Genomic DNA, 56,093 nt, shown 5'->3' on the forward strand with positions numbered 1-56,093 from the left:
CTGACCCGGTTGCCCTCGGTCAGGGTGGCGGCGAGGCGCTCGGCGACGGCCGCGTCCAGTGGGCCGTGGCCGAGCAGGAAGCGGTACCAGAACACCCCGTAGACCTGGTCCACGATCAGGTCCAGGTCGGCGTCGCCGGCCAGTTCGCCGCGCTCCCGGCCCCGGGCGAGGAGCTCGTGCAGGGCGGTGCGCCGGGTGGCGGTGAAGGTGCGCATCAGTTCGGCCAGGTGCGGGTCGCGGGCGGCCTCGCGGGCGACGGTGCGCAGCGCGGAGGCGGTGGTGCCGCGCTGGGCGGCGTCGAAGGTGGTCTCGATGAAGGCGCGCAGGTCGGTGCGCAGGGCGCCGGTGTCGGGCTGGTCGGAGACGTCCTGGTCGGCGCGGTCGGTGAGGGCGTCCAGCAGGACGGCGCCCTTGGAGGGCCACCAGCGGTAGACGGTCTGCTTGCCGACGCCGGCCGTGCGGGCGATGGCGTCGATGGTGACGGGCGTGCCGTCGGAGTCGGCGAGCAGCCGCAGGGCCGCGTCCAGGATCGCCCGGTGGGCCGCCTCGTTGCGGCGGCGGCCGGTGTGCGGCCGGGTGGAGGGGCCCTGTTCGGCGTGGGTGTCGGTCTCGCTCATCGTGGTGTCCCTTTCTTTCGGCCGCCCTTGACAAGACTAACAGTCTCGGCAACCATCATTACCGGAACCAGCGGTCTCGACAAGCACTCGAAAAGCCGGAAGGGCCAGAACCATGAGCACTGCATCGAACCTCTTCGCCGGTCAGCGCGTCGTCGTGATGGGCGGCAGCTCCGGCATCGGCGAGGCGGCCGCCACCGCATTCGCGGCGGACGGCGCCGAGGTCGTGATCACCGGCCGCGACCGCGAGAAGCTGGACGCCGCCGTCGCCCGGATCGGCGGCAAGGCCAGCGGCGCACAGCTGGACGCGACCGACCCGGCCGCCCTGGCCCGCTTCTTCACCGGGACCGGCACCGTCGACCACCTGGTCGTCGCGGTCAGCGGCGCGGCCGGCAGCGGCCCGTTCGCCCAGCTCGACCTCGCCGACCTCGCGCACGGCTTCGACGCCAAGTTCTGGCCGCAGGTCCGTGTCCTCCAGGCGGCCCTGCCGCACCTGCGCAAGGACGGCTCGGTCACCCTGATCACCGCCGCCTCCGCCCGCTCCGCCTTCCCCGGCACCGCCGGACTGGCCGCCATCAACGGCGCGCTGGAGGCGATGGTCCCGCCGCTGGCCGTCGAGCTCGCCCCGCTGCGGGTCAACGCCGTGTCGCCCGGCGTCATCGACACCCCGTGGTGGGACCGGGTTCCGGCCGAGCGGCGCACCGCCCTCTTCGACGGCCTCGCCGCCACCACCCCGGTCGGCCGGGTCGGCCGCCCCGAGGAGGTCGCCCGGGCGATCCACATGTTCGCGGCCAACACCTTCGTCACCGGCGTGGTGCTGGACTGCACCGGCGGAGCCAACCTGCCCACCGGCCGCTGAGCACCGCATGACGTACGGCCCGGCCCGGGGACTGCTCCCGGGCCGGGCGTTGTGGTGAATCCGTCACCCTCCGTCCGTCACCACTCCGCCACCCGGTAGTCCTTGAGGAACACCCCCGACAGCGGGTGGCCGGCCTCGCCGCGCACGATCGGGTCGTAGACCCGGGCCGCGCCGTCCACGATGTCCAGGGGGGTGCGGAAGCCGCGGGCGGCGATCCGGGTCTTCTTGGGCGCCGGGTTCTCGTCGGTGATCCAGCCGGTGTCGACGGCGCACATGTGCACGCCCTGCGGGGCGAGTTCGGCCGCGCTGGTGCGGGTGAGCATGTTGAGCGCGGCCTTGGCCATGTTGGTGTGGGGGTGGCGCGCGGTCTTGTTGCGGACGGCGAACCGGCCCTCCACCGCCGTGACGTTGACGATGTAGCGGGCTGGGTGCGGGGAGGCGAGCAGCAGCGGCAGCAGCCGGTCGCAGAGCAGCGCCGGGGCGAGGGCGTTGACCAGCTGGGTCTCCAGCACCTCGGCCGGGTCGAGCGAACCCAGCGTGGCGGACCAGGAGTTGGCGGGCGCGAGGTCGGGCAGCAGTCCTGCCTCGTCGGTGAAGTCCAGCAGGGCGCCCGCGCCCGAGGGGAGTTGGGCCGCACCGGTGAGCGGCTGGAAGCCGGGCGCCCGGGTGATGGCCCGGAGGTCGGCGGCCGGCAGGGCGGTGGACTCGCCCGCCGCCAGCCGGGCGTAGGACTCCGGCGGGCGGCGCAGCGTCTGGGCGGCGTTGTTGACCAGGATGTCCAGCGGTCGGCCGTCGGCGCGCAACTGATCGGTCAGACCGAGGACTTGGCGCGGGTCGCGGAGGTCGATGCCGACCACGGTCAGCCGCTCCCACCACCGCCCGCTGCCCTCGGCGGCGCGGAAGCGGCGCACCGTGTCCTGCGGGAAGCGGCTGGTGACGATCAGCTCGGCGCCGTCCCGCAGCAGCATCAGCGCGAGCTGGAAGCCGATCTTCACCCGCCCGCCGGTGAGCAGCGCGCGACGCCCGCGCAGGTCGGTGCTGAGGCCGCGACGGGCGGTGTTGTCGGCCGCGCAGTCCGGGCAGAGCGAGTGGTAGAAGCCGTCGACCTGGCGGTACGGCTGCTTGCAGACGTAGCACTTGCGCGGTGTCCGCAGCTCGCCGACCGGCCCGCCGGCCGGGGCCAGTGGTGCGTCCTCGCGGCGGTGGCGGGCGCCGGTCGCGGTGGCGGCGATCAGCTCGGCGTCGGCCTGCCGGAGCGCCTCCTTGGCCTCCTGGCGGCGGCGCTTGCGGCTCTCCATGACGAAGGAGCTGAGCTGTCGCTCGGCGTGCAGCCGGGTGCGGTCGTGGGAGGGGAGTGCGCGCAGTCGGCCGAGGGTGCGGCTGAACGCGGCGAGTTCCTCGGGGCCGAGGTCGGCTGCGCGTGCGTCGTCGCCGATCGGAAGGATCGTGCTGAGCTGGTTGTGGTCGTCCCGGACCGTCATGTCCGCCCCCTCGTGCCGTACAGGTGGGAGGGAGCGTAGTTGACGGTCCGGGACGATGGGATGCCAATTTCTCCCCGGGCACTCAGCCGCAGTCGGAGGTCAGCGAACCGGTGCCGGTGGCCCCCGGACCACCGGCACCTCGGGACGCGCCGTCGGTTCAGCCTCGTCGACTCAGCCCGCGTAGCGGCTGAAGATCTTGGCGAACTCGTACGGCTGCTGCGGGATGTTGGTGCACTTGGCCAGCGAGCCGCCGGTGCAGGCGTTGGCGTCCCGGGTGGCGTCCCAGAAGGCGAGCAGCCCGAGGTGGTTCTGCTGGGCGAAGGTAACCAACCGCTGGGCGGCGGCCTGGTCGTAGATCTGATGGTCGTCGTTCTCGCCGATCATCGGGGTGACCCCGACCATGGCCCACAGCTGGGCGTCGGTCTTGGCCGGGTAGAGCGCCTTGAGCTGGCCGAAGGTCGACTGCGCGGCCTGGACGGCGGCGTTGCCGTAGTCGGTGCCGGAGCGGTAGTAGTCCATCGCCATGATGTTGACCAGGTCGAGGTTGACCCCGGCGTCCCGGGCGGACTTGACGACGGCGACGCCGTCGCTGGTCAGGCCCTCGGGCAGGACCGGCAGGGTGAGCGAGACCTTGAGGCCGGGGTGGGCCTGCTGGAGCTTGGCGAGCGCGGCCGAGCGGCGGTCGTCGGAAGCGGTGTCGGCGATCGCCGCGCCCTCGATGTCGTAGTCGACGTAGCGCAGGTCGTAGGCGTTGACCACGGCGTCGTACTCGTTGAACAGCGAGTCCACCGAGGTGCAGGCGGCGGCGAGTTCGGTGCCGGCGGCGCCGCCGAAGGAGAGCTTGACGTCACCGCCGGCCGCGCGCAGCGCGTCGATCTGGTCCTTGGCCCAACCGGTGCGCGGGTCATAGGCGTTGAACCAGCTGGCCTTGCAGCCGACGCCGGTGACGAAGCCCATGCTGTAGCCCCTGACGCCGCCCGCCTTGGCCATGTCGGGCATGGACGGGGTGGGCCAGGCGCCCATGTCGATGTACGGGGCGACCGGGAGCGCGACGTTCGGCGGCGGGGTGCTCGGACCACCGGTCGGGGTGCCGGTGGGAGTGCCGCTCGGGGTGCCGGTCGGCGGGGTCGACGGGCTGCCGCCGCCGGGGCCGGTGAGGGTGACGTCGTCGGCGAGGTAGGCGCCCTGCCCGTACCAGCCGTGCAGGTAGACGGTGACGCTGGTGGTGCTCGGTCCGGTGGTGAAACTGGCCGACAGCTGCTGCCAGTTGGTGCCGCCGGGGGTCCACGCGGCGGGGTCGGTCACACCGCTGCCGGTGGCGCCGAGGTAGACGTACTGGCCCTGCACCCAGGCGCTGAGGCTGTACGTGGTGTTGGGCTGGACGCTCACGGTCTGGCCGCACTGCGCGGTGTCGCTCGCGCTCGCCGCCCCCTTGAGCGCGTAGGTCCCGCTGTGGGCACCGGAGTTGACGATACCGCCGGTGCCGGCGGAACAGCTCCACGGGGTGAGGGAGCCGCTCTCGAAGCCTCCGTTGGCGAGCAGGTCGGCGTCGGCCGCGCCGGCGTTCCCGGCGAGGGTGGCGAGGCCGCCGGCGGCGAGCACGGCGGCGGCGGTCAGGCTGAGGACTTTGGTCCGGCCGGCGGGGCGGCGGTGCGTGGGGGCGTGCTGGAGCGCGCTGGGCATGGGGGTGCCTCTCGGGACGTGGGGCCGCCCGCGCCGTGAGGGGGGAGACACGGGCGGGCGGCAGCATGGGGGCTGGTCCGGTGCGGGGAGGAACGCGGTGCTGAGGATCAAACTGGACTAGACCAGCTGGGCACGTCAAGCACTTCCCGGCTTCCGGAAGCCGTCCGAGGGCAGGTTTTAGGGCGGGTTTAAGGACCGCCCTCCCGGGTGAGGCCCTTTCAGCCGCAGCAGGGCTTGCACTCCTTCACCTGGACGTTGTCCAGCACCGGGCCGAACAGGCCGGCCACGGTGCTCTCGAAGGTCAGCGTGGTGCTGGAGTTCTGCGCGACGAAGCTGAACTGCCGTCCGACGTAGCCCATCGCGGTCCTGGTCTTGCCGGTGACGTCGAAGGAGTAGTCCTGGAAGTCCTGCCCGTCGATCAGCGCCCGCCCGGTCCGCACGGCGGGCCCGCCGTCGGGGTTGCCGGCCAGCGCGTACGTCACCGAGTAGGTGGCGCCGGGGACGGTGGTGAAGGTCTGGGCGATGGTGCCGGGCGCGTTGCCGTTGAGGTCGAGCGCCTGGTCGCCCTCGGCGGCCTGCCACATGCCCGCCCCGATCAGGTCGACGCTGCCGCCGGTGACCTGCCACGGGCCGATGGTCTGCCCGGCGGCGAACTCGGTGAAGGCGCCCGTCGGGGCCTTGGGGGACTCGAAGCTGCCGTCGTCGAAGTGGCTGAACGTGCGGTGGCCGGCCGCCTGGGCCGGGGCGGCGAGCGCGGTGGTGGTCAGCGCGGTGGCGGCGACGGCGAGGGCGAGCGCCGCGGTGCGGGTCCGCGAGAGTGCCATGGGTTCCTCCCCGAATCGAGTGACGCTTTCGGTCACTTCCGTGGTGTCGGGCCGAGTCGATCGGCCGCGAACAGAGCGTCGACCGTCCCGATGAGCCGTGCCAAGACCGGACGGGCGGCGCCCGGTGGTGCGGGGCTCCCGCGGGCGGCTCCCGCGCGCCGGTTTGGCGGGGGGAGGACCGCAGGGGCCGGGCGAACGGTGCGGGGACGAACGCCGGGAGCCGACGGCCGGGTGCGGGAGCCCGGTGGTGAAGGCGGAGCCGCGCGCCCCGTTCGTACGCCCACAGTGAGGCGATGACCATATGAACCGTCCGGCGGCCACGAGAGAGGAAAGGCCGGAATCAGCCGAACCACCACCACATCTGATCGAACGTCAGACATGATCGGTCGTGGGAATCGATCCGTCCCCGGGCGACCGACCTCGTGCGCCGGCCAGGGCCCGATCGACCGCAGGAGCAGCCGGAAACCAGACAGGAGCACCGTCATGCGCAACGCCCCGTTCGGCAGCAGCGGCCCGGAGGTCGGCGTCATCGGCCTCGGCTGCATGGGGATGACCTTCGCCTACGACGTGCGGAACCGGGACGACGAGAAGTCCATCGGCGTGATCCGCCAGGCGCTGGACCTCGGCGTCACCCTGATCGACACCGCCGACATCTACGGCCCGTTCACCAACGAGGAGGTGGTCGGCGCCGCCCTGGAGGGCCCGTACCGCGAGCGCGCCTTCCTGGCCACCAAGGTCGGCATGGTCCCGGGCTCGGTGGGCTCGGACGGGGAGCGGGACGGCAGCCCCGAGCACGTGCGCCGCTCGATCGACGACAGCCTGCGCCGCCTGCGCACCGACCACCTCGACCTCTACCAGCTGCACCGGGTCGACCCGGCCGTGCCGATCGAGGAGACCTGGGGCGCGCTCGCCGAGACCGTGCAGGCCGGCAAGGTCCGGCTGATCGGGCTCTCCGAGGTCGGCGTCGAGGAGATCCGGCGGGCACAGGCGGTCCACCCGGTGGCCTCGGTGCAGTCCGAGCTGTCGCTGTGGACCCGGGACGCGCTCGCCGAGGTGCTGCCGTACACCGAGGAGCAGGGCATCGCATTCCTGCCGTACGCGCCGCTCGGCCGCGGCTTCCTGACCGGCGGGATCACCTCCCTCGAGGAACTGCCCGAGGACGACTTCCGCCGCCGGCTGCCGCGCTTCCAGCAGGACGCGCTGCAGGCCAACCTGGAGCTGGTCGGCCGGGTCAGGGCGATCGCCGAGCGGATCGGGGCCACGCCCGCGCAGGTCGCGCTGGCCTGGACGCTGGCGCAGGGCCGGTACGTCTTCCCGATCCCGGGCACCAAGACCCCGCGCTACCTGCTGGACAACGCGGGCGCGGCCGGGATCGAGCTCTCGGCGGCCGACCTGGCCGAGCTGGACGCACTGCCGGCCGCCGAGGGCGGGCGCTACTACTGATCTAGCCGCTCCTTGACCCACACCAGCTGCCGTCCGGTCTCGGCCGGGGCCCGGACGGCGGCCTCGGTGACCCGGTCCAGCCGGTAGCCGAGCTTGCGCGGGACGGCCGCGCTGGCGCCGTTCGCCTGGTCGCAGCGGATCTCCACCCGGGCGATCCCCGGCAGCGCCAGCGCGGCCTCGGTCAGCGCCCCGGCCGCGGCGGTGGCGATGCCGCGGCCCACGTGCCGGGCGGCGACCCAGTAGCCGATCTCCAGCGCGCCCGGACCGATCCGCCCGTGCAGGCCGAAGGCGCCGACCACCCGGCCGGGTGCGGCGTCCAGGTCGGCCAGGTACATGAAGTCCGTGCCGGCCTCCCAGGCGGCGGTGCCGGCCCGGGTCAGCTCGGCGGTCCGGGCCCGGCTGGGGGCCTCGGCCGCCCACTCCATCCAGGGCCGCAGGTGCTCCAGGTTGGCGCGGACGGCCCGGTTCAGCGCCGGCGCGTGGGCGCTGCGGCGGCGGTGCAGGCACAGGCCGCCGGGCAGCCGCAACAGCTCGGGCGGCCGCCCTGCGGTCACCTCCGGCGCCGCCCGGGCGGGCTCGCAGGACCACGGCTGTACTCGGCTCATGGCGGCGATTATGTCCTTGGCCCGGACCTGCCACCTCCGGAAGGGGCGCACCCCCCCGGGCCCCGGCCGGGAGCACGGGCGGCGCGCCCCCGGCGCGTCAGAGCCGGACCAGCACCTCGTCGAGCTCCTTGCGCCGCAGGTCCGGCACGCGCGCTCCCTCGGCGGGGTAGCCGACCGGGATCACGTAGGCCGCGCGCTCCTCCGCCGGGCGGTCGCACACCTCGTTGAGGAACTGCATCGGGCTCGGCGTGTGGGTCAGCGTCGCCAGCCCGGCCTGGTGCAGCGAGGCCAGCAGCAGCCCGACCGCGATCCCCACCGACTCCTTGGTGTAGTACGGGCGCGGCGAGTCGGGCCCCTTGTGCACCTCGAAGACCACGATCACGGCCGGCGCGTCCTCCAGGAACGGCTTGTGCCAGTCGGTGCCGATCGGCGCCAGCGCGGTCAGCCACTCCTCGGAGGCCCGGTGGCCGTAGAACTCGCGCTCCTCGGCCTCGGCCGCCTCGCGCAACAGCCGCTTGCGCTCCGGGTCGGTGATCACCACGAACCGCCAGGGCTGGACGTGCGCGCCGCTGGGCGCGGTGTTCGCGGTGCGGACCGCCCACTCGATCACCCCGTCCGGGATCGGGCGGGTGTCGTAGTCGCGGACGGTCCGGCGCTGCGCCATCACGTCGTGGAAGGCCTTGCTACGGGCCTCGGCCTGGTCGGCCGGCACCGTCATCGGGGTGAGCGGGACGGTCGGGTGGGACGTCCCTGCCACTGTGCTGTCAACCATGGCCGACAGCACAGCACATGACGGCCGCTCCGGGAAGAGGTAGAGACCAATTCCCGGAGCGGCCGACCGTGTTCCCACGCGGGACCGGCTACCGCTCGTGCACCCGGCCGTCCCGGACCTCGATCCGCCGGTTCACCGCCACGGTGTCCAGCATCCGCCGGTCGTGGGTGACCAGCAGCAGGGTGCCGGTGTACGAGCCGAGCGCCGACTCCAGCTGCTCGATCGCGGGCAGGTCCAGGTGGTTGGTGGGCTCGTCCAGCACCAGCAGGTTGACCCCGCGCGCCTGCAGCAGCGCCAGCGCGGCCCGGGTGCGCTCACCGGGGGAGAGGGTGCCGGCCGGGCGCAGCACGTGCGCCGCCTTGAGGCCGAACTTGGCCAGCAGGGTGCGCACCTCCTCCTCGGTGAACTCCGGTACGGCGGCGGCGAAGGCGTCCGCCAGCGGCTCGCCTCCCAGGAACAAGCCACGCGCCTGGTCGACCTCGCCGACCACCACGCCGGAGCCCAGCACGGCACTGCCGGCGTCGAGTTCGAGCCGGCCGAGCAGAGCGGCCAACAGGGTGGACTTGCCCGCGCCGTTGGCACCGGTGATGGCGACCCGGTCGGCCCAGTCGATCTGCAGGTCCACCGGGCCGAAGGCGAAGTCGCCGCGCCGGGCGACGGCCGCGCGCAGGGTGGCGACCACCGAGCCGGAGCGCGGCGCGGTGGCGATCTCCATCCGCAGCTCCCACTCCTTGCGCGGCTCCTCGACGACCTCCAACCGCTCGATCATCCGCTGGGTCTGCCGGGCCTTGGAGGCCTGCTTCTCGGTGGACTCGGCGCGGGTGGCGCGGGCCTTCTTGTCGTTGTCGCCGCCCTTGCGGCGGGCGTTGCGGACGCCGTGCTCCATCCAGTTGCGCTGCATCTGCGCCCGGGCCTCCAGCGAGGCCTTGGTGTCGGCGTACTCCTCGTAATCCTCGCGGGCGTGCCGGCGGGCCACCGCGCGCTCCTCCAGGTACGCCTCGTAGCCGCCGCCGTACAGGTTGACCTGCTGCTGGTGCAGGTCCAGCTCCAGCACCTTGGTGACGGTGCGGGCCAGGAACTCGCGGTCGTGGCTGATCAGCACGGTGCCGGCGCGCAGGCCCTTGACGAAGGCCTCCAGCCGCTCCAGGCCGTCCAGGTCGAGGTCGTTGGTGGGCTCGTCGAGCAGGAACACGTCGTAGCGGGAGAGCAGCAGCGAGGCCAGGCCCGCGCGGGCGGCCTGGCCGCCGGACAGGGCCGTCATCGGCAGGTCGAGGGAGACCTTCAGGCCGAGCGAGTCGGCCACCTCCTCGGCCCGCTCCTCCAGGTCCGCGCCACCGAGGTCCAGCCAGCGGTCCAGGCTCGCCGCGTACGCGTCGTCGGCGCCCGGACGGCCCTCGACCAGGCCCTCGGTGGCCTCGTCCAGCGCGGCCTGGGCGGCCGCGACGCCGGTGCGCCGGGCCAGGAAGTCGCGCACCGACTCGCCCTCCCGCCGCTCCGGCTCCTGCGGCAGGTGGCCGATGTTGGCGCTCGCCGGGCTGAGCCGCAGCGACCCGCCCTCGGGGGTGTCCAGGCCGGCCAGCAGCCGCAGCAGGGTCGACTTGCCGGCGCCGTTCACGCCGACCAGGCCGATCACGTCACCGGGGGCGACGACCAGGTCCAGGCCGGAGAAGAGGGTGCGTTCGCCGTGGCCGGCGCTGAGGTCCTTGACTACGAGTGTGGCGCTCATGATGGGCCGATTGTAGGAGGAGCGGGCCCCGAGCCGGAAAAGTCCGAGGGCCGCGGCTGTAGCAGCCGCGGCCCCCGGACACTCCCTAGCGGGTCACTTGGCCTTCTTGGAGAAGTAGTCGAACATGTGCGCCGCGACGTCCTCCAGGTAGGGGCCTGCCTCGTAGGTGTTGGCGCCGTTGCCGACGGAGGTGTCGCTGACCAGGGCCGGCTTGCCGTCCTTGGTGGCGTACCAGCCGCCGCCGCTGCTGCCGCCGGTCATGTTGCAGCCGATCATCAGCATCGCCGGACGGTCCGGGACGCCCGGCTTCGCGGTCGGCTTGCCGCCGTCGCAGTGCTCCAGCTCGACGCCGTCGAAGGGCTTGCCCTCGGGGAAGCCGTAGTTGGAGACCGAGGCGAGCTGGTCGCGCGGGGCGTTGAACCACAGCGGCACCGAGCCGCCGACGGTCTCCTCCAGCGACTTGCCGTTCGGGTCGGGGTTGGCGACCTTGATGATGCCGAAGTCGTACTGGCTCCAGGGGCCGCCCTTCTCCGGGTCGGCCTCCTGGGTCCACTGCGGGGAGACCATGCCGGCGGTCGCGCCCCACTCGCCGTACGGCTCGGCGTCCTCCAGCTTGGACTTCTGCTTGTTGCCGTTGCTCAGCACGCCGTTGCTGTTGAAGGCCGGGGCGAAGGTGATGTCGGTGTAGTACTTGTTGCCCTTGCCGCCGTGCAGGCAGTGGCTCGCGGTCCACACCAGGTTGCTCTTGCCCGGGTTGGCCGGGTCGGAGACCACGGTGCCGGAGCACACGTAGTCGTCGTTGCCGTCCTTGAAGAAGATCTTGCCGTTGACGTGCATGTTCTTCGGGAACGGGTGCGCCACGGGCTTCGCCGCGACCACCGAGGGCAGCTGGTCCGGCCCGAGCGGCGGCTGCGCGGCGGTGGGCTGGGCCGGGGCCGCGCTGGTCGGCTGCGCGGTCGGCTGGGCCGGGGCCTGCGTCGGGTCCTGGGCCGGCGCCTGCGGCAGCGGCTTCGGCTTGGCGTTCAGCAGCTTCTGCAGCGTCCAGTAGCCCTTGACCGCCGGGGTGATCACGTTGGCCTGGGCCCACTTGTCCCAGTCCTCGAGCTTCCAGGTCTTCAGCTCCTGGACCGTCGGAAGCTTGATCGGAGCCGCGCCCGGCTTCCCGGAGGCGGAGGCGGCGACCGTCGGAGCCGCGCTCTGGGCGCCGGCCGGGTCACTGTTGTCCGGCCCGCAACCGGTGGCGACCACCATGGTCAGTGCGGCGACGGAAGCGCCGAGGACGGCACGGCTCGGCCGGGATATCGGTGACATGAGTTCAAATCCCCCTGTTGACTACCGCCATACGGCCCGTTCCTCGGGTACGGCCCGGGGGCCGCAGGTATGGCAGGTGAGGAGTCTGCCATGCGGATAAGAAACCCCTTACATCCACCCCCGGCTGGGACGAGGCTGTCACCGGATCGGCACGGGATCGGCACCGGGCCTTTGCCATGGGTCAATGAACGGCGCCTGCCGGCCGTGCCGTGCCGTGCCGTGCCGTGTCGGCCGTGCCGGCCGTGGCCGTGCTGGCCGTGGCCGTGCCGAATAAATCGGTTGCACCCGTTCGTCGGCGTGCCTAGCGTGGTCCACGTCATCCGCCAGACAAGGAGAAGGCCGTTGCTCTACTGAGGTCCCGGGACACCGCCCCCGCCACGCAGGCCCTGCTGCCCCGTGGTGTGCGAGTGTGCGACCTCAGTCACGGCCCCGTGGCGCACGCGCATTACCAGCGCCGCCCTGTCCTCCGGCCGTTCCGGTTCCGCACCCGCGGTGTCTCCCCGTGTTGCTCATCACCCCTTCAGCAACCACCCGGGAGGCCTTGCATGGCACAACCCACCACCGCCGTCCTCTGCACCGACCTCGCGTTCGAGTGGCCCGACGGCAAGCCCGTCCTGGACGGATTCCACCTCGCCGTCGGCCCCGGCCGCACCGGACTGATCGGCCTCAACGGCGCCGGGAAGTCCACCCTGCTGCGGCTGATCGCCGGCGAGCTCACCCCCACCGGCGGCACCGTCCGGATCGCGGGCGAACTCGGCTACCTGCCCCAGGGCCTGACGCTCGACACCGGCCTGCGGGTCGACGAGGCGCTCGGCATCCGGGCCGCCCGCGAGGCCCTGCACGCCATCGAGTCCGGCGACACCGACCAACGGCACTTCGACGCCGTCGGCGACGACTGGGACGTCGAGGAGCGCGCCCGCGCCACCCTCGACCGGCTCGGCCTGCACCGCCTCGGCCTCGACCGCACCACCGGCGAACTGTCCGGCGGCGAGGCGGTGTTGCTGCGGCTGGCCGCCCTGCTGCTGCGCCGCCCCGACGTGCTGCTGCTCGACGAGCCCACCAACAACCTCGACCGGGCCGCCCGCGAGCGGCTCTACGAGACGGTGGCCGGCTGGCACGGCGTCATGGTGATCGTCAGCCACGACCGCGAGCTGCTCCGGCACGTCGACCAGATCGCCGACCTCCGGGACGGCGAAGTCACCTGGTACGGCGGCAACTTCGACGAGTACGAGCACACCCTCGCGGCCCAGCAGGAGACGGCCGAGCGCCTGTTGCGCAACGCCGAGGCCGATGTCCAGCGCCAGAAGCGGGACTTGGTCGAGGCCCGCAGCAGGCTGGAGCGCAGCGCCAGCTACGGCAGGAAGCGCTCGATCACCCGCAACGACCCGCACATCGTCGCCGGGATGCTCAAACGCAAGGGCCAGGAGACGGCCGGCCGGCTCACCGGCATGCACACCGAGCGCCTGGAGGAGGCGAAGGCGCGGCTCACCGCCGCCGAGCAGGCGGTGCGCGACGACGCCGAGATCCGGGTCGACCTGCCGCGCACCGCAGTGCCGGCCGGGCGCGGGGTGCTCACCCTGCAGAAGGTCCGGCTGCCCGACGGCGCCACCGTCGACCTCGACCTGCGCGGTCCCGAGCGGATCGCCCTGGTCGGGCGCAACGGCTCCGGCAAGACCACGCTGCTGCGCACCATCGCGGGCGAACTCGCCCCGCTGGAGGGCATGGTCACCATCCAGGTGCCGCTGCGCCACCTGCCCCAGCGGCTCGACCTGCTGGACGACGAGCTGACGGTCGCGGAGAACGTCAAGCTGTTCGCGCCCGGCGCCGGGGACAACGCCGTCCGCGCCCGGTTGGCCCGCTTCCTGTTCCGCGGCGGCCGGGCCGACCAGCCGGCCGGCACCCTGTCCGGCGGCGAGCGGTTCCGGGCGACGCTGGCCGCCCTGCTGCTGGCCGACCCGCCGCCGCAGCTGCTGCTGCTCGACGAGCCGACCAACCACCTGGACCTCGCCAGCGTCCGCCAGCTCACCGAGGCGCTGGCCGCGTACCGGGGCGCGCTGATCGTGGTCAGCCACGACCTGCCGTTCCTGCGCGGCCTGGGGCTGACCAGGTGGCTGGAGCTGGACGGCGAACTGAGGACGGTGGATCCGATGTAGCGACTACTCCCGGTCTCGCTGGTCGCCCCGCGCGTCCTCGGTGAGCAGCCGGCGGGCCGTGCTCAGGGCGGAGTCGCCGGGTCGTTCGGTGCCGGCCGGGTGCGCTGCGCCGGCAGGACGGCAGGATGGCAGGTCGGCAGGGCGGCAGGGCGGCAGGTCGGCGGGTGGGGCGACGGGTGGAAATCCGCCGCCCCGCTGCCAACTGCCGTGTGCTGCAGTACCATCGGCGACATGCCTGCGCTCAACATCGAGTACACGGAGCACGAACTCGCCGCGATCCGCGAGGCCGCCGCCGCGGACGGCAAGAGCGTGAAGGCGTACGTCCACGACCTCAGCGTGCGGGAACAGCAGCGGCGGGTGTTCGTGGAGCACGCGGTCGCGTTCTGGAAGGACCACCGGGCGGAGTTCGACGCGGCGTTCCCGGAGGACGCGCCCGCCGCGTGAGGCACGGGGGAGCGGCCCGGTGAACGGCGAGGACGTGACGCTGCTGCACGTCGACCTGCGCTGGCTGCTCGACGTGCAGGAACGGTCCTCCCCGGAGGACCTCAGCGTGCGGGACTACTCGGCGCTGCAGGCCGCGGTGGCCCGGCACCGGGTGAACACCGCCCAGCTCGGTCACGACGCCGACCCCGCCTGGTGCGCGGCCACCCTGATGCACACCATCGTGCTGCTGCGTCCGCTCCCGGTGCGCAACAACCTGTACGCCTGCATGACGACGGCCGCGTACATGCACGCGGCCGGGGAGGGGATCGACCCGCCGTACGGGGCGCTGGTCGAGCTGGCCCGGGACGTCGTCGAGGGCAGGGCGGACGTGTACGCGGCGGCCGACCGGATCCGCTCCTGGCGGATCTGAGGCCGGCCGCTGCTCCGTTCTACGCCCGGGCGGGCCTCCACCGCCCCGCGACCAGCGTGCCCAGTCGGTCCAGCCCGACCACGAGGGCGGCGAGCACCACGAACTCGACCGTCAGCTGGGCGATCTGGCCCCAGACGTAGCCGTAGCCCCTGGTGGTCGGGTCGAAGAAGAAGTACGGGTAGGGCGTCGGGAAGTCGTCGAACAGCGCGTTGCGGGCGAGTACGACCGCCGCGTAGCCGAGCGGGAAGGCCAGCCACAGCGGGATGTCCTTCCAGGCCGCCGCGTTGCGCGGCTTCAGCACCAGCCAGTCGACCAGCACCATCACCGGCGTGACGTAGTGCAGGAAGAAGGACGACCAGTGCGCCAGCCGGTCCGGCCCGCTGGCCAGCCCTGGCAGCGGGTTGGCGCCGTGCTGGAGCAGGACGTGCGAGACCAGCCCGGTGATCAGGATGTACAGCGTGGCGGCCCCGCGCAGCCGGGGCGCGGGCGCGTCCACGGTGTCGCGCTTGACCATCCAGTACACCGCGCCGATGAAGTAGCCGAGCACGATGACGTTGCTCTGCACGGTGAAGTACACCAGCGAGGAGGCCCCGAGGACCAGGCCGAGGCCCGCGGAGAGCACGATGCCCGAGCGCCACCACAGCGCCGGGCGGGTCCGGACGGTCATGCGGTCACCAGTTCGTTGAGGCGATACGGGAGGTATCGGACGGCCAAGCGGAAGTCCGCACTCTACTTGCCGCCCTCGGGGGCGGGGAACCCGCGTACGAGCGGCTACGGCGACCCACCGGTTCAGCCCGGCAGCACGAACCCCGACTCGTACGCCGCGATCACCGCCTGGGTGCGGTCCCGGGCGCCCAGCTTGGCCAGCACGCTGCCGACATGGGTCTTCACCGTCTCCTGGCTCACCACCAGCTGCCGCGCGATCTCACCGTTGTTCAGCCCGGTGGCCATCAGCCGCAGCACCTGCGCCTCCCGCTCGGTCAGCCGCCCGATCGGCCCCCGGCCCGCGGCCGCCTCCCGCCGGCCCTCCGCGCCGTGCCGCAGCGCGAGTTCGCGCAGGGCCGCCGGGAACAGCAGCGAGTCCCCGCGCGCTACCAGCCGCACCGCCTGGACCATCTCCTCCGCCCGCGCCCGCTTCAGCAGGAACCCGGCCGCGCCCGCGCGCAGCGCGTCGTACACGTGGTCGTCGTGCTCGAAGGTGGTGACCACCAGGATCCTCGGCGGTTCGGCCATCCCGCCGACCAGCTGCTCGGTGGCCCGGATGCCGTCGATGCCGGGCATCCGGACGTCCATCAGCACCACGTGCGGGCGCAGCTCGCGCACCAGCGGGACGACCTCGGCACCGTCGGCGGCCTCGCCGACCACGCGGAGGTCCGGCTCGGCGTCGATCACCACCCGCAGGCCCATCCGGACCAGCCGTTCGTCGTCCGCGATCACCACGCGGATGGTGCCGCCCCCGTCGGTCCCGTGCTCGTCGGTCATCCCGCGCTCCCTCCCACCGGCAGCCACACGGCCAGCCGCCACGTCGTTCCGTCCTCGCTCGGCCCCACGCTGCTGCCGCCGCGCAGGGCCGTCGCGCGTTCCCCGATCCCGCGCAGCCCGCGCCCGCCGCCGGGGCGGCTCGGGCGGGCCGGGCCCAGCGGGTTGGTCAGTTCGATCTCCAGCCGGCCCGCGTCGAGCGCGACCCGCAGCCCGGCCGGGGCGGGCCCGGCATGCCGCAGCACGTTGGTCAGGCCCTCCTGCACGATCCGGTACGCCTCGCGGGAGACCTCGGCCGGCAGCGCGCCGAGGCCCGGTGCCAGCTCGGCGTCCACCGTCACACCGGTCCGGGCGAGTTGGCGCAGCAGGTCGTCCAGCCCGGCCAGGGTGGGCCCGGCCGGTCCGGCGCCGGCGTCCTCCTCCTCGCGCAACAGCCCGAGCACGGTGTCCAGTTCGGCGACGGCCCCGCGGGCGGTCTCCTCGATCGCCCGCAGCGCCTCGGCGGCGAAGTCCGGGTCGGTGCGCAGCACCCTGGCGGCCGCCGAGGCCTGGATGCCGACCGCGCTGAGCGCGTGGCCGACCGAGTCGTGCAGTTCGCGGGCCAGCCGGTTGCGCTGGGCGAGCACGGTGGCCCGCCGCTCGGCGGCGGCCAGCCGTTCCTCCGGGGTCGGGCCGAGCAGGGCGGGTGCCCAGCGGGCCAGCAGCGTGCCGCAGGCGGCGTTGGTCCCGACGATCAGCAGCAGGACGGCCAGGCCCAGCGTCGGGCCGGTGATCATCCAGCCGGGGAAGCGGTCCGTCCAGTACTTGGCGAGTTCCTCGCCCCCGGCGAATCCGAAGATCAGCACCACCGCGAACGGCGCCCCGGCCAGCGTCATCCCGGCGACCACGCCGCCCGAGAACAGGTGCAGCACGAACCAGAGCGCGGTGCGCCACCGGGCCGCCCAGGACCGGGCCGGCCCGGTGGCCAGGTCCTCCGGCCGCGCCACCGCGCACAGCGCCCGCGCGGCCGCGCCCTCCAGGCCCCGGACGGTCGGTACCAGGGCGGTGACCGCGGCCATCGGCAACGAGGTGAACAACGCGAGGAGCTGCAGCAGCAGTTGGCGAACGTGCCCCTGGTCCGGGTTGAGTGCCCCGAGCGCCACCACCGACAACAGGTAGTACGGCATGAGCAGCGCGCCGCCCAGCACCAGGTGCACCCAGCGCAGTCGGGCCCGCCGCCCGAACAACGCCTCTCCCGCCCGCCGAATCAGGCCGCCCCCCGTGTCCACCCGGGTGACTCTACGACAGCGCCGCGCACCGCCGCCGCCCGTTCCACCAGCGCCACCGCGCCGACGGCCAGCATCAGCACCGCGGACACCACCTGGGTGGCCTGCACCAGGGCCATCAGTCCGGTCGTCTCGGCCGCGGTGGCGCCGTAGGCCACCAACTGCCAGCAGCCCCAACCGAACAGCGACCCGGCGGCCGTCCAGACCACCAGCAGCGGCGCGCGCAGCGGCCGCCGGGGGCGGATCCGGAACACCAGCATCAGCAGTCCCGCCGAGGCGGCCACCGCCATCACCGCCGTCACGGCGTCCATCACCGCCACGCCCCTGGACCGGTCCTGTGCCAGCGCGATCGGCAGCCCGGCGGTGCCGCCCGCCGCCCAGTACGCCCGGGCCACCGCGATGCCGAGCCCGAGCAGCGCGGCGACGCAGGCCAGACCGCGCTGCACGGTCAGAGTGGAGGAGTGCGGCAGGTCGCCGATCTTCGCCCGCAGCAGCGCGGCCCAGCGCTGCCGGGCGTACAGGACGAACGCGGTGATCAGCGCCGACCCCTGGACGGCGAAGCCGCCGTACACCACGGGGAAGACCCAACCGCCGAGGCCGTTGCCGTTGTCCTGCTGCGTGCTCCGCTCGGGCCCCAGCAGCAGGACACTGAGCAGGTACAGCGGCAGCGCCAGCAGAATGGTGCCGAGCAGCCCGGTAGCCACCCACATCGGGAAGGCCACCAGCCCGGCCGGCGCCCGCCGTCCCCACGGCCGGACGAAGGCCAGCGCCAGGGCGACGGCGATGGCGTCCATCCCGAAGGTCAGCAGGTTCAGCAGCCACAGCCTGTCCATCTCCCCGGGGTCGCCCGACCCCACGGGATGTCCGGTCAGCCACAGCGTCTTGAGCGTCAGGTACGGTCCCGTCACCGCCACGGCCGTCCACGCGGCCCCGGCCCGTACCCGTCCTTCGTCGATCCTCATGCCCCAACGCTGCCGCCGCGCCCCGGCCCGCGGCCTCCGCCCTGGGCGCGATCCCCCTCCCCCCGGCGGGGGATTCCGGCTGCTACGCCATCCGGTGGATCAACCGGTCCTCGTGGTCCACCCGCCCGTCCGGGTCCGCGACCAGCCCGAGCCGTTCGGCGAGCCGCCGCGAGGGCAGGTTGTCGGCCCGGATCAGCGCCGTCACCGGAATCCCCGGGAACCGCGGCAGCGCCTCCGCCATCGCCGCCCGGCACGCCTCCGCCGCGTACCCCTTGCCCCAGGCGGACGGCCGGAACCGGTAGTACAGGTTGAACACCTGCTCCCCGTCCAGCGTGTGCAGGAACAGCCCGGCGACCCCGATGATCACCTCCGGCTCCTCCCGGGTCGACACCATGCAGTACCCCACCCCGTCCCGCGGCCAGTCCGCCACGAACCCCGCCAACTGCTCCCGCGCCTGCGCGATGTCCCGCTGCGGCCCGTACGGGTTGTACCGGTTGGTCTCCGGATCCCCGTGGATCGCGAACATCGCCTCGGCGTCCCCCTCCTGCGGGCGCGTCAGCACCAGCCGCTCGGAAACGGCGACGATCGTGCGGGCGGTGGTGACGTCCTGGTCGACGGTGGCCATGCTGCTTCCCCCGATGTCGTACGTAATGGATCGCTCGCACGATAGACCATTACGCCACCATTGTGCCCGCCCAATTTCCCACCGGATCGGCTCACGCTCGATCGTCTTGTGCCCGGTGGTGCGGAACCGCCGCACCGGATCCTTCCGGTCGGGGGGCGGGAGGTCTTGTTACCGGCGGGTCGCTTCCCTATCATCGCGAGTGTTACAGCTTTACTGTCAAACCCCGAAGGGTTCTGCGGCCAGTGGGTGACACGAGCAGTCCGGCGGGCGGTGCGGTCGGTCCGGGGCCGTTGGCGGGTGTGCGGGTGGTCGAGCTCGCCGGGATCGGACCGGGGCCGTTCGCGGCGATGTTGTTGGGCGATCTCGGGGCGGACGTGGTGCGGGTGGACCGCCCGGAGCCCTCGCCGCTCGGGACGGATCCGGCGTACGACCTCACCAACCGGAACAAGCGGTCGGTGCTGGTCGACCTCAAGGCACCCGGGGGACCCGGACTGGTGCTGGACCTGGTCGAGCGGGCCGACCTGCTGATCGAGGGCTACCGGCCGGGTGTCGCGGAGCGGCTCGGCGTCGGACCCGAGGCGTGTCTGGCACGCAATCCGGCGCTGGTGTACGGGCGGATGACCGGGTGGGGGCAGCAGGGCCCGCGGGCCGCCACCGCCGGGCACGACCTCGGGTACGCGGCGGTGGCCGGGGTGCTCGGGCTGGTCGCCGCGCCGGGCGGGGCCGACGCGCCGCCCGGGATCCCGGCGAACCTGCTCGGCGACTACGCGGGCGGCTCGCTCTACCTGGTCGTCGGCCTGCTGGCCGGGCTGCACCACGCCCGTGCCACCGGTGCCGGCCAGGTGGTCGACGCCGCGATCGTGGACGGTGCGGCGCACCTCGGCAGCATGCTGTGGGGGCTGCTCGCGGCCGGCCACTGGCAGGACCGCCGGGGCGTCAACCTGCTGGACGGCGGTGCGCCGTTCTACGCGATCTACCCGGCGGCCGACGGCGGGCACCTCGCGGTGGGCGCCCTGGAGCCCCGGTTCTACGCCGAGTTCGCCCGACTGCTGGAGCTGGGCCCGGACGCGCCCGGCCAGTACGACCTCGCCCGCTGGCCCGAACTGCGCGCCCTGATCGCCGCCCGCTTCGCCAGCCGGACCAGGGCCGAGTGGGAGACCGTCTTCGCCGGCTCGGACGCGTGCGTGGAACCGGTGCTGACGATGCGTCAGGCCGCTTGCGAGGAGCACCTGTTGGCGCGCGGGACGTACGTCGAGGCGGACGGTGTGACCCAGCCCGCCCCCGCCCCGCGGTTCTCCGCGACCCCCGGCGCGCTGCGCCGCCCGCCGGCCCGGCCGGGCGCGGACACCGCGGAGGTGGCCCGGGACTGGGCCGTGCCGTCGCTCGGTTCCGGAGCCGTCGACACCGAACCATTCGACTCCGCAGCAGAACAAGGGGAGTAGCGTTGCAGCGCGAGATCTTCACCGAGCAGCACGAGGACTTCCGGGACACCGTGAAGGCCTTCCTCGCCAAGGAGGTGCTGCCGCACTACGACCGCTGGGAGAAGGCCGGCATCGTCGACCGCTCCGTCTGGCTGGCGGCCGGCCGGCAGGGCCTGCTCGGCATCGCCGTGCCCGAGGAGTACGGCGGTGGCGGCGCCCCGGACTTCCGCTACGCCGCCGTGCTGGCCGAGGAGTTCGCCCGGGCCGGCGCCTCCGGGCTGGCGATCGGGCTGCACAACGACATCATCGGCCCGTACCTCACCTCGCTCGCCACCGAGGAGCAGAAGCGCCGCTGGCTGCCCGGCTTCTGCAGCGGCGAGCTGATCACCGCGATCGCGATGACCGAGCCCGGCGCCGGCTCCGACCTGCAGGGCATCCGCACCCAGGCGGTCGACCAGGGTGACCACTTCCTGCTCAACGGCGCCAAGACCTTCATCTCCAACGGCATCCTGGCCGACCTGGTCATCGTGGTCGCCCGCACCACCCCCGAGGGCGGCGCGCACGGGCTGAGCCTGCTGGCCGTCGAGCGCGGCACGCCCGGCTTCGAGCGCGGCCGCAACCTCGACAAGATCGGCCAGAAGGCCCAGGACACCGCCGAGTTGTTCTTCGAGGACGTCCGGGTGCCGAAGGAGAACCTGCTCGGCGAGCTCAACGGCGGCTTCGTCCACCTGATGCAGAACCTCGCCCAGGAACGGCTCACCATCGCCGCCGCGGCGATCGCCGGCGCCGAGTACCTGGTCGAGATCACCACCGACTACGTCAAGCAGCGCGAGGCCTTCGGCCGTCCGCTGGCCAAGCTCCAGCACGTCCGCTTCGAGATCGCCGAACTGGCCACCGAGTGCGCGATCACCCGGACCTTCGTCGACCGCTGCATCACCGAGCACAACCGCTACGCGCTCACCCCGGCGGACGCCTCGATGGCCAAGTGGTGGGCCACCGAACTGCAGAAGCGCACGGCCGACCGCTGTCTCCAACTCCACGGGGGGTACGGGTACATGAGCGAGTTCCCGGTCGCCCGGGCGTTCACCGACGGCCGCATCCAGACGATCTACGGCGGCACCACCGAGATCATGAAGGAGATCGTCGGCCGCTCCATCCTCGACTGAGTCCGCGCCGGCCCTCTCCGGCGCCGCCCAGTACCCCAGGACCCTCAGGAACCCCCCTGCCCCGAAAGGCATTCCCATCGTGACCACCGAAGCGTACGTCTACGACGCGATCCGCACCCCGCGCGGCCGCGGCAAGGCCAACGGCTCGCTGCACGGCACCAAGCCGATCGACCTGGTCGTCGGCCTGATCCACGAAATGCGCCGCCGCTTCCCCGAGTTGGACCCGGCCGCGATCGACGACGTCGTGCTCGGCGTGGTCTCGCCGATCGGCGACCAGGGCTCCGACATCGCCCGGATCGCCGCCATCGCGGCCGGTCTGCCCGACACCGTCGCCGGCGTCCAGGAGAACCGCTTCTGCGCCTCCGGCCTGGAAGCCGTCAACCTGGCCGCCGCCAAGGTCCGTTCGGGCTGGGAGGACCTGGTCCTGGCCGGCGGCGTGGAGTCGATGTCCCGGGTCAAGATGGCCTCCGACGGCGGCGCCTGGTTCGCCGACCCGATGACCGCCTACGAGACCGACTTCGTCCCGCAGGGCATCGGCGCCGACCTGATCGCCACCATCGAGGGCCTTTCCCGCACCGACGTGGACGCCTTCGCCGCCGAGTCCCAGGCCCGCGCCGCCAAGGCCCAGGCGGACGGCCTGTTCGACCGCTCGGTGGTCCCGGTGCGCGACCGCAACGGCCTGGTCGTGCTGGAGCGCGACGAGTTCATCCGCCCCGGCACCACCGTCGAGACCCTGGCCGGCCTCAAGCCCTCCTTCACCCAGATCGGCGAGGCCGGCGGCTTCGACGCCGTCGCCCTGCAGAAGTACCACTGGGTGGAGGCCATCGACCACGTCCACCACGCGGGCAACTCCTCCGGCATCGTGGACGGCGCCGCCCTCGTCGCGATCGGCAACCGCGAGGTCGGCGAGCGGTACGGGCTGCGCCCGCGCGCCCGGATCGTCTCCGCCGCCGTCTCCGGCTCCGAGCCGACCATCATGCTCACCGGCCCCGCCCCGGCCACCCGCAAGGCGCTCGCCAAGGCCGGCCTCACCGCCGCCGACATCGACCTGGTCGAGATCAACGAGGCCTTCGCGGCGGTCGCGCTCCGCTTCATCCGCGAACTCGGCTTCCGGCACGACCAGGTGAACGTCAACGGCGGCGCGATCGCCCTCGGCCACCCCCTCGGCGCCACCGGCGCGATGCTGCTCGGCACCGTCGTCGACGAACTGGAGCGGCGCGACCTGCGCTACGGCCTGATCACCCTGTGCGTGGGCGGCGGCATGGGCGTCGCCACCATCGTCGAGCGCGTCTGAGCCCCTTCCGCCCGCCCCGGTACACCTGGAGACCGTGAACTCATGAGCGACACCACCACCATCCGCTGGGAGCAGGACCAGGACGGCGTGGTCACCCTCGTCCTCGACGACCCCACCCAGTCCGTCAACACCATGAACGAGGCCTTCACGGCCGACTTCGAGGCCGTGGTCGAGCGGCTGGCCGGCCTCGCCTCCTCCGACGCGCTGCGCGGGGTGGTGATCACCTCCGGCAAGAAGACCTTCTTCGCCGGGGGAGACCTGCGGATGCTCTCCGCCGCCCGCCCCGAGGACGCCGAGGCCGTCTTCGAGAAGTCGATGCGGATCAAGCGCTCGCTGCGCAAGCTGGAGACCCTCGGCAAGCCGGTCGTCGCCGCCGTCAACGGCAGCGCGCTCGGCGGCGGCCTGGAGATCGCCCTCGCCTGCCACCACCGGATCGCGCTGAACACCCCCGCCAGCCGGATCGGCCTGCCCGAGGTCACCCTCGGTCTGCTGCCGGGCGGCGGCGGTGTGGTCCGTACGGTCCGGCTGTTCGGCATCACCGACGCCCTGCTGAAGTACCTGCTGCAGGGCCGCCAGTACCGCCCCGCGCAGGCGCTGGAGCACGGGCTGGTGCACGAACTGGTCGACACCCCGGAGGAGTTGACCGCCCGGGCGAAGGCCTGGATCGAGGCCAACCCGACTGCCGTCCAGCCCTGGGACGTCAAGGGGTACAAGATCCCCGGCGGCACCCCCGCCACCCCCGCCTTCGCCGCCAACCTGCCCGCCTTCCCGGCCAACCTGCGCAAGCAGCTGAACGGCGCCCCCTACCCGGCGCCGCGCAACGTGCTCGCCGCCGCGGTGGAGAGTGCCCAGGTCGACGTCGACACCGCGATGGTGATCGAGGCCCGCTACTTCACCGAGCTGGCCTGCGGGCAGACCAGCAAGAACATGATCCAGGCGCTGTTCTTCGACATGCAGGCGGTCAACTCCGGTGCCGGGCGCCCCAAGGACGTCGAGAAGCGGCTGGTCCGCAAGGTGGCGGTGCTCGGCGCCGGGATGATGGGCGCCGGCATCGCCTACGCCTGCGCCAAGGCCGGCATCGACGTCGTGCTCAAGGACGTCAGCCTCGAGGCCGCCGAGCGCGGAAAGGCCCACTCCGAGGGGCTGTTGAACAAGGCGATCGCCCGCGGCCGCTCCACCGAGGCCAAGCGCGACGCCCTGCTCGCCCGGATCACTCCCACCTCCGAGGCCGCCGATCTGGCCGGCTGCGACGCGGTGATCGAGGCCGTCTTCGAGAACACCGAGCTCAAGCACAAGGTGTTCCAGGAGGTCGAGGGCGTGGTCGCCCCCGACGCGCTGCTCTGCTCCAACACCTCCACCCTGCCGATCGGAGTGCTCGCCGAAGGCGTCCGGCGCACCGGCGACTTCATCGGCCTGCACTTCTTCTCGCCGGTCGACAAGATGCGCCTGGTCGAGATCATCCGCGGCCCGCAGACCGGCGACGAGGCGCTCGCCCGGGCCTTCGACCTGGTCCGGCAGATCGACAAGACCCCGATCGTGGTCAACGACTCGCGCGGCTTCTTCACCTCGCGGGTGATCGGCCAGTTCCTCAACGAGGGCGTCGCCATGGTCGGCGAGGGCATCCACCCGTCCTCGATCGAGCAGGCCGCCGCCCAGGCCGGCTACCCCGCCAAGGTGCTCTCCCTGATGGACGAGCTCACCCTCACCCTGCCGCGCAAGATCCGCGACGAGTACCGGCTCGCCGTCGAGGCCGCCGGCGGCACCTGGACGCCGCACCCGGCCGACGCGGTGGTGGACCGGATGGTCGACGAGTTCGGCCGCCCCGGACGCAGCGGCGGCGCGGGCTTCTACGAGTACGGCGAGGACGGCAAGCGCGGCCGGCTCTGGCCGGGGCTGCTGGAGCACTTCTCCCGGGACGGTGCCTCCGATGCCGCTGACGTCCCGTTCGAGGACCTCAAGGAGCGGATGCTGTTCAGCGAGGCGCTCGACTCGGTGCGCTGCCTGGAGGAGGGCGTGCTGACCTCGGTCGCCGACGCCAACGTGGGCTCGATCCTGGGCATCGGCTTCCCGGCCTGGACGGGCGGCGTCTTCCAGTACATCAACGGCTACCAGGGCGGCCCGGCCGGCTTCGCGGCGCGCGCCCGCGAACTCGCCGCGGCGTACGGCGAGCGGTTCGCGCCGCCGGCGCTGCTGGAGCGGATCGCGGCGGAGGGGCGGACCTTCACCGACTGACCTTCACCGACTGACCGGAGGGCGCCCGGGCCCGGGTGGATCAGGGTGAGGCCGTGTGCCCCGCACGGCCTCTCCCGGCCTTCTCGCCCGGTTTCCTCAGCCGGTGTTCTCGGCCGGTTTTCTCGCCCGGTTTTCTCGCCAGGTGTTCTCAGCCGGTGTTCTCAGCTGGTTTCCTCGCCCAACTCCTCGCCCAACTCCTCGCGCAAGGACCGCTGGAACGCGGTGACCAGCACCTGCGCGACCATCGGCTGGATGTGGTCGGTGAGCTCCTTCATCCGGGCCAGCTCCGCCGGGTCCGGCTCGCTCTCCCGGTACGGCTTCCACACCGTCTCCCGGAACAGCCGCTGCAACTCCCGGGCCGTCGCCCGGCTGTGCTCCAGCACCACCGCGCGGGCGGCCAGCAGCGTCTCCAACGGGATCGGCACGTCCAGGATCCGTACGCCCAGCGGCAGGAGGCCCGGGTCCGCCCGGAACACCTCCGGGTCGGCCGTCGGTTCCAGGGCGCCCATCGCGATCAGGCGTTCCACCTGCTCCTCCGACAGCCCTCGACCGGCCCGCCGCTCCAACTGTGCCCGGCCCACCTCCTCGGCCGTCTCCGGCGTCCAGGACGCCACCAGCGCCCGGTGGATCGCCAGGCCCAGCGGTGTGCTGTCCTCCGGCAGCCGGGCCAGGTACCGCTCGATCGCGGCCAGCGTCAGCCCCTGCCGCTGCAGCTCCTCGATCAGCCCCAGCCGGTCCAGGTGCGCGGCCCCGTACAGCCCCACCCGCCGCGGCCCCAGCTCCGGCGGCGGCAGCAACCCCTTCGTCCCGTAGAACCGCACCGTCCGCACCGTCACCCCGGCGCGCGCCGCCAACTCGTCCACCGTCAGCCGCACCTCGCCCACCCCGGCGCCGTGCTCCCCCATCTGCTGCCTCCCGCGCTGGCACACTCCTGCTGTGACAGCAGCAGTGTGACAGTGCACTGCGATCAGGTCCATCGGGCGCATCGGGTCCATCGGGTGGACCGGCCGGGGCGGGATGGGACGGGGCGGGATGGGACGGAGTGGGGCGGCCTGAACGAGCGGACCGGCACGCTTCCGGGGTACGGGGGCGTGCCGGTCCGGTGGCCGGATACCGGTGCTCAGCGGGAGGTGGGTCAGGCGAGGGCTGCGTGGTGGCGGCGGGTGACCTCGGGATGGGCTCGGGTGTAGCCCTTCCACTCGTTGAAGCCGAAGTCGGCGAAGAGCGGGTTGGCCGGGTCCTCGGTGGCGCCGGGGGCGTGGTGGGCGAGGGGGAAGTCGAGCGGTTCGATGTGGGCGTCGAGCCGGGGATTGTAGAAGAACGGGACGGAGTAGCGCTCGCGGGCTCCGGGCGGGCTGACCACGCGGTGGCTGGTGGCCTTGAGGTAGCCGTCGGTGGCCACTTCCAGCAACTCGCCGAGGTTGACCACGAAGGCGCCGTCGAGCGGCGGGACGTCCAGGAAGGTGCCGTCCGGGCGCTCGACCTGGAGGCCGCCGACGGAGTCCTGGAGGAGCAGGGTGATGAAGCCGTAGTCCTTGTGGGCGCCGACGCCCTGACCGGCGCCGTCCGGGGCGGTGCCGGGGTAGCGGACCAGCTTGAGGCGCAGGTGGGGGTGGCCGGCGAAGGCGTCGTCGTAGAAGCCGGGGCGGGCGCCGATCGCGGCGAGGAGTTCGTGCAGCAGGCGCCGGGCGACCGTGCCGAGGTGGTCGATCCAGCCGAGCGCGGCGGTGCGCAGCTCGGGGAGTGCGGTCGGCCACTGGTTGGGACCCTCCAGCCACCAGTACGGGGGCTCGCCGGTGCCGGGGGCGTGCGGGGGCAGCTCGGCGCCGATGTCCAGCTGGTCGCGCCAGTCCTGGCTGCCGCCGGTGCGCTCGTCGCCGGTACGGGTGTAGCCGCGGTAGTGCGGGGAGTTGAGGTTGCTCACGGCGAGCCGGTCGGCCTCGGGGAGGGCGAAGAAGGCGCGCATGGCTCCGGTGAGCGCGGCCGTCTCCTCCGGGGTGACGCCGTGACCGACGAGTTGGAAGAAGCCGACGCCGGTGGCCGCGGCGCGGAGCTCGTCGTGCAGTCGGCGGCGTTCCTCCCGGGTGCCGTCGGCGAGCGAGAGGTCGATCACCGGGAGGGCCTCGGGGTGCGCCTCCGCGGTGGAGCCGGTTCCGGATATGGGCGTGTGCTGCTGCGTCATGTGTGACATCCGCTGGTCTCGTCCCGGCTGGTCCCGGTGGTCGACCAGGGAAGGCCGGAGCCTCGCCTGGTGCGGCGGGTGCTCCGGAAGCCGGGAGGTGGTGGGCGGCCGCTCGGGGCCGCCATGAGGGTGGGTGGCGCGAGGTTCAGCCGGAGCGTCGACAGGACATGCTCGTCACGCGGAGCAGGTCCACGTGGCGGCGGCGAACAAGGATGAGCACCTCACCAGCGTAGATGACCCGCTCGGTGGTGGGCGAGCCCCCTACCGCGGAGGGCCGCCACTCACTTGTCGGTGGTCTATCAAGAAGCTTCGGATTGCGGTGATCGGCGGCTCCCTTCCGGAGCTGTCGAGGCTGTCAGGCGTTGCTGAGGACATCAGGCCTTGCTGACGCTTCAAGCGTTGCTGGGGCCGTCAGGCGTTGTTGAGGTACGCCAGGACGGCCAGGACGCGGCGGTTGTCGTCATCGGAGGGCTGGAGGTCGAGCCGGACGAAGATCGACGCGGTGTGCTTGGCTACCGCCCGCTCGGTGATCACCAGTTGCTGGGCGATCGCCGCGTTCGACCGGCCCTCGGCCATCAACCCCAGCACCTGCCGCTCGCGCGGGGAGAGGGTGGAGACCGGGCCGGCCGAGGAGTTGTGGGTGAGCAGCCGGGTGATCACCTCCGGATCCATGGCCGTACCGCCCTGGGCGACCCGCCGGACGGCGTCGAGGAACTGTGCGCCGTCCAGCACGCGGTCCTTGAGGAGGTAGCCGATTCCGCCGGAGCTGCCGGCCAGCAACTCGCGGGCGTACAGCTGCTCCACGAACTGCGACAGCACCAGCACTGGCAGGCCCGGGTGGGCCTGCCGGGCGGCCAGCGCCGCGCGCAGCCCCTCGTCCGTGAAGCTCGGCGGCAGCCGCACGTCGACCACGGCGATGTCGGGCCGGTCGGCGGCCACCGCGGCGAGTAGCTGCTCGCCGTTCTCGACCGCCGCGGTGACCTTCATGCCGTTGGCCTCCAGCAGCCGGGTCAGCCCGTCCCGGAGGAGGAAGAGGTCTTCGGCGATGACAACGCGCACGGGATCTCCAGGTTCACGATGGTCGGACCACCGGACGGGCTGCTGATCGCGAGCACCCCGTCGAAGGCGGCCAGTCGGCGTTCGGTTCCGCTGAGGCCGGTTCCCCGGGACGGTTCGGCGCCTCCGCGCCCGTCGTCGGTGACCGATATCCGCAGCAGCCCGTCACTGTGCCCTATCTCGATCCACACGTGCGAGGCTTCGGCGTGTTTCACCACGTTGGCCAGCAGTTCGCTCACCGCGAAGTAGGCGGCCGACTCCACCGGAGCCGGGGCCCGGCCGGGCAGGCCGCCGGTGAAGGTGACCGGCAGCGGCAGGTCCAGCGCGGTCGCCTCGACCGCGTCGGCCAGGCCGCGGTCGGCCAGCACCGGGGGGTGGATGCCCCGGACCAGGTCCCGCAGCTCGCCCAGCGCCTTCACCGAGGACGTCCGGGCCTCGGCCAGCAGCGGCCCGAGGGCGTCCGGGTCGTGCTTCACCTGCTCGGCGACGGTCAGCAGCATGCCGAGCGCCACCAGCCGGGCCTGCGCCCCGTCGTGGAGGTCCCGTTCGATCCGGCGCAGCTCGGCCGCCCCGGCATCGATGGTGTCCGCCCTGGTGCGCGCCAGGTGGCTGATCTGGCGGGCGAGTTCGACCCGCCGGGAGGGGCCGAGCAGGGACCGGGCGGCCTTCTCGTGCATCCGCAGGACGGGCGGGGCGGCCCACAGGATCGCGAACGGGGCCACCCAGACGCCCATGCCGTAGACGATCACCAGCGGGAAGAGCAGTCCGTTCCGGCCGAAGATCTCCATGGCGATCGGGGTCAGTACCACGACTGCGGCCGTGAACAGTACGGCGAGGCCGGTCAGGAGCGCCCAGGCGAGGTCCCGCCAGGTCGCCGGGTCGGTCAGCCAGCCGCCGGCGCGCAGCCGCTGCCAGGAGCCGGCCGTGCCGTCCGGGTGGCGGTACGGCACCGGGATCGGCTGCCCGCTCCACCGGTGGACCACCCGTCGGCTCTCGGTGGCGATCCAGCGGGCGCCGAACAGCCCGAGCACCAGCAGCGAGGGGGCCAGCCAGAGCGAGACGGACCGGTCGCCAGGCGCGGCGCCGCCGTACAGGTGGGTCGCCGTCACCGCGATCGCGCCCGGGGCGAACAGCACGGCCCCGACCGCCCGGCCGCCGCCGCCGGTGGCCCAGCACAGTGCCCAGAGGGCGACCGGACCCAACGGCACGAGCAGGATCAGCGGCCCGCCGAGCCCGAACGGCCGGGACTCGTCGGGCCCGAACAGCACGGCGCCCAGCAGGACCGGCCCGGCCAGCAGCGAGATCAGCCCCGTCACGGCCAAGGTCACCAGGTACCAGGCGCGTACGCCGTCCACACAGGCCCGGCCCACCCGCCGGGCCGCCCTGTCGATCGCTCCCGCCCTCATGTCGCGCCCCCTCTGTCCTGAGCCCCCACCGGGGCGCTCGAAGCCTGACGTCCGGAGCCCCGCAGGCTCCGGTTCCGATCTTTCGCTGGTCAGTCTGCCCCGCGCGAAAGCCCGATGCTCTAGGCCTGAACACCCAGTTCGGGGTGTATCTGGATACACCCTCAGGACGCCGCTTAGACGGCTGTCTGCACCCGGTCGCGGATTCGTAGCGTGATGTTCCGTCAGCCGGTCCGGGCTTCCCGGTGCCGGCCCCCGAACCGTGGAGGGCCCCGTGAACGCGCCGATCATCAGGATCCGCGGCGTCAGCAAGACGTACGACCGATCCGACACCGCCCGTCCTGCCCTGGCCGGGCTCGACCTGGAGGTGCGGGCCGGCGAGGCGCTGGCCGTGCTCGGCCGCTCGGGCAGCGGCAAGTCCACGCTGCTGAACCTGATCGCCGGCCTCGACCGCCCGAGCGAGGGCGGCGTCGAGGTGGACGGCGTGGCCGTCCACGAGCTCGGCGAGGCCGCGCTGGCCGAGTACCGGCGGACCCGGATCGGCATGGTGTTCCAGTTCTTCAACCTGCTGGACGACCTGAACGTGGCGGACAACGTGCTGCTCCCGGCCCAACTGGCCGGGATGCGGCGGGAGCAGGCCCAGGCCCGGGCCGCGGAGCTGCTGGAGCGGCTCGGGGTGGCCCGGCACGCCAAGGCCTTCCCCGGCCGGCTCTCCGGCGGCGAGCGCCAGCGCGTCGCAGTGGCCAGGGCGCTGATGAACCGTCCGCCGCTGCTGCTGGCCGACGAGCCGACCGGAGCACTGGACACGGCCTCCGCGGCCGACGTCCGCGACCTGCTCCGCCAGCTCAACGAGGAGGGCCAGACGATCCTGCTGGTCACCCATGACACCGCGCTCGCCGAGGCCTGCGCCGACCGGACGATCGAGCTGCTCGACGGCCGGCTGGTGCGGGACACGGCGGCGGTGCCGGTGACCGGTGGCCGGAGAGGGGTGGGCGCATGACCGCGATGGGCAAGGTGGTCCGGGCCGGGGTCGGCCGCAAGCGGGTACAGACCCTGGTCATGGTGCTCACCACGATGATGTCGGTGACGGCGTGCATCCTCGCCCTCGGGCTGGTGGTCGCCGCCCAGGCCCCGTACGAACGCTCGTTCAGCGACCAGCACGGCGCGCACCTCAACGTGCTGTACGACCAGACCAGGGCCAGCCCCGCCCAGCTCGCCGCGGCCGCGCACGCGCCCGGGGTGACGGCCTCGGCCGGCCCCTACCCGGCGCTCACCCTCCAGCCGCGTTCCGGCCCGGACACCGAGATCCCGCCGGCCGGCAGCCTGCTGCCGCCGATGACACTGGTCGGCCGCGCCCAGAACGGCCCGATGGACGACCTGCGGATCACCAGGGGCCGCTGGATCTCCGGCCCCGGCGAGGTGGTGTTCCTGGACGGGCACTCCCCGCTGGCCGTCGGCGACAGCGTGCAGTTCCCGGACCTGCCCGGCCATCCGACGCTCAAGGTCGTCGGCCTGGCCGCCTCGGTCTCCTGGAGCGCGGACGGCTGGGTCGCCCCCGAGCAGGTGGCCGGCCTGACCGCACCGGGTACGACGCCCGCCGCCCAGTACCTCTACCGCTTCGCCCGCGCCGGCAGCGACGCCGAGGTGGCGGCCGACCACGCGGCGATCGCCGCCGCGGTGCCGAGCGGTGCGATCACCGAGGCGACCACCAACCGACCGGCCCGGGAGGAGGCCAACCGGACGGCCTCGACCTTCGTCCCGTTCGTCACGGCCTTCGGGGTGCTCGGTCTGGCCATGTCGGTGCTGATCATCGGAGTCGTGGTCAGCGGCGCGGTGAGCGCCGCCACCCGGCGGATCGGCATCCTCAAGTCCCTGGGCTTCACCCCGGCCCAGGTGGCACGCGCCTACGTCGGCCAGGCACTGATCCCCGCCGGGGTCGGCACCGTACTCGGCGTGTTCGGGGGCAACCTGCTGTCCGTCCCCGTGCTCGGCATGGCCCACAAGGCACTGCGCGGAGGGCTGCTCGGCATCCCGCCGTGGGTGGACGCGGTGGTCGCGGTGGCGGCCCTGGGCGCGGTGGCCGGCACCGCGCTGGTGCCCGCGCTGCGGGCGGGACGGCTGCGTACGGTGGAGGCGCTCGCGGTCGGCCGGACGGCGCCGGGGGCCAAGCGGGCGGCCGCCGGGGGAGCGGCGGGCCGGGCCGGAGCGATGGGCCTGCCGGCCCGGGTGCAGAACCTGATCAGCCGGTTGCCGGTGCCGCGCGCCCTCAGCCTCGGGCTGGCGTCCCCACTGAACCGACCGGGCCGCTCGGCGACCACCGCCGCCGCGGTGGTGCTCGGCACGGTCGGGGTCACCCTGTGCGTCGGTCTGACGCTCTCACTGGGTTCCCTCCAGGACGGGCTGACGGCCGACCGCGCGGGCAAGGTCCTGGTCCAGGCCCCGATGGACGGCTCCAAGCCCGTCGATCACGTGGACGAGGCGGCCGTGGTGAAGGCGATCGAGTCCCGGCCCGGCACCCGGGCCTGGTACAGCAGCGTGCCGGTCCGGGCCACCGTCGCGGGGAACACCGGGCGCTCCCAGCTGGTCGCCTTCACCGGCGACCCCACTTGGAGCGGTTTCCAACTGGTCGAGGGCCGCTGGTTCCACGGCCCCGGCGAGGTGGCGGTCAGCGCGGCCTTCCTACGGGCCAACCAGGCGAAGGTGGGTGACACCGTCACCCTCACCGACCACGGGCGCAGCACCCCGGCGAAGATCAGCGGTGAGGTCCTGACCACCGAGGACGTGGTGTTCCTGGACCGGTCCTCGCTGGAGCCGCTCGGCGGCGCGATCCACGCCGAGGCGATCTCCTTCCACATCGACCTCACCCCGGGAACCGACGCGAAGACCTACGCCGACGGGCTGGACTCCGCCGTCTCGCCGATGGGGCTGAGCGCCGACCCCGGCCAGGATCACATCAACATCGTGGTGCTGGCGATGAACACCCTGGCGGGCACGCTCACCCTGCTGCTCTCCGTGGTGGCCGGACTCGGGGTGCTCAACACGGTGCTGCTGGACACCCGGGAACGGGTGCACGACCTCGGGGTGCTCAAGGCGCTCGGGATGTCGCCCCGGCAGACCGTGGGCATGGTGCTCACCTCGGTTTGCGGCAGCGGACTGGTGGCCGGGCTGATCGGGGTGCCGATCGGGATCGCGGTGCACCACCTGGTCATGCCCGCGATGGCCCACGCCGCCGGGATCGGGGTGCCGGACGTGGACCTCACGGTGTTCACCCCGTCGGTGGTGGGGCCGCTGATACTCGGCGGCCTGGTGCTGGCCCTGCTCGGGGCCCTGCTGCCCGCCACCTGGGCCGCCCGCACCCGGACGGTCACGGCGCTACGGACGGAGTGACGGCGGCCAGCGGTCGGCGGCGGAGGCCGCGGGCGGCAGGGGAGGAGGAGCAGCGGTGCGGGGCCCGGCCACCCGGTCGGAGGACCACCGGGAGCACGGGCCCCGCCCGGCTCAGGAGAGCCGTGCCTCCGCGTACGCCTCCATGGCGGCGCGCTGGTAGGCGGCCAGCCCCGGGGCGATGGCCTCGTACGCGGCGCTCCACTGCTCGTTCTCCGTGCACGAGCGCGCGATGGCGAGGTAGTCCTCCACCGGGACCGTCCGGAGCCCGCTGAGCAGCTGGTACTCCTCGTCGATCAGGTGTTGCGCGGGCTCGGAGCCGGCCGGGTGGCCAGCCACCATCAGCTCCGCCAGGCGGACCATCCGCGCGGTCCGCTCGCGCTGGCCGGCCTCCATCTCGGCCGGGGTCATCGCGGCGGTCGCGCGTCGGGCGGCCTCGGCGTGCTCGGGGAAGTCGCGCAGGCTGGCGTCGACGTCGGCGGGCTGGATCCCCTCGAACAGGTTCTCGGGCCGGTTGATGCTGGTCATGGGTGTGCCGTCCTTCCGGGAGCGTTCCAGATCGGCGATCGTGCGCGAGACGGTGGTGGCCAGGGCATCGAGCCGGTCGCGCTCGGCGACCAGCCGACGGTGGTGGCCCCGCAGGGACTCCAGTTCGTCCACCTGGTCGCCGATGATCCGGGCGATCTCGGCCAGCCCCACGCCCAGCGCCCGCAGGACGAGGATCTGCTGCAGCTGCAGCAACTGCCCTTCCTCGTAGTAGCGGTGGCCGTTGGAGCCGATCCAGGCCGGGGACAGCAGCCCGATCTCGTCGTAGTGCCGCAGGGTCCGGGCGGTCACGCCCGACATCCGGGCGACCTCCGCGATCGGCCAGGCCATCTGCCGTCTCCTCTCCCAGGTTCTGCGCTTCCAAGTGCTGGGTTCCGCGCCAGCGCGCACGTTCGCTCGACCAGGGCCGGTTCCTCCGGCCCTGGTCACGACGGTAGAAGCTGCCGCTGCGGCAGCTTCAAGCCCACCGCACCACCGCACTCACCGCGCCACCGCCCCCACCGCACCCCCGCGCCGGTTACGGCACCGACCCCGCTGCTTCCGCCGCCGACCGCAGCGCCTCCACCATGGCCCCGAGCACCGGTTGCCCCCAGGCGCCCTCCCGCACGGCGGCGTGCAGCGTACGGACCGGCTCCGGGCCGCGCACCCGGCACACCGTGACACCGGGGTGTCGCTGCGTCAGGCCGAGCTCCGGAAGCAGCGCGACCCCCAGCCCCGCCGCGACGAAGCCCTGCGCGGTGAGGTAGTCCGCGCCGTCCACCGCGACCGCCGGACGGAACCCGGCCGCATCGCAGGCGTCGTGCACCAGGCTCCGGCAGGGCCCGGGCAGTTCGGCGCCCACCCAGGGCTCGTCCGCCAGCTCGGCCAGGTCCAGCACGCGCCGCGCGGCCAGCCGGTGCCCCCGGGGCAGTACGGCGCGGTACGGATCGTCGTGCAGGTGCACCAACCGCAGGCCGGCCGGGGCCTCCTCGGACCAGAACGCCACGGCCAGGTCGGCCCGGCCGGCCCGTACCTCGGCGAGCTGGTCCGTCGATTCGGTCAGGCCCAGGTCGAGCCGCACGCCCGGATACTCCCGGCGGAAGGCGGCAATGGCCGGGGCCACCAGGGTGGCCCCGGCGGTGGCGAAGTAGCGGACGGCCAGGCTGCCGCTGCGCCCGGCTCGCAGGTCGGCCAGTGCCGCACCCGCCTCCGCGACCTGCCGGTCGATGGCCGCCGCGTGACCGGCGAGCAGCAGCCCGGCGGCCGTCGGCCGCACGCCCCGCCCGATCCGCTCCAGCAGGGCCGTCCCCGTCTCCCGCTCCAGCGTCGCCACTTGCTGGCTGACGGCGGACGGGGTGTAGCCGAGCGCGGCGGCGGCCGCGCTCACCGAGCCGTGGTCGACGACGGCTCGCAGCACCTGCATCCGGCGGACGTCGAGCGAGGCATTCATGCAGTCCAGCTTAAACATCATGAAGAACTTTTCGCTTGTGCTACTTGATCCCTCCGCGCGATCGTCATCCGACACCCCGTCCACCACCGACCGGAAAGGCACCCCGTGCTGCGGATGGCCGTCCTTGCCCTGTTCTGGGGCTCGGGCTTCCTCTGGATCAGGATCGCGCTGCAACACGGGCTCACCCCGGTGCAGATCACCGTGCTGCGCGCCACCCTCGGCGCCGCCGTCCTACTGCTGCTCGCCCGCTCCGCCCGCCAACGCCTCCCGCGCGGCGGCGCGCTCTGGTGGCGGCTCGCCGTGGCCGCCTTCTTCTGCAACGCCCTGCCGTTCCTGCTCACCGCGTACGGCGAACGCAGCGTCGGCTCCGGCACGGCCGGGGTGCTGCACGCGACGACCCCGCTCTGGTCCTTGCTGATCGGCCTCGCCCTCGGCACCGAACGAGTCCTCGGCACCGGTCGGGCCGTTCGCACCGACCGAACCGCCGACGCTGACCGAACCGCTCGCACCGACCGAACCGCCGACACCGACACCGACCGAGCCACCGACACCGAAACCCGTGGCCCGTCGTCGTACCACCCGCTGCGCCTCACCGGCCTCCTGGTCGGCTTCGCCGGAGTGCTGGTGATCCTCGCCCCGTGGCGCGAGAGCGGCGGCCTCAGCGTCCCCGGGGCGCTCGCGCTGCTCGGCGCGGCCGCGAGCTACGCGGTCGCCTTCGCCTACATGGCCAGGGCACTCACCGGGACGGGCCCGGCCCCGTTCGCACTGTCCGCCGCCCAGCTCACCGCCGCCGCCGGACTGAGCGCGGTCGCCCTGCCCACGGTCGGCCCGCTGAACCCGTTCGCGGGCGCCGACCCGCTCGGCCTGGCTGCCGTCACCGTCCTCGGCGTCGCCTGCACCGGGCTCACCTTCCACCTCAACTACCGTCTGATCGCCACCGAGGGCCCCACCAGCGCGGCCACCGTCGGCTACCTGCTCCCCGTCGTCTCCACCGCGCTCGGCGCCCTGGTCCTCGGCGAGCAGTTGACCGTACGGGCGGTCGCCGGGACGGTCGTCGTCCTCGTCGGAGTGTTCCTGGTGAAGCACCGGCCGAAGCCCCGCGCCGTCGTTCCCCTGCTCACCGAGTTACTGAGCCGCCGCGCCACCGACCAACCCGCGCCACCGACCAACCCGTGATCACCGACCGAAAACGAACCATGCGCTCCGACTCCCTCTGGCGGCTCCCCGACTTCCGCGTCCTCTTCGCCGCTACCGCCCTCACCCAACTCGGCACCAACGTCGGCTACGTCGCCGTCCCCCTGGTGGCCGTCGTCGCACTCGACGCGGGCCCCGGACAGTCCGGCCTGCTCGGCACCCTGAGCACCCTCGCCTTCCTGCTCATCGGCCTGCCCGCCGGCGCCTGGGTCGACCGGATGCGCCACCGCCGCGTCCTGATCGTCGCCGACCTGGTGAAGGCCGTGCTCTACGCCTCCGTGCCGCTCGCCTGGTGGTTCGGCGGGCTCACCCTCTGGCAGCTGTACGCGGTCGCACTGCTCACCGGCGGGGCCACGGTCTTCTTCGACGTCGGCGCACAGAGCGTGCTGCCCGGACTGGTCGGCCGCGAACACCTGGTGGACGCGAACACCGCCGTGGTCGGCCTGATGGCGGTCGGCAACGTCGCCGGACGCGGCGCGGGCGGGATCCTGGTCCAACTGCTCACCGCGCCGTTCGCGATCGTCGTGACCGCGCTCAGCCACCTCGGCTCGGCACTACGACTGACCGCGCTGCGCCGCACTCCGAATCCCACCCCCGCCCCGGGCCCCAACCCGGGCTCCACCCCCGCCCCCGGCCTCGGCGCACAGATCACCGAGGGCCTGCGGCACGTCCTCGGCGCCCCGGAGCTGCGCGCACTGGCCGTCACCGCCGCCCTCAACAACCTCGGATCGCAGCTGGTCAACACCCTGCTCCCGGTGCTGTTCGTGCGGGAACTGCACCTTCCCGCCGGGGCGTTGGGCCTGTTCTGGGCGGTCGGCGGGGTCGGCATCCTGCTCGGTTCGCGCTGCGCCCGCCCGGTCTCCGCCCGGCTGGGTGACGGCCGCACCCTCGCGCTGGCGGGCCTGTGCCTGGCGCCCGCCGGACTGCTGGTGCCCCTGATCGGCGGCGGGCCTTGGCTGTTCCTGGCCGGGGCGGGGTGGCTGCTGGCCTCGCTGAAGACCGGCATGGACAACGTGCTCGGGGTGAGCCTGCGCCAGCGGATGACTCCGGACCCGCTGCTCGGTCGGATGAACGCCACCTTCCGCTTCCTGCTCTTCGGCGCGCTCGCGGTCGGCTCCGCGATCTCCGGGCTGCTCGGCGAACTCCTCGGCCTGCACACCACGCTCTGGCTCGGTGGGGCGCTGCTCGCGACCGCCTTCCTGCCGGTCTACCTGTCCCCGCTGCGCACCCGCCGCCGACCGCCCGAGGCGCCGCTCGGCGCGCCTACCAGCCCGGACCGACGCCGTGCCCCGGTTGCCAGTCCAGTCCCGGGTCCGGGCCCGGACGAAGGGTGCGCACCAGCGCGGTGACCGACCAGACCACCACGGTCAGCAGCGTGTAGAACAGCAGCAGCGCCCAGAACGGGGTGGTGGACAGACTCCGGTCCTCGAACCGGCACCAGGCGTCCGGCGGCAGCCAGGACGCGCCCGTCTCCAGCAGCCGTCCACCGCCCGAGACCAGGCCGCGCTCGCAGCGCTCCCCGTAGTCCAGCGACCGTACGTACAGCAGGGCGTACAGCGTGCCCGCCGAGGCGAGGGAGAGCGCGGCGCCGATGCCGAGGAGCATCGTCCGTCTTCGCCCGACCGCCGTACGGATGTTCGTCACCGGGGCAGCGTACCGGCGCGGCGGCCCCGACCGGGCGCGGCTCGTCGGCTCGTCGGCTCACCGGCTCGTCGGCTCACCGGCTCGTCGGCTCACCCGCGCACCCGCTCAGCCCAGCAACCCGCCCAGGTGCCCGTCCTCGGCGAGCAGCCGCCAGGAGCGGCCGGGCGAGGCGAAGGCCTCCGGGTCGACGCCCTCGACCAGTCGGTCCACCACGGTGCTCAGCAGCGACTGAGGGTCGAACACCGCCCAGGTCTCCCAGCCCCGGCCGTAGTCCCAGCGGTCCCACTCGGCGCGCAGCCGCTCGTACGTCCACAGCGCGTAGAGCAGGGCGGACAGGTCGCGGTTGAGGTAGGCCTCGGGCTGGCCGTCGTCGTACCAGTCCGGCAGTTCGAGCCGGCCGGTGGTGCCGTCGAGGGCGATCGGGAGGTCGGTCGGCCAGTCCCCGAGCGCGAGGAAGTCCCGCTGGTACGGGCGTTCCTCCTCGCCGTCGAAGTACTCCGGGTACGCCTCCGCCATGGTGACCAGCGGCTCCTCGCACACCCCGAACATCGCCCCGCCGAGCGGCAGCCCGACCTCGGTGAGCAGCCGCCGGGTCGGCTCGTGCACCAGTGCGGCGGGCAGCTCCTCCGGCCGGAACCGGTGCACCCGGCCCGCTCCGCCGTCCTCGTCGGTGAGCGCCGCGAGCTCGGCCACCAGCTCCGCGCCGACCTGGTACGCGGGCCCGTCCGGCCCGCCGGGCAGCGCACCCCAGCCCAGTGCCCGCACCAGCAGCGCCGTCCCCCAGTGCGCGGGCGGGGCGTCGCCCTCGAACAGCCGGGGATCGATCTCCCGCATCCGTCGTTCGGCCCCCGCCATCACCTCGGCCACCACCGTGGGCCCGCGCCGCCCGTCCAGCGCCTCCGGCCGCCGGGCCGCCTCGCCCACCGCGTCGACCTCCCGGACCAGCGCGGCCAGCGCGGCGAGGCCGGAGGCCAGTGGATCCCGCCGGGGGCCGCCGTTGCCCAGGAACACCTCGCCGGTGGTCCCGTCCAGCAGCACCAGGTTGCCGACGGCGGCGAAGGGCGTGCAGTAGTCCGTCTCCCCGAGGACGAACAGCCGTTCCGCCCCGGCGGTCGGGAAGGCGCTCAGCGACCCGCCGTCGAGCGCCCCGAAGTCCAGGAACGCCCCGGCGGCGGGCAGCCCCTCCCGCACCAGGAACTCCCGGCTCCCCTCGTGCACCACCCCGCCCGGAACCCCGGCCACCCGCACCCACCCCACGTGCCCCGCCCTTCACCGTTCCGCCCCCTTGACCCACCAGACCCTAGCGGGCCGACCCGACAGCGCCACGGCGGGCCGACGTCCGGCCCTTACGGCAGCACCCGATCGTCCACGTTCCACCGCTCCGGCAGGTCCGCGTCGCAGAACACGCAGACGTAGTGCCCCTCCCGGACGATGCCGCACTGCCCGCAGTCCGGGCAGCGGCGGAACACCACCGCCTGCGTGAAGCCGCCCGGGTGCGGCAGCCCGAGCCGGTCGAGGGCGGCGGCAACGGCGGGCCAGGAGACGACGTCCGGGCAGTAGCCGGTGGAGAGGTTGCTGACCGTCCGGACTTCCCAACCCGCGCCGCCCGAGCGCCGGAACCCGATCTCCCCGGCGCTCAGCACCAACTCCCCTCCTGCGCAGGCGACATGCTCACTGCGGCGCGGCGCGAGCCGCAGCGCCCCACCCAGGTCGACCACGAAGGTGAACGGCTCCGCGAGCTCCGCCGCCGTCCGCTCGTCCACCCAGGCGGCGAACTCGCCCTCCGTACGGGCCGGTTGGCCGATCCGGTCGCCACCCGTCGCCAACTCCTGCAGCTCCGGTGGACCCACGTACCGGTAGGCCCGCCCGAAGCCGTCCTCGACCTCCGCCGCGACACCCCGCTCACCCAGCCGCATCCGCCACCACGCCATCTCGACGGCCGTCCCGCTCAACCCGAACTCCAATAGCTCGTCCAGAAGTTCACGAGCCGATTGAATCGGCACCCCGGCCCCCTCCCGCAGCACCCGCAGCGCCGCCACCGGATCGTCGAGCGGCCCGGAGAGCCGCAGCCGGGCCGGCCCGTGGGCGGCCAGCAGCGCCGCGCGGTCGTCCTCGAGCATCGCCTCCGGGCTCGAGTGCTCGCACATGTAGTGGTCGCAGGACGGGCAGTGCAGCTCGGCGTCCCACCGCAACTCCCGTCCACCGTTCAGGAACTGGCCGATGCTCCGAACGGCGACACCCCCGCACTCCCCGCACCGGACGGCCGTCCCGACCCCTTGCTCCACGCTCGCCACGCCCGCCACCCTACGAATCTCCCGCACAGCGCTCCCGAGGTCAGATGAGCCCGCCGGCCTGCCGGGCGGCCCGTTCCACGCGGTCGTGATGGGCCTGCCACCAAGTGGCGTCGCCGGGGGCGGTGTTGGCGCCTTCGGAGCGCTGGCCGGTGGCGCCGTCGATGAGTTCGCGGACCAGGTCGGCGTGGCCGACGTGTCGGTGGGTCTCGGCGATCACGTGGACGAGCACCCGGTGCAGGGTCTGCTTCGGGCGGTCACCGAACGGGAGTCGGCCGATCGCGTCCAGCGGCAGTGCCTCGATGGTGGCGTCCGAGTGCGCCCAGACCCGGCGGTAGCGCCCGAGGATCTCCTCGGTGCTCTCGTCCGCACGGGCCCACAGGTCGGCGTTCGGTTCGGCGGTGCCGGTGATCCACAGCGGGGCCGGTTCGGGGAAGGGGCGCCCGAAGGTCTCGCCGAGGTACAGCGCCTCGGCCCCGGTGACGTGCTTGACCAGTCCCAGCAGGTTGGTTCCGGTGGGAGTGAGCGGCCGCCGGAGGTCGTACTCGGAAAGGCCGTCCAGCTTCCACAGCAGGGCGTCACGGGCGTCCTGGACGTAGATCCGCAGGTCGTCCTTGTCGTCAGTCACCGTCATGGGATCAGTCTGTTGACCACCGGGGACCTGTCCACCGATTTTGGCAGCGCCGGGCCGCCCCCGACGGGACGGAAGCGTCCGAAGTCATGGACGACGTCGATGCCGCCGGGCTGGCACGTGGGAGTCCCGTGTCGGCGCGCAGCCTTCGCCGGGGCGGGGTACACGGAGCGTGACGGATCGGGTCGCTGGGGCGGACTTGAATCTTTGCGAACGAATGTTCGATCCTGGGGCTGTGCCCGTTTTCGAATCTGTTTTCGAATCTGCCGCCGAGCAGTCCGAACGCCCCGTGCTGCGGCCGGTGGCGTTGACGGCTGCCGCGTCCGAGGACGGGCAGGCGGCGACGGTGCGTGGACTGGTGCCGGTGGTGCCCGGGCTGCGGGAGGTGCTGCCGGACGGCGGACTGCGGCGGGGCACGGCGGTGTCGGTCGCGGGCGGGGACGCCGGGCTGCTGCTGGCCCTGGCCGCCGGGGTGCGGGAGACCGAGGGCGGCTGGGCGGCGGCGGTCGGGCTGCCGGACCTCGGGCTCGCCGCCGCCGAGGGATACGGGCTGGACCTGCGCCGCCTGCTGGTCGCGGACGACCCGGGGACGCACTGGCCCGAGGTGGTGTCGGTGCTGGCCGGCGCGGTCGAACTGATCATGCTGCGCCCGGACGGGCCGGTGCCCCCGAAGCTGGCCACCCGGCTGGCCGCCGTGCTGCGGCGCAGCGGCTGCGTGCTGCTGGTGGCCGGGCCGTGGCCGGGCGCGGTGCTGCGGCTGGGGGTGCGGTCCGGGCGCTGGTTCGGGCTGGGGGACGGTTACGGACAGCTCGCCGGACGGCAGGTCGAGGTGGTGGCCGAGGGCCGCGGTTCGGCGGTGCGCGGCCGGACGGCCCGGCTCTGGCTGCCGGACGAGCACGGCGCGGTGCGTGCGGTCCGGGAGCAGCCGATCCAGCAGCGTCCGGTCCGGGAGCAGCCGCAGCCGCAGCCCGTCGCCGGACCGGTGGAACCGATGGCAGCGGCGGCACCACTCGTGGCGGCGGTGGTCTGACATGCCGACCACGCCGACCACACCTCCCCCACCGGCCACGCCCGGCGACGACCGGACCCCCCGGGTGCTGGTGGTCTGGTGCCCGGACTGGCCGGTGGTGGCCGTCACCGGCGACGATCCGGTGGCCGTGACCGAGGGCGGGCGGATCCTCGCCTGTTCGGCGGGCGCCCGGGCGGCCGGGGTGCGGCAGGGGCAGCGGCTCAAGCTGGCCCAGCGGCTCTGCCCGGAGCTGGAGCTGCGCGACCGCGACCCGGAGGCGGAGGCCCGCCGCTTCGAGCCGGTGGTCGCGGCGGTGGAGGCGTTCACGCCCCGGGTGGAGGTGATCCGCCCGGGCCTGTGCGCCATCCCGGTGAAGGGCCCGGGCCGCTACTTCGGCGGCGAGGAGGCACTGGCGGCCCTGGTCGGCACGGCGGTGACGGACGCCCTCGGGCGGCCGCCCGTCCCGGACGCCGTCCCCGGCGCGGTGACGGCACCAGGGGCCGAGTCCGGCACCGAACCTCCGACCACCCCCCACGCCCAGATCGGCGTGGCCGACGGCCTGTTCGCCGCCGTGCTCGCCGCCCGCGCCGGGGTGCTGGTCCCCGCCGGCCGCACGGCGAAATTCCTCGCCCCGTACCCGGTGGGCACGCTGGGCGACGAGGCGCTGGCCGAACTGCTCGGACGGCTCGGCCTGCCCACCGTCGGAGCCTTCGCCGCGCTGCCGCCCGAGGCCGTCGCGGACCGCTTCGGCCCGGCCGGAACGGTCGCGCACCGGCTGGCCCGCGGCCTGCAGCCGCGGCCGCTGGTGCCGCGTGACGAGGAGCCGGACCTCGCCGTCGAGCAGCGCTTCGACCCGCCGGAGCCGCTGACCGAGCCGCTGGTGTTCGTCGCCCGCACGCTCGCCGAGCAGCTGCACCAGCGGCTGGCCGGGGCCGGGCTGACCTGTCGCCGGGTGGCCGTCGAGGTGGCCTGCGCGGACGGTCGGACGGCTTCGCGGCTGTGGCGGCACGAGGGCCGGCTGTCCGCGACGGCGCTGGCCGAGCGGGTCCGCTGGCAGCTCCAGGCCTGGCAGGGCATGGGCACCTTCGCGGGCGGCCAGCAGAGCCAGCAGAGCCAGCAGAGCCGGCAGAGCCAGTACGGCCAGCACGGCTTCACCCTGCTCCGGCTCGCCCCCGACGGCCTCTCCCCGGACCAGGGCCGCCAGCTCGCCCTGTGGGGCCAGGCCGTCGCGGACGACCGGGTGGAGCGCGCGGTGGCCCGGGTGCAGGCGGTGCTCGGGCACGCCGGGCTGCGCCGGATCGAGCCGGCCGGCGGGCGCGGCCCGGGCGAGCAGCAGGTCAGGGTGCCGTGGGGCGAGCCGTACGAGGCGGCGGCCCCGGCCGACGCGCCCTGGCCGGGGCGGCTGGCGGAGCGGTCGGCGGACCTCTGGCCGGCCGTGGTGCTGCGCGAACCGGCGCCGGTGCGGGTGCTGGACGAGGACGGGCGGCCGGTCACGGTGGACGGCCGGGCGGGGGTGTCGGCCCGGCCGGCCCTGGTCGTGGTCCGGGGCCGGGAGGAGCGGGTGGCGGGCTGGACCGGTCCCTGGCCGGCGGTCGAGTACTGGTGGGACCAGTCGCTCGCCCGCCGCCGGGCGCGGTTCCAGATGGTGGTGGACGGCGGCCGGGCGCTGCTGCTCACCGTGGAGGGGGGTGCGTGGTACCTGGAGGCCGGCTACGACTAGCGGCCCGAGAACCCGCAGCAGGGGGGAGCAGGACGAGCACGAGAACGACGAGGCAACCCCCGATGGGCTTCACCAGCCACCCCACCCTCCCCTGGAGCGAACTGCACCGCCGGATGACCGGCGCCGCGCCGGACCGCACGGTCGTCCCGCTGCGCCGCCACATCGAGGAACCCCCTGCCGTCCCAACGGAGTCCGTAAGGTCCGAGAACCCCGACCCCGAAGAACCCTGGGCCGAACTGCACGTCCACTCCGCCTTCAGCTTCCTGGACGGCGCCAGCGACCCGGAGGACCTGGTCGCCGAGGCGGCCCGGCTGGGCGTGGAGACCCTGGCGATCACCGACCACGACGGCCTGTACGGCGCCGTCCGGCTGGCCGAGGCCGCCCGGGGGACGGGCGTGGCCACCGCGTTCGGCGCCGAACTGACGATCAGCCGCGAAGGCGACACCGAGCACCTGCTGGTCCTCGCCCGCGACCCGGCCGGCTACCGCCGCCTGTCCGCCGCGATCGCCGCCGCCCAACTGGCCGGTGGCGCCAAGGGCCGCCCGGCGTACGACTTCGCCACGCTGGCCGGGGCGCACGACGGCCACTGGGCGGTGCTCACCGGCTGCCGCCTCGGCCGGGTCCCGGCCGCGCTGCCCGACCGGGACGAAGCGGAGCGGCAACTGCGCACCCTCACCGAGGCGTTCGGCCGCGAGAACGTCCACGTCGAGCTGATCGACCAGTGGCTGCCCGGTGACGACCGGCGCAACGACGCCCTCGCCGCGCTCGCCGCCGAGCTCCGGCTCCCCACCGTCGCCTCCACCAACGCCCACCACGCCGGCCCCGCCCAGGGCCGCCTCGCGCAGAGCCTGGCAGCCCTGCACGAGCGCCGCACCCTGCAGGAGGCGGCCGGCTGGACCCGGGCGGCCGGCACCGCGCACCTGCGCTCGGGCCGCGAGATGGCCGCCCGACTGGCCCGCTTCCCCGGCGTGCAGCGGGCCACCGCCGAACTCGGCCGGGCCTGCGCCTTCGACTTCGCCAAGCTGGACCCGGAACTGCCCGGCTACCCCGTCCCCGAGGGCGAGACCGAGATCAGCCACCTGCGCGCCCTGGTCGCGGCCGGCGGCCCGGCCCGCTTCGGCCCCGGCAACGCCGCCGCCCGCCGCCAGCTCGCCAAGGAACTGGACGTGATCGAGGACCTCGACCTGGCCGGCTACTTCCTGATCGTGCACGACATCGTGGACTTCTGCCGAGCCCAGGACATCTGGTGCCAGGGCCGCGGCTCGGCCGCCAACTCGGCGGTCTGCTACGCCCTCGGGATCACCGCCGTCGACCCGATCCACTACAAGCTGCTGTTCGAGCGCTTCCTCTCCACCGCCCGGGACGGCCCGCCCGACATCGACCTGGACATCGAGAACCGCCGCCGCGAGGAGGTCATCCAGTACGTCTACCGCCGTTACGGCCGCGAGCACGCCGCCCAGGTCGCCAACGTGATCACCTACCGGCCCCGGCTGGCGATCCGCGACGCCGCCCGGGTGCTCGGCTACCCGCAGGGCCAGGTGGACGCCTTCAGCCGGCAGACCGACTTCCGCTCCGCCCCCGGCGCGGACGCCGTCATCCCCGCCGACGTGCTCTCGCTCGCCGGCCAACTCCACGGCCTGCCAAGGCACCTGGGCATCCACTCGGGCGGCATGGTGCTCACCAAGGAGCCGATCGGGGAGATCTGCCCGACCGAGTGGGCCCGGATGCCAGGGCGTTCCGTGCTGCAGTGGGACAAGGAGTCCACCGCCGGCGCCGGACTGGTGAAGATCGACCTGCTCGGCCTCGGCATGCTCGCCGCGCTGCACGACGCCTGCGACCTGGTCGCGGAACACCACGGCCTGCGCTACGACCTGGCCACCATCCCGGACGACGACAAGGGCGTGTACGCGATGCTGCGCCGCGCCGACACCGTGGGCGTGTTCCAGGTCGAGTCCCGGGCGCAGATGGCCACCCTGCCCCGGCTCAAGCCCGACCACTTCTACGACCTGGTGGTCGAGGTCGCGCTGATCCGCCCCGGCCCGATCCAGGGCGGCTCGGTCCACCCGTACCTGCGCCGCCGCGCCGGGGTGGAGCCGGCCGGCTGCCCCCACCCGCTGATGGAGAACGCCCTCGGCAAGACCCTCGGGGTGCCGCTGTTCCAGGAGCAGATGATGCAACTCGCCATCGACTGCGCCGGGTTCACGCCCTCCGAGGCCGACCGGCTGCGCCAGGCGATGGGCGCCAAGCGCTCGCACGAGCGGGTCGCCCGGCTGCGCGAGCGGCTGCTCACCGGGATGGCCGAGCGCGGCATCCCGCCCGAGGTGGCCGAGGACGTCTACGGCAAGATCGAGGCCTTCTCCAACTACGGCTTCCCGGAGAGCCACGCGATCAGCTTCGCCTACCTGGTGTACGCCAGCGCCTGGCTCAAGTACCACTTCCCGGCGGCCTTCACCTGCGCCCTGCTGGCCAACCAGCCGATGGGCTTCTACTCCCCGCTCAGCCTGGTCGCGGACGTGCGGCGGCACGGCGTCCGGGTGCGCGGGGTGGACGTCAACGCCAGCGGCCCGCGCCCCACCCTGGAACCGTACCGGGGCCCGACCCCCAAGCCGCCGCTGACCGCCGGCCGCCCGCAACCCGCCATCCGGCTCGGCCTGGAGACGGTGCGCGGCATCGGCACTCCGCAGGCCGAGGCGATCGCGGCCGGACAGCCGTACGCCGACCTGGAGGACTTCGCCCGCCGCACCGGCCTGCCCGCGCCCGTCCTGGAGGCGCTGGCGACGGCCGGCGCCTTCGACTGCTTCGGACTGACGAGACGTCAGGCCCTCTGGGCCGCAGGGGCGTTGGCGGGGATCTCGGCCGAACTGCTGCCCGGCACCACGCCCGGCGCCGAGGCGCCGGAGCTGCCCGGCATGAGCCCGGTCGAGGAGACCATCGCCGACCTGTGGGCCACCGGCACCTCCGCCACCAGCCACCCGCTCCAGCACCTGCGCGCCCACCTGGACCGCGGCGGCGCGCTCCGCGCCGACCAACTCCCGGACGTCCCACCGGGGACCGCGGTGGTGGTCGGCGGCCTGGTCACCCACCGGCAGCGCCCGCCGACGGCCGGCGGGGTGCTCTTCCTCAGCCTCGAGGACGAGACCGGCCTGATCAACGTGATCTGCAACCGCCCGGTCTGGGAGTCCCAACGCCGCACCGCCCTGGACCGGGCCGGCCTGCTGGTCCACGGCCACATCGAACGCGACCGCGGCGCCACCAACCTGATCGCCACCCGGCTCACCCCACTCCGGATCGGCCTGTGAGCCCTTCCGCGACTCAGTCGGGGTAGCGCACGAGCCCGCTCAGGTCCAGGTCGAAGTCGAACGGATCGGGGATGCGCATGCCGTCGCCGAACTTCCGGTCGTGCCGCACGTGGTAGCGGTCGCGGTTCGGTTCGGAGAACAGCGTGACCACCCCCTCCCGCGGATCGACGATCAGGTAGAGCGGGATGCCCATCACCGCGTAGTCGCGGAGCTTGTCCACCCAGTCGTTCCCCGGGTTGGACGGCGAGACCACCTCGACCGCGATGAGGGCCTCCTCGGCGGGGGTGGTATCGCCCGGCCGGGCCAGGGAGGCGATCGGAAGGTAGGTCAGATCAGGGTTGCGCTCCTTGGTCACGTCGGGGGTGGTCAGCGCGCTGTAGCCGCTGAACATGTAGCCGTCCGGGACATGGCGCTCGAACTGCCGCTGGACGAGTCCGATGTTCAGCTGGTGAATGCTGGACGGAGCCGCCTGCATGATCAGCGTGTCGCCGGACCATTCGACCCGGACGCCTTCGGGGGCCGTGCGCAACACCTCCTCGACGTATTCGCGGTGCCGCTCGTAGAAGCTCACGGTGTCTCCTCCGGTATGTGCATTCGGCCGACTCGCAGTCTATGCACAGACCCGCCCCGGGCCGTTCAGGCGCCGGAGGCTGCCGTCCGCCCCTTGCCGGGGGCGCCGGCGAAGGCCTGGGCGATCGGGAGCCAGGCGGTGGCGACCGGGCCGGTGGCGGTGAGATCCAGGTCGTCGCGGTGGCGGCGCTGGGTGACCAGCAGGCAGAAGTCCAGTGCCGGGCCGGTCACCACGTCCGTCGCGTCGGCCGGGCCGAAGACCCACGAGGAGCCGTCGGGGGCGGTCAGTTCGAGCCGGACCGGGGCCTCGGGGGCGGGCAGGCCGTGCACGGTGAAGGCGAAGCCCAGGGTGCGCAGGCCCAGGCGGGCGATGTGGCGCAGCCGGGCGGTGGGCTCCCGGGTCGTGCCGAGCGCGTCCGCGACGTCCTGGCCGTGCGCCCAGGTCTCCATCAGCCGGGCGGTCGCCATCGAGGCGGGCTTCATCGGCGGGCCGAACCAGGGCAGCCGGGCGTCGGCCGGGGCGGCGGCCAGCGCGGCCCGCACCTCCTCCCGGCCGGCCCGCCAGCGGGCGAGCAGCTCGGCGGGCTCGGCGGCCGCGCCCTCCCGGGCGCCTGCCTCGACCGGGTCGGTGCCGGCGGCCAGCAGTGCGGTGAAGCGGCTGTCGCGCGCCGCGGTGAAGCCCTCCGGGTCGCGGGCGGCCAACGTGGTCCAGTCGTCGGTCCAGGCCAGGTGGGCGATCTGGTGCGCGACCGTCCAGCCCTCGGCCGGGGTGGGCCCGGCCCAGCCGTCGGCCGGCAGTTCGGCCACCAGCGCGTCCAGGACGGCGGTCTCGGCCCGCAGGTCGGCCAGCAGGCCGTGCAGGACGTCGCCCACGGCGTTCGGGTCGGTCATCGGCTTCCCCTCCGAGTCAAGGTGGTTGCTACCCGTCGGTAGTCCGCGGCCGCACCCTACGCCCAGCCCGGCGCCGATGCCCGCCACTCCAAGAAACACGCACGTCAGGACTCTCGCCACCGGCCCCACCACGTGTGACAATTCCGCGATGACCAGGGCTGCGGACACCCTCACCGCTGCGCGACCCGGCGACGACGCCGTGCGACCGGACACCCTCGCCGCCGCGCACCCCGATGACCCCGAGCTCGCCGCGCGCGCCGCCGAGCTGGTCCGGGACGCCGTGCTCGGCGACCTCGCCCGCCGGGTGGTGGCCGAGTGCGGCGCCGACGTCGGCCTGGTCGGCGTGCCCGAGCCGCTGCCCGCCAGCGGAACGCGGGGCAGGAGCGGCGACGGCATGGTGCTGCGCCACTGGGCGGGCACCCGGGCCGACCTGCTGCACGACCTCGCCGTCCCGGCCGGCCTGGGCCTCGGCGGCCGGGCGCTGGCCGAGCGCGCACCCACCTGGGTGCCCGACTACCGTGCGGCGACGACCATTTCGCACCACTACGACGCGGCCGTCACCGCCGAGGACCTGTACGCGATGCTCACCGTCCCGCTGCTGCACGGCGGCACCGTGCACGGCGTGGTGTACGCCTCACTGCGTGCCGTGGTGCCGTTCGGGGACGTCCGGATCTCCGCCGTCGGCAGGCTGGCCGCGACGGCCACCCGGGCGCTCGCCGGAGCCGCCGCCTGGAGCCGCGAGAAGCCCCGACCGGCCGGCCCCGCAAGGCCGTTGACCCCACGTGAGCACGAGGTGCTGCGCTGGGCGGCGACCGGCCGGACCAACCCGGAGATCGCCGCCCACCTGGGCCTGACCTGCAACACCGTGACCGGCTACCTCAAGTCCGCGATGCACAAGCTCGGCGTCCGCAACCGCACCGAACTCGCCCTCGCGGCCCGCGAATCCGGCCTCCTGGACGCGTCCGCCCGCCCGCCCGGCCCGGTCCGGACGCGCTGAGGCCAGGCTGGCGCCCTGACCGGCCACGAGCCGAGACACACCGGCCACGAGCCGAAACATCCGAACAGCCACCACGCGGACAGCCCCTCAGACAGCCCACTCCGGGGCTGCGGCTATTGGTGGGGGATGTCCACGCCGGCGGAGCGCAGTTTCGTCTCGACCAGCGTGGTCAGCTGGGCCATGGCCGGTGCCTGGTCTTCGCCGTGGTGGTTGAGCAGGCCGTACCGGGTGGCGTCGGTGCGGGCCTGGAGGCCATTCGGGATCGCGAGCAGCGCGGGGTTGGCGAGGAAGCGGTCGGCCACGGCGGTCGCGAGTTCCTCGATGCGGGGGTCGTCGGGTTCCCAGTCCTTGGCGGCCCAGCACTGCTTGTTCAAGGTGACGAACCGGGTGTCGTCGAGGGCGTGCTCGGCCTCGGTGAGGAAGTCGTCGAAGCCGTCGGGGACCAGGGCCCTGGCCAGCACCATGCCCTCGCGGTAGGTCTCCACCTGGTCCGGGGTGAATCCGAGGTCGGCGGCCCGCTCCAACAACGCGCAGGCCCGGTCGGGCAGCAGGGCCCGGTCGCCGTTGGCGAGCCGGTCCAGCAGGTCGCGGCGCGCGGTCAGCTCCTCGATCCGCTCGGTCAGCCGCCGTTTGACCTCGGCCAGGTCGGCGGCGAACCGCTGCGGATCGGCGTCGAGCAGGGCGCCGATCTCGGACAGCGGTACGCCGGACTCGGCCAGAGTCCGGACCTGGACCAGCCGCAGCAGGTCGGACGACCCGTAGCGGCGATATCCGGAACCGTCACGGCGCGGTTCGTCGACCAGGCCGAGCAGGTGGTAGTGGCGAATGGTCTTGATCGTGACGCCGGCGAAAGCCGCCGCCTGGCCGGTCGTGACACCGCTGGTCATGGCCATCAGTGACTCTCGCGGGTGAGGGCGGCGACCTCGCGGACGGCCTCGGCGATGGCGCGGAAGTCCTTGCGCACGATCGTGCCGTGGTTGCTGGCGACCTTCGCGCTCACCGTGAGGTTCGGGTTGCGGGCGAGCAGCGGGCCGAGAGTGGCGCGCATGTCCTCCTGCAAAGTACCGGAGCTTCCGAAAGCCTCCCCCGAGGCGACCACGTACCGGACCGGGACGGTCACACCGTCGAGGACCGGTTCGAGGGCGGCGTGGAGTTTGTGGGCCTCGACGCTGATCTCGGCATGCTGTTCGGCGCTCATCCGCGCGGCGTTGCCGATGAGGTGCGCCATCGGCAACGCCCATCGGAACTTACGGAACAGCTGCCGGACCTTTTCCAGGTCGGCCTCGTCGGTCCAGCCCACCGGGTAAGGGCCGTCGACCCCGACCACGCCGGCGACGCGGCCCGGATTCCGAGCGGCCCACCGCACCCCGAGCAACGCGCCGTAGGACCAGCCCACCAGCAGCGGCCGCTCCACCCGCCTCGCCGTGAGGACGGCGTCGAGATCACGGACACAGGCTTCGAACGAATAGTCCGCCGACTTCTTCGATTTGCCGCGGGCCCGCTCGTCGTAGGAGATGTGTCGCCACCCCGACCCCAGCTCGTCGATGACGGGCCGCCAGTGCCGCTGGCCGGCGAAGGTACCGTTCAGGTAGACCACAGCGGTACCTGCCCCACCGGTGTCGGTCACGGCCAGCGCGGTGTCCTCCACCGGCAACATGCCACTCCAGGCCGGGCGAATCGTGTTCGAGTTCGTCATACCATCAGCGTTGACCCTGCCCCAAGGGCCGGGTCAAGACGCATTTCCGTGAGCCCCGGCCTGCCGGCACCACCAGCCCGGCCCCGCGAACGTCCCCTCCCGGCCCTACGACCGGGCCTCCGACCGTCAGTACGCCTCGAACGACCAGAAAACACCCACCTCGTCGTCGGTCACCGCGATCAGGCCCAGGTCGCGTCCGAGGTCGAGACCGTTGAGGTACTCGGAGGTGAGGAAACCGTGGGAGTCGGTGCCCTGGAGCCCCGTCGCCAGGAAGTCCGTGGCCGGGTCCGAGGCGGCGGCCGTCGCGTTGGTCCAGTAGGCCGCGGCGCGGCCGTACCGGTCGAGCAGGGTCCAGGCATCGGCCAGCACGACATCCCGGTCCGGCCGGAAGCGGACGGGGAGGGGCCGGCCCGACCACTCCTCCGCCATGACGGCGAGAGCGGTGACCGCCGCCTCGGCGTCCAGGCGGTACAGGCGTTCGGGGAACTCCGACGCGGCCGGGGGAGCGAAGGGATAGGCCGGCACCGTACGCCGCGCGGTGTTGGTGCTGTCCGGATCCAGCCGGACCCAGCCACGGGGATCGGACACCTCCTGGTGCAGCACGGCGAGAACGTCGTGCGCCCAGTCCTCGTGCCGCCGAGGACCGGTCGCCGCGAACGCGTAGACGTCGTCGAACAGCCGCAGGGCCGCGTTCCAGGGACAGCGACGGCTGCGGAACTCCGCCAGCAGGCCCCCGACCTCGCGGACGAAGACGTCCCTCGGCTCGCGAGGCACGGCCCGCAACCGGTCAAGGGCCCAGCGAACGAGCTCGCCCGCACCGTCAGAGGCGAGGTCGGCCGGTACCTCCGTGGGCGGGAGGTCCGTTCCGTGCCAGAGCGCCTCGAGGTGGGCATCGAGCTGGTCCAGGGCGAGCCGGTCGACAGGCAGAGATATCGCCCCACCCTAGGGCATCCCACGCCCTAGTTGACCTGACGCTCCCGCCCGCTCCAGTACGGCTCCCGCAGCCGGAACTTCTGCAGCTTCCCGGTGGCCGTCCGCGGCAGCACGTCCCGGAACTCGACCGAGGTCGGCGACTTGTACCCGGCCAGCCGCTGCTTGCAGTGCGCGATCAACTCCGCCTCGGTGACGGCCGCCTGGCCCTCCCGGAGGACCACCAGCGCCTTGACCGTCTCACCCCACTTCTCGTGCGGCACCCCGATCACCGCCACCTCGGCCACCGCCGGGTGGCTGTACAGGCAGTCCTCCACCTCGATCGAGGAGACGTTCTCCCCGCCGCTGATGATGACGTCCTTCTTCCGGTCCGAGATGGTCAGTTGGCCGTCGGTGAGGGTGCCGCCGTCACCGGTGTGGAACCACTCGTCGCGCAGCGCCTCGGCGCTGGCCTCCGGCTGGCGCCAGTAGCCGTCCAGCACGGTGTTGGAGCGCACCAGCACCTCGCCGGAGGGGTCGACCCGCAGCCGGGTGCCCAGTGCCGGGGCGCCGGCCTGCACCAGCTTCTCGGCCCGCTCCGCGGGCGGCAGGGCGTCCCACTCGGCGCGCGAGCGGTTGACCGTGACGATCGGGGCGGTCTCGGTCAGGCCGTAGAGCTGCATGAACTCCCAGCCCAGCTGCTCCTCGACCTGCTGCACCACCGAGGTGGGCGGCGGCGCGCCGGCCACGATCATCCGCACCCGGTCCCGGCCCGGCACCGGGCCGCCCCAGTCGGCGGCCGCGTCCAGCACCATCTGCACCACGGCGGGCGCGCCGGACAGGAAGGTCACCCCGTGCCGCTCGACCCGGCGCAGGATCTCCGCGCCGTCCACCTTGCGCAGCACGATGTGCCGGGCGCCGAGCCCGGTGAGAGAGAACGGCAGGCCCCAGCCGTTGGCGTGGAACATCGGCAGGGTGTGCAGGTACACGTCCCGGTCGTTCGCGCCGTAGTGCAGGCCCATCAGCGTGGCGTTCAGCCAGATGTTGCGGTGGGTGAGCTGAACGCCCTTGGGGCGGGCGGTGGTTCCGCTGGTGTAGTTGATGGTGGCGGTGTCGTTCTCGGAGATCGCGTACCGGCGTGGCGAGTCGTCGAAGTCGTACAGCACGGCGTCGCTGTCCGCGCCGAGCGCGAACTTGTGCTTGGCCGCCACCCCGTCGAGCGCGTCGGCGAGTTCGGGGTCGACCAGCAGGACGGAGGCGCCGCTCTGCTCGACGATGTACGCGACCTCATCGGCCCGCAGCCGGAAGTTGACCGGCACCAGCACCCGGCCGTACCCGCTCACCCCGAAGAAGGAGGTGAGCAGCCGGGCCGAGTTGTGCGAGACGATCGCGACCCGCTCGCCCGGCCCGACGCCGAGCCGGTCCAGCCCGGCCGCCTGGGCCCGGGCGAGTTCGGCGACCCGCCGATAGCTCAGCTCGCCCCAGGATTCGGCCGGTTGCACCGGCTCGTCGACGATGCCGACCCGGTCGCCGTAGACCAGCTCGGCCCGGTCGAGGAAGTCCATCACGGAGAGTGGAATCTGCATGCGCCCACTGTCCTATCCCGCGCGCTCCCTGCACACCCCCGATCGGGGGTGTCACCTGTCCGCGGGACTTCCGGCCGCCGCCAGCGCCGTGGCCAGCCGGTCCCGTGCCTCGGTCTGGGCGGCGATCCGGCGCTCCAGCACCGCCAGCCGCTTCCGGGCGATCCCCAGCACCCGTTCCGACGGCGGCTGCGCGAGCACGTCCCCGTCCAGGCAGCCCAGCAGCGGCCGGAGGTCCTCCAGGGTGAGCCCGGCGGCCACCAGGGCACGGATGTTGCGCACTCGCACGACCGCCGACTCCCCGTACTCCCGGTAGCCGTTGGCCGCCCGCTCGGAGTCGATCAGCCCGGCCTGCTCGTAGTGCCGCAGCGCCCGGGCGGTACTGCCCGTCCGCTCCGCCAGTTCCCCGATCCGCACCCCTACCGCGTCCCATCCGTTCAGCCCACCAGCGCGCCCCCGTCGACCGACAACACTACGCCGGTCACGAACGAGGCCTGCGGCGAAGCGAGTTGGGTGATCGCCCAGGCCACCTCGGCGGGTCGGCCGATCCGGCCCAGCGGGGTGTGCTGGAGCTGCCACGCGCGGATCGCCGCCGACTGCTCGGGGCTGTACCCGGAGTGCTCGCCGATCGGGGTGTCGATCGCCCCGGGCGCCACCGCCACCACCCGGATGCCGCGCGGCGCCAGCTCGACCGCCCAGCTGCGGGTGATCGTCTCCAGTGCCGCCTTGCCCGCCGCGTACACCGCGTTGTTCGGCCAGCCGCGCTGCCCGACGGCGGTGCTGACGTTGACCACCACCCCCCGGCTCTCGCTCAGCGCCGGCAACGCGGCCTGTCCGATCAGCACCGGGGCGACCAGGTTGGTGGCCAGCAGCGTCTCGATGCCCGCCCGCTGGTAGCCGCCGACGACCTGCCCGCTCTGCACGATCCCGGCGTTGTTGACCAGCACGTCCAGCCGCCCGTACCGCTCCAGGGCCGACCCGACGATCGTCTCCGGAGCGTCCGGCCCGGTGACGTCCGCGACCAGCGGCTCGATCAGCCCCGGGTGCGCGGCCGCCGTCTCCGCCAGCGGCTCCGCCCGCCGGCCGACCGCCACCACCCGGGACCCCGCGGCCGCGAAGGCGCGCGCGGTCTCCCGCCCGATCCCCGTCCCGGCCCCGGTGACCACCACGACCCGATGCTGCACCACGTTCTCGTCGCTCATGCGGAGCAGCCTCCGACCCTGCCGCCAGCGTCAAGGTCAAGCCGGGAACGCAACCGGATCGGCACCGCCGACCGTCCGTCAGGAAGATCGCGACGCACGGTTCCGAACCCAGGGGAGACCACCGATGACCATCACCGTGAGCACCCGCCCGAGGGCCGCCGGCCTGCTGCTGCGGGCCTTCGAGGACGCCGACGCACCGGCCCTGATCGAGGCCTACCGGGACGAGACCCTCCGCCGCCGCAACCGCAGGACGATCGACGACGCCGAGCAGGCCGCGCGCTGGCTCAACGCGCAGTACGAGGGCTGGGCGGCGGGCACCCGCTACTCCTTCGCCGTCCTCGAAGCCGGCGCACTGGTCGGCAACGTCGTGCTCAAGCGCGGCACCCCGGGTGGAGAGCGAGCCGAGGTGGGTTACTGGACGGCCGCCCCGGCGCGCGGCCGGGGCCTGGCCCCCGCGCGCGGTGGAGGCCCTCACCAGCTGGGCCTTCGCCACCTTCGCCGAGGGCGGCCTGCGCCGGATCGACCTGCTGCACGAAGGGGACAACGACGCCTCCTGCCGGGTCGCGGAGAAGAGCGGCTACCCGCTCACGGAGATCGTCCCGGCCTACCCGCCGTACCCGCTGGACGGCCACCGGCACTCCCGCGAATACCTGGACGCGACCGGGCTACGGCGGTCAGAGTAAGCGCATGGCTTCTCTGGTGCGACACGTGACGATCGACTGCGCCGACCCGCACGGCCTCGCGGGCTTCTGGGCGCAGGCGCTGGACGGCACCCTGGGCGAGGACGACAACCCGGGCGACGAGGAGGCGGTGGTGAACTCCGCCGGTGCCTCGCTGCTCTTCATCCGGGTGCCCGAGGGCAAGTCGGCGAAGAACCGGATCCACCTCGACCTCCAGCCGCAGGACCGCGGCCGGGACGAGGAGGTCGAGCGCCTGGTCGCCCTGGGTGCGACGGTGCTGGCGGACCGCCGCAACCCGGACGGCACCGGCTGGGTCACCCTGGCCGACCCGGAGGGCAACGAGCTGTGCGTCGAGCGCAGCCACGCCGAGCGCCTCGCCACCGGCGCCGCCTGAGCCCCGCGGAGCTCCGGGCGGCCCCGCGGCGAGGGAAGGTGCCGTCCACGGCCGAGGGGAGGTGGGCGAGGACCGTCACACGACCGGCCGAGACCCCGGGCGGCCACCGAGAGTCCGTTCGATAATCGACCCTGTCCGACGCCATCCCGTTCCACCCCGGCAACCAGGGCAGGTACCCATGGCCAGAATCGCCGTGATCGGCGCCAACGGCACCATCGGCAGCGCCATCGTCGCCGAGGCGGCGGCGCGCGGGCACGAGGTCACCGCGGTGGTCCGCGACCCGGACCGCTACCGGGGCGAGGCCGCCTCCGTGGAACGCGGCGACGTGCTGGATCCGGCCGACGTGGCCCGGGTGGCGGCCGGCCGGGACGTCCTGGTGAGCGCCGTCGGCGGCGGTGACGGCCCGGGGCACCTGGCGCTGATCGAGCCCGCCGCCCGCTCGCTGGTCGAGGGCCTGCGCTCGCTCGACCAGCGAGGCGACGGCGCGCCCCGGCTGATCGCGGTCGGCGGCGCGGGCAGCCTGGAGACCGCGCCGGGGGTGCGGGTCTGGGACATCCCGGGCCTGCCCGAGCCGATCCTGCAGATCATGCACGCCCACGGGGAGGCGCTGGCCTA

At 73.6% G+C, this 56,093-nt stretch carries 52 protein-coding genes and 1 pseudogene (3 of these 53 running past the window's edge); 22 read left to right on the plus strand and 31 right to left on the minus strand.

The window, feature by feature from the left end:
• Nucleotides 1–4: the 3' portion of a TetR-like C-terminal domain-containing protein gene (locus tag ACWCYO_RS08040; protein WP_449783749.1), read on the plus strand. 332 nt of this gene lie to the left of the window's left edge; 4 of the gene's 336 nt are visible here — the last part of the coding sequence; the start codon falls outside the window, past its left edge; it ends in the stop codon at nt 2–4.
• Here ACWCYO_RS08040 and ACWCYO_RS08045 read toward each other — a convergent pair.
• Nucleotides 1–617, minus strand: the 5' portion of a protein-coding gene (locus ACWCYO_RS08045) for a TetR/AcrR family transcriptional regulator (protein ID WP_270148063.1). It extends 4 nt beyond the left edge of the window; only the first 617 of its 621 coding nucleotides appear in the window; its start codon is at nt 615–617; its stop codon lies off the left edge, out of view. The genes ACWCYO_RS08040 and ACWCYO_RS08045 overlap by 8 nt on opposite strands.
• A 112-nt stretch (nt 618–729) precedes the next feature.
• On the opposite strand from ACWCYO_RS08045, the gene ACWCYO_RS08050 reads away from it, so the two are divergent.
• Nucleotides 730–1,473: an SDR family oxidoreductase gene (locus ACWCYO_RS08050; RefSeq protein ID WP_270148064.1), complete on the plus strand. Its 744-nt coding sequence runs from the start codon at nt 730–732 to the stop codon at nt 1,471–1,473.
• A gap of 77 nt (nt 1,474–1,550) precedes the next feature.
• On the opposite strand, the gene ACWCYO_RS08055 is transcribed toward ACWCYO_RS08050, so the two are convergent.
• The 3 genes from ACWCYO_RS08055 to ACWCYO_RS08065 all read right to left on the minus strand — a co-directional run bounded on the left by ACWCYO_RS08055 (nt 1,551) and on the right by ACWCYO_RS08065 (nt 5,461).
• Entirely contained in the window at nt 1,551–2,954 is a 1,404-nt protein-coding gene (locus tag ACWCYO_RS08055) for an SDR family oxidoreductase (protein ID WP_449783750.1), read from the minus strand.
• 171 nt (nt 2,955–3,125) lie between these two features.
• On the minus strand, nt 3,126–4,637 hold the full coding sequence (locus tag ACWCYO_RS08060) for a carbohydrate binding domain-containing protein (protein WP_449783751.1): 1,512 nt from the start codon (nt 4,635–4,637) through the stop codon (nt 3,126–3,128).
• A gap of 218 nt (nt 4,638–4,855) precedes the next feature.
• Complete coding sequence (locus tag ACWCYO_RS08065; RefSeq protein WP_270148067.1) at nt 4,856–5,461, minus strand: choice-of-anchor C family protein; 606 nt, start codon at nt 5,459–5,461, stop codon at nt 4,856–4,858.
• Between the two features lie 483 nt (nt 5,462–5,944).
• Here ACWCYO_RS08065 and ACWCYO_RS08070 point away from each other — a divergent pair, with 483 nt between their 5' ends.
• Complete coding sequence (locus tag ACWCYO_RS08070; RefSeq protein ID WP_270148068.1) at nt 5,945–6,904, plus strand: aldo/keto reductase; 960 nt, start codon at nt 5,945–5,947, stop codon at nt 6,902–6,904.
• Here the strand turns inward: ACWCYO_RS08070 and ACWCYO_RS08075 are convergent.
• From ACWCYO_RS08075 to ACWCYO_RS08090, 4 genes are all read right to left on the minus strand, one after another.
• Complete coding sequence (locus ACWCYO_RS08075) at nt 6,898–7,509, minus strand: GNAT family N-acetyltransferase (protein ID WP_449783752.1); 612 nt, start codon at nt 7,507–7,509, stop codon at nt 6,898–6,900. The genes ACWCYO_RS08070 and ACWCYO_RS08075 overlap by 7 nt on opposite strands.
• A 97-nt stretch (nt 7,510–7,606) precedes the next feature.
• Nucleotides 7,607–8,281 (minus strand): nitroreductase family protein, encoded by a 675-nt coding sequence (locus ACWCYO_RS08080; protein WP_449783753.1) that lies wholly within the window; start codon nt 8,279–8,281, stop codon nt 7,607–7,609.
• A gap of 88 nt (nt 8,282–8,369) precedes the next feature.
• Complete coding sequence (locus ACWCYO_RS08085; protein WP_270148071.1) at nt 8,370–10,007, minus strand: ABC-F family ATP-binding cassette domain-containing protein; 1,638 nt, start codon at nt 10,005–10,007, stop codon at nt 8,370–8,372.
• Nucleotides 10,008–10,100: 93 nt separating this feature from the next.
• Complete coding sequence (locus ACWCYO_RS08090; protein WP_270148073.1) at nt 10,101–11,318, minus strand: trypsin-like serine peptidase; 1,218 nt, start codon at nt 11,316–11,318, stop codon at nt 10,101–10,103.
• A 545-nt stretch (nt 11,319–11,863) separates the two neighbouring features.
• Between ACWCYO_RS08090 and ACWCYO_RS08095 the strand changes: the two genes are divergently transcribed.
• The 3 genes from ACWCYO_RS08095 to ACWCYO_RS08105 all read left to right on the plus strand — a co-directional run bounded on the left by ACWCYO_RS08095 (nt 11,864) and on the right by ACWCYO_RS08105 (nt 14,324).
• Entirely contained in the window at nt 11,864–13,471 is a 1,608-nt protein-coding gene (locus ACWCYO_RS08095) for an ABC-F family ATP-binding cassette domain-containing protein (protein ID WP_449783754.1), read from the plus strand.
• Between the two features lie 231 nt (nt 13,472–13,702).
• Entirely contained in the window at nt 13,703–13,915 is a 213-nt protein-coding gene (locus ACWCYO_RS08100) for a hypothetical protein (protein WP_270148077.1), read from the plus strand.
• A gap of 19 nt (nt 13,916–13,934) precedes the next feature.
• The gene (locus ACWCYO_RS08105; protein ID WP_270148078.1) at nt 13,935–14,324 is read left to right on the plus strand and encodes a toxin Doc; all 390 of its coding nucleotides are present in this window, start codon (nt 13,935–13,937) and stop codon (nt 14,322–14,324) included.
• 19 nt (nt 14,325–14,343) lie between these two features.
• Here the strand turns inward: ACWCYO_RS08105 and ACWCYO_RS08110 are convergent, their stop codons facing one another.
• From ACWCYO_RS08110 to ACWCYO_RS08130, 5 genes are all read right to left on the minus strand, one after another.
• Nucleotides 14,344–14,991, minus strand: a complete 648-nt coding sequence (locus ACWCYO_RS08110; protein ID WP_449783755.1) for a Pr6Pr family membrane protein — start codon at nt 14,989–14,991, stop codon at nt 14,344–14,346.
• Nucleotides 14,992–15,113: 122 nt separating this feature from the next.
• Nucleotides 15,114–15,806: a response regulator gene (locus ACWCYO_RS08115; RefSeq protein ID WP_449783756.1), complete on the minus strand. Its 693-nt coding sequence runs from the start codon at nt 15,804–15,806 to the stop codon at nt 15,114–15,116.
• Nucleotides 15,803–17,071 carry a sensor histidine kinase gene (locus ACWCYO_RS08120; protein WP_270148083.1) on the minus strand — a complete coding sequence of 423 codons (1,269 nt, stop codon included), beginning with the start codon at nt 17,069–17,071 and terminating at the stop codon, nt 15,803–15,805. The genes ACWCYO_RS08115 and ACWCYO_RS08120 overlap by 4 nt, the downstream gene beginning before the upstream one ends.
• A complete protein-coding gene (locus tag ACWCYO_RS08125) occupies nt 17,050–18,030 on the minus strand; it encodes a hypothetical protein (protein ID WP_449783757.1) in 981 nt (326 codons plus the stop codon). Before ACWCYO_RS08125 ends, ACWCYO_RS08120 begins: the two co-directional genes overlap by 22 nt.
• Before the next feature lie 82 nt (nt 18,031–18,112).
• The gene (locus ACWCYO_RS08130; RefSeq protein ID WP_270148085.1) at nt 18,113–18,655 is read right to left on the minus strand and encodes a GNAT family N-acetyltransferase; all 543 of its coding nucleotides are present in this window, start codon (nt 18,653–18,655) and stop codon (nt 18,113–18,115) included.
• Between the two features lie 242 nt (nt 18,656–18,897).
• Here ACWCYO_RS08130 and ACWCYO_RS08135 point away from each other — a divergent pair, with 242 nt between their 5' ends.
• The 4 genes from ACWCYO_RS08135 (at nt 18,898) to ACWCYO_RS08150 (ending at nt 24,768) form a co-directional block, all read left to right on the plus strand.
• On the plus strand, nt 18,898–20,097 hold the full coding sequence (locus ACWCYO_RS08135) for a CaiB/BaiF CoA transferase family protein (protein WP_449783758.1): 1,200 nt from the start codon (nt 18,898–18,900) through the stop codon (nt 20,095–20,097).
• A 2-nt stretch (nt 20,098–20,099) separates the two neighbouring features.
• Nucleotides 20,100–21,242 (plus strand): acyl-CoA dehydrogenase family protein, encoded by a 1,143-nt coding sequence (locus tag ACWCYO_RS08140; protein WP_449783759.1) that lies wholly within the window; start codon nt 20,100–20,102, stop codon nt 21,240–21,242.
• A gap of 79 nt (nt 21,243–21,321) precedes the next feature.
• On the plus strand, nt 21,322–22,536 hold the full coding sequence (locus tag ACWCYO_RS08145) for an acetyl-CoA C-acetyltransferase (protein ID WP_449783760.1): 1,215 nt from the start codon (nt 21,322–21,324) through the stop codon (nt 22,534–22,536).
• A 42-nt stretch (nt 22,537–22,578) separates the two neighbouring features.
• Nucleotides 22,579–24,768, plus strand: a complete 2,190-nt coding sequence (locus ACWCYO_RS08150; RefSeq protein ID WP_449783761.1) for a 3-hydroxyacyl-CoA dehydrogenase NAD-binding domain-containing protein — start codon at nt 22,579–22,581, stop codon at nt 24,766–24,768.
• Nucleotides 24,769–24,929: 161 nt separating this feature from the next.
• Here ACWCYO_RS08150 and ACWCYO_RS08155 read toward each other — a convergent pair whose 3' ends face one another.
• The 4 genes from ACWCYO_RS08155 to ACWCYO_RS08170 all read right to left on the minus strand — a co-directional run bounded on the left by ACWCYO_RS08155 (nt 24,930) and on the right by ACWCYO_RS08170 (nt 29,412).
• Entirely contained in the window at nt 24,930–25,673 is a 744-nt protein-coding gene (locus ACWCYO_RS08155; RefSeq protein WP_449783762.1) for a MerR family transcriptional regulator, read from the minus strand.
• A 230-nt stretch (nt 25,674–25,903) separates the two neighbouring features.
• A complete protein-coding gene (locus ACWCYO_RS08160) occupies nt 25,904–26,950 on the minus strand; it encodes an isopenicillin N synthase family dioxygenase (RefSeq protein WP_449783763.1) in 1,047 nt (348 codons plus the stop codon).
• A gap of 411 nt (nt 26,951–27,361) precedes the next feature.
• Nucleotides 27,362–28,009, minus strand: coding sequence for a response regulator (locus ACWCYO_RS08165; protein WP_270148094.1), 648 nt, complete (start codon nt 28,007–28,009; stop codon nt 27,362–27,364).
• Nucleotides 27,961–29,412 (minus strand): sensor histidine kinase, encoded by a 1,452-nt coding sequence (locus tag ACWCYO_RS08170; RefSeq protein ID WP_270148095.1) that lies wholly within the window; start codon nt 29,410–29,412, stop codon nt 27,961–27,963. The genes ACWCYO_RS08165 and ACWCYO_RS08170 overlap by 49 nt, the downstream gene beginning before the upstream one ends.
• 271 nt (nt 29,413–29,683) lie before the next feature.
• Here ACWCYO_RS08170 and ACWCYO_RS08175 point away from each other — a divergent pair, with 271 nt between their 5' ends.
• Both ACWCYO_RS08175 and ACWCYO_RS08180 read left to right on the plus strand, forming a co-directional pair.
• Complete coding sequence (locus tag ACWCYO_RS08175; protein WP_449783764.1) at nt 29,684–30,409, plus strand: ABC transporter ATP-binding protein; 726 nt, start codon at nt 29,684–29,686, stop codon at nt 30,407–30,409.
• On the plus strand, nt 30,406–32,796 hold the full coding sequence (locus ACWCYO_RS08180) for an FtsX-like permease family protein (RefSeq protein WP_449783765.1): 2,391 nt from the start codon (nt 30,406–30,408) through the stop codon (nt 32,794–32,796). The genes ACWCYO_RS08175 and ACWCYO_RS08180 overlap by 4 nt, the downstream gene beginning before the upstream one ends.
• 111 nt (nt 32,797–32,907) lie before the next feature.
• Here the strand turns inward: ACWCYO_RS08180 and ACWCYO_RS08185 are convergent, their stop codons facing one another.
• Nucleotides 32,908–33,669, minus strand: coding sequence for a MerR family transcriptional regulator (locus ACWCYO_RS08185; protein WP_449783766.1), 762 nt, complete (start codon nt 33,667–33,669; stop codon nt 32,908–32,910).
• 187 nt (nt 33,670–33,856) lie between these two features.
• Nucleotides 33,857–34,741, minus strand: a complete 885-nt coding sequence (locus tag ACWCYO_RS08190) for a LysR family transcriptional regulator (protein WP_270151331.1) — start codon at nt 34,739–34,741, stop codon at nt 33,857–33,859.
• 141 nt (nt 34,742–34,882) lie between these two features.
• Here ACWCYO_RS08190 and ACWCYO_RS08195 point away from each other — a divergent pair, with 141 nt between their 5' ends.
• The gene (locus ACWCYO_RS08195) at nt 34,883–35,944 is read left to right on the plus strand and encodes a DMT family transporter (protein ID WP_449783767.1); all 1,062 of its coding nucleotides are present in this window, start codon (nt 34,883–34,885) and stop codon (nt 35,942–35,944) included.
• A gap of 20 nt (nt 35,945–35,964) precedes the next feature.
• Entirely contained in the window at nt 35,965–37,311 is a 1,347-nt protein-coding gene (locus ACWCYO_RS08200) for an MFS transporter (RefSeq protein ID WP_449783768.1), read from the plus strand.
• On the opposite strand, the gene ACWCYO_RS08205 is transcribed toward ACWCYO_RS08200, so the two are convergent.
• The 4 genes from ACWCYO_RS08205 to ACWCYO_RS08220 form a co-directional block, all read right to left on the minus strand.
• Nucleotides 37,226–37,606, minus strand: a complete 381-nt coding sequence (locus ACWCYO_RS08205) for a hypothetical protein (RefSeq protein ID WP_449783769.1) — start codon at nt 37,604–37,606, stop codon at nt 37,226–37,228. The two genes, ACWCYO_RS08200 and ACWCYO_RS08205, sit on opposite strands and share 86 nt — an antisense overlap.
• Before the next feature lie 105 nt (nt 37,607–37,711).
• Nucleotides 37,712–38,848 (minus strand): SUKH-4 family immunity protein, encoded by a 1,137-nt coding sequence (locus tag ACWCYO_RS08210; protein WP_449783770.1) that lies wholly within the window; start codon nt 38,846–38,848, stop codon nt 37,712–37,714.
• 104 nt (nt 38,849–38,952) lie between these two features.
• Nucleotides 38,953–39,522 (minus strand): hypothetical protein, encoded by a 570-nt coding sequence (locus ACWCYO_RS08215; protein ID WP_449783792.1) that lies wholly within the window; start codon nt 39,520–39,522, stop codon nt 38,953–38,955.
• A gap of 418 nt (nt 39,523–39,940) precedes the next feature.
• A complete protein-coding gene (locus ACWCYO_RS08220) occupies nt 39,941–40,531 on the minus strand; it encodes a DinB family protein (protein WP_449783771.1) in 591 nt (196 codons plus the stop codon).
• Between the two features lie 232 nt (nt 40,532–40,763).
• On the opposite strand from ACWCYO_RS08220, the gene ACWCYO_RS08225 reads away from it, so the two are divergent.
• The 3 genes from ACWCYO_RS08225 to ACWCYO_RS08235 all read left to right on the plus strand — a co-directional run bounded on the left by ACWCYO_RS08225 (nt 40,764) and on the right by ACWCYO_RS08235 (nt 46,556).
• On the plus strand, nt 40,764–41,558 hold the full coding sequence (locus tag ACWCYO_RS08225; protein WP_449783772.1) for a hypothetical protein: 795 nt from the start codon (nt 40,764–40,766) through the stop codon (nt 41,556–41,558).
• A gap of 1 nt (nt 41,559) precedes the next feature.
• Nucleotides 41,560–43,257: a DNA polymerase Y family protein gene (locus ACWCYO_RS08230; protein WP_449783773.1), complete on the plus strand. Its 1,698-nt coding sequence runs from the start codon at nt 41,560–41,562 to the stop codon at nt 43,255–43,257.
• Between the two features lie 62 nt (nt 43,258–43,319).
• Nucleotides 43,320–46,556 (plus strand): error-prone DNA polymerase, encoded by a 3,237-nt coding sequence (locus tag ACWCYO_RS08235; RefSeq protein ID WP_449783774.1) that lies wholly within the window; start codon nt 43,320–43,322, stop codon nt 46,554–46,556.
• 13 nt (nt 46,557–46,569) lie between these two features.
• On the opposite strand, the gene ACWCYO_RS08240 is transcribed toward ACWCYO_RS08235, so the two are convergent.
• Both ACWCYO_RS08240 and ACWCYO_RS08245 read right to left on the minus strand, forming a co-directional pair.
• A complete protein-coding gene (locus ACWCYO_RS08240) occupies nt 46,570–47,127 on the minus strand; it encodes a Uma2 family endonuclease (protein WP_270148107.1) in 558 nt (185 codons plus the stop codon).
• Nucleotides 47,128–47,192: 65 nt separating this feature from the next.
• On the minus strand, nt 47,193–48,017 hold the full coding sequence (locus tag ACWCYO_RS08245) for a TIGR03084 family metal-binding protein (RefSeq protein WP_449783775.1): 825 nt from the start codon (nt 48,015–48,017) through the stop codon (nt 47,193–47,195).
• Between the two features lie 148 nt (nt 48,018–48,165).
• Between ACWCYO_RS08245 and ACWCYO_RS08250 the strand changes: the two genes are divergently transcribed.
• Nucleotides 48,166–49,014, plus strand: a complete 849-nt coding sequence (locus ACWCYO_RS08250) for a LuxR C-terminal-related transcriptional regulator (RefSeq protein WP_449783776.1) — start codon at nt 48,166–48,168, stop codon at nt 49,012–49,014.
• 113 nt (nt 49,015–49,127) lie between these two features.
• On the opposite strand, the gene ACWCYO_RS08255 is transcribed toward ACWCYO_RS08250, so the two are convergent.
• The 6 genes from ACWCYO_RS08255 to ACWCYO_RS08280 form a co-directional block, all read right to left on the minus strand.
• The gene (locus tag ACWCYO_RS08255) at nt 49,128–49,901 is read right to left on the minus strand and encodes a MerR family transcriptional regulator (protein ID WP_449783777.1); all 774 of its coding nucleotides are present in this window, start codon (nt 49,899–49,901) and stop codon (nt 49,128–49,130) included.
• A 5-nt stretch (nt 49,902–49,906) separates the two neighbouring features.
• Entirely contained in the window at nt 49,907–50,710 is an 804-nt protein-coding gene (locus tag ACWCYO_RS08260; protein ID WP_270148111.1) for an alpha/beta fold hydrolase, read from the minus strand.
• Between the two features lie 126 nt (nt 50,711–50,836).
• Nucleotides 50,837–51,439 carry a hypothetical protein gene (locus tag ACWCYO_RS08265; RefSeq protein ID WP_449783793.1) on the minus strand — a complete coding sequence of 201 codons (603 nt, stop codon included), beginning with the start codon at nt 51,437–51,439 and terminating at the stop codon, nt 50,837–50,839.
• Nucleotides 51,440–51,669: 230 nt separating this feature from the next.
• The gene (locus ACWCYO_RS08270) at nt 51,670–53,205 is read right to left on the minus strand and encodes an AMP-binding protein (protein ID WP_449783778.1); all 1,536 of its coding nucleotides are present in this window, start codon (nt 53,203–53,205) and stop codon (nt 51,670–51,672) included.
• 51 nt (nt 53,206–53,256) lie between these two features.
• A complete protein-coding gene (locus tag ACWCYO_RS08275; RefSeq protein ID WP_270148114.1) occupies nt 53,257–53,619 on the minus strand; it encodes a MerR family transcriptional regulator in 363 nt (120 codons plus the stop codon).
• 20 nt (nt 53,620–53,639) lie between these two features.
• Nucleotides 53,640–54,404 (minus strand): SDR family NAD(P)-dependent oxidoreductase, encoded by a 765-nt coding sequence (locus tag ACWCYO_RS08280; RefSeq protein WP_270148115.1) that lies wholly within the window; start codon nt 54,402–54,404, stop codon nt 53,640–53,642.
• A 124-nt stretch (nt 54,405–54,528) separates the two neighbouring features.
• Between ACWCYO_RS08280 and ACWCYO_RS08285 the strand changes: the two are divergent.
• The 4 genes and pseudogenes from ACWCYO_RS08285 to ACWCYO_RS08300 all read left to right on the plus strand — a co-directional run.
• A pseudogene (locus tag ACWCYO_RS08285) lies at nt 54,529–54,798 on the plus strand (GNAT family N-acetyltransferase); the annotation flags it as partial.
• A gap of 67 nt (nt 54,799–54,865) precedes the next feature.
• On the plus strand, nt 54,866–55,087 hold the full coding sequence (locus tag ACWCYO_RS08290; protein WP_449783796.1) for a hypothetical protein: 222 nt from the start codon (nt 54,866–54,868) through the stop codon (nt 55,085–55,087).
• A gap of 4 nt (nt 55,088–55,091) precedes the next feature.
• Nucleotides 55,092–55,478: a VOC family protein gene (locus ACWCYO_RS08295; protein WP_270148117.1), complete on the plus strand. Its 387-nt coding sequence runs from the start codon at nt 55,092–55,094 to the stop codon at nt 55,476–55,478.
• Between the two features lie 178 nt (nt 55,479–55,656).
• A protein-coding gene (locus ACWCYO_RS08300; protein WP_270148118.1) for an NAD(P)-dependent oxidoreductase crosses the window boundary here: on the plus strand, nt 55,657–56,093 show its 5' portion. It continues 220 nt past the right edge of the window; 437 of the gene's 657 nt are visible here — the first part of the coding sequence; it begins with the start codon at nt 55,657–55,659; its stop codon lies off the right edge, out of view.

It is taken from the genome of Kitasatospora sp. NPDC001683, assembly GCF_053596495.1.

Coding starts and splice junctions, on each gene's coding strand:
- ACWCYO_RS08050 (WP_270148064.1), top strand. CDS start 730: ATGAGCACTGCATCGAACCTCTTCGCCGGTCAGCGCGTCGTCGTGATG.
- ACWCYO_RS08055 (WP_449783750.1), bottom strand. CDS start 2,954: ATGACGGTCCGGGACGACCACAACCAGCTCAGCACGATCCTTCCGATC.
- ACWCYO_RS08060 (WP_449783751.1), bottom strand. CDS start 4,637: ATGCCCAGCGCGCTCCAGCACGCCCCCACGCACCGCCGCCCCGCCGGC.
- ACWCYO_RS08065 (WP_270148067.1), bottom strand. CDS start 5,461: ATGGCACTCTCGCGGACCCGCACCGCGGCGCTCGCCCTCGCCGTCGCC.
- ACWCYO_RS08070 (WP_270148068.1), top strand. CDS start 5,945: ATGCGCAACGCCCCGTTCGGCAGCAGCGGCCCGGAGGTCGGCGTCATC.
- ACWCYO_RS08075 (WP_449783752.1), bottom strand. CDS start 7,509: ATGAGCCGAGTACAGCCGTGGTCCTGCGAGCCCGCCCGGGCGGCGCCG.
- ACWCYO_RS08080 (WP_449783753.1), bottom strand. CDS start 8,281: ATGGTTGACAGCACAGTGGCAGGGACGTCCCACCCGACCGTCCCGCTC.
- ACWCYO_RS08085 (WP_270148071.1), bottom strand. CDS start 10,007: ATGAGCGCCACACTCGTAGTCAAGGACCTCAGCGCCGGCCACGGCGAA.
- ACWCYO_RS08090 (WP_270148073.1), bottom strand. CDS start 11,318: ATGTCACCGATATCCCGGCCGAGCCGTGCCGTCCTCGGCGCTTCCGTC.
- ACWCYO_RS08095 (WP_449783754.1), top strand. CDS start 11,864: ATGGCACAACCCACCACCGCCGTCCTCTGCACCGACCTCGCGTTCGAG.
- ACWCYO_RS08100 (WP_270148077.1), top strand. CDS start 13,703: ATGCCTGCGCTCAACATCGAGTACACGGAGCACGAACTCGCCGCGATC.
- ACWCYO_RS08110 (WP_449783755.1), bottom strand. CDS start 14,991: ATGACCGTCCGGACCCGCCCGGCGCTGTGGTGGCGCTCGGGCATCGTG.
- ACWCYO_RS08115 (WP_449783756.1), bottom strand. CDS start 15,806: ATGACCGACGAGCACGGGACCGACGGGGGCGGCACCATCCGCGTGGTG.
- ACWCYO_RS08125 (WP_449783757.1), bottom strand. CDS start 18,030: ATGAGGATCGACGAAGGACGGGTACGGGCCGGGGCCGCGTGGACGGCC.
- ACWCYO_RS08130 (WP_270148085.1), bottom strand. CDS start 18,655: ATGGCCACCGTCGACCAGGACGTCACCACCGCCCGCACGATCGTCGCC.
- ACWCYO_RS08150 (WP_449783761.1), top strand. CDS start 22,579: ATGAGCGACACCACCACCATCCGCTGGGAGCAGGACCAGGACGGCGTG.
- ACWCYO_RS08155 (WP_449783762.1), bottom strand. CDS start 25,673: ATGGGGGAGCACGGCGCCGGGGTGGGCGAGGTGCGGCTGACGGTGGAC.
- ACWCYO_RS08160 (WP_449783763.1), bottom strand. CDS start 26,950: ATGACGCAGCAGCACACGCCCATATCCGGAACCGGCTCCACCGCGGAG.
- ACWCYO_RS08170 (WP_270148095.1), bottom strand. CDS start 29,412: ATGAGGGCGGGAGCGATCGACAGGGCGGCCCGGCGGGTGGGCCGGGCC.
- ACWCYO_RS08180 (WP_449783765.1), top strand. CDS start 30,406: ATGACCGCGATGGGCAAGGTGGTCCGGGCCGGGGTCGGCCGCAAGCGG.
- ACWCYO_RS08185 (WP_449783766.1), bottom strand. CDS start 33,669: ATGGCCTGGCCGATCGCGGAGGTCGCCCGGATGTCGGGCGTGACCGCC.
- ACWCYO_RS08190 (WP_270151331.1), bottom strand. CDS start 34,741: ATGCAGGTGCTGCGAGCCGTCGTCGACCACGGCTCGGTGAGCGCGGCC.
- ACWCYO_RS08195 (WP_449783767.1), top strand. CDS start 34,883: ATGGCCGTCCTTGCCCTGTTCTGGGGCTCGGGCTTCCTCTGGATCAGG.
- ACWCYO_RS08200 (WP_449783768.1), top strand. CDS start 35,965: ATGCGCTCCGACTCCCTCTGGCGGCTCCCCGACTTCCGCGTCCTCTTC.
- ACWCYO_RS08215 (WP_449783792.1), bottom strand. CDS start 39,522: ATGCGGCTGGGTGAGCGGGGTGTCGCGGCGGAGGTCGAGGACGGCTTC.
- ACWCYO_RS08220 (WP_449783771.1), bottom strand. CDS start 40,531: ATGACGGTGACTGACGACAAGGACGACCTGCGGATCTACGTCCAGGAC.
- ACWCYO_RS08230 (WP_449783773.1), top strand. CDS start 41,560: ATGCCGACCACGCCGACCACACCTCCCCCACCGGCCACGCCCGGCGAC.
- ACWCYO_RS08235 (WP_449783774.1), top strand. CDS start 43,320: ATGGGCTTCACCAGCCACCCCACCCTCCCCTGGAGCGAACTGCACCGC.
- ACWCYO_RS08245 (WP_449783775.1), bottom strand. CDS start 48,017: ATGACCGACCCGAACGCCGTGGGCGACGTCCTGCACGGCCTGCTGGCC.
- ACWCYO_RS08250 (WP_449783776.1), top strand. CDS start 48,166: ATGACCAGGGCTGCGGACACCCTCACCGCTGCGCGACCCGGCGACGAC.
- ACWCYO_RS08255 (WP_449783777.1), bottom strand. CDS start 49,901: ATGACCAGCGGTGTCACGACCGGCCAGGCGGCGGCTTTCGCCGGCGTC.
- ACWCYO_RS08260 (WP_270148111.1), bottom strand. CDS start 50,710: ATGACGAACTCGAACACGATTCGCCCGGCCTGGAGTGGCATGTTGCCG.
- ACWCYO_RS08270 (WP_449783778.1), bottom strand. CDS start 53,205: ATGCAGATTCCACTCTCCGTGATGGACTTCCTCGACCGGGCCGAGCTG.
- ACWCYO_RS08280 (WP_270148115.1), bottom strand. CDS start 54,404: ATGAGCGACGAGAACGTGGTGCAGCATCGGGTCGTGGTGGTCACCGGG.
- ACWCYO_RS08295 (WP_270148117.1), top strand. CDS start 55,092: ATGGCTTCTCTGGTGCGACACGTGACGATCGACTGCGCCGACCCGCAC.